The organism is Collinsella aerofaciens, assembly GCF_964283865.1.
In the GTDB taxonomy this organism is placed as follows: Bacteria; Actinomycetota; Coriobacteriia; order Coriobacteriales; family Coriobacteriaceae; genus Collinsella.
The window spans coordinates 57,672-114,268 of the sequence record NZ_CAXYLS010000001.1 but is presented as its reverse complement, the minus strand read 5'-3'; the positions used below and the strand labels follow the sequence as shown (position 1 = coordinate 114,268).

The 56,597-nt window shown below is 60.0% G+C and carries 57 protein-coding genes and 1 riboswitch (2 of these 58 cut by a window edge); of the genes, 46 read left to right on the top strand and 11 right to left on the bottom strand.

Features of this window, described 5'->3' with window-relative positions:
- The 3 genes from ACRX4W_RS00510 to ACRX4W_RS00500 all read left to right on the top strand — a co-directional run.
- Positions 1-22: the end of an ISL3 family transposase gene (locus tag ACRX4W_RS00510; protein ID WP_432298883.1), read on the top strand. It extends 1,358 nt beyond the left edge of the window; only the last 22 of its 1,380 coding nucleotides appear in the window; its start codon lies off the left edge, out of view; it ends in the stop codon at positions 20-22.
- Positions 19-723: a hypothetical protein gene (locus ACRX4W_RS00505; protein ID WP_117655011.1), complete on the top strand. Its 705-nt coding sequence runs from the start codon at positions 19-21 to the stop codon at positions 721-723. Before ACRX4W_RS00510 ends, ACRX4W_RS00505 begins: the two co-directional genes overlap by 4 nt.
- Before the next feature lie 547 nt (positions 724-1,270).
- Positions 1,271-3,394: a DUF262 domain-containing protein gene (locus tag ACRX4W_RS00500; protein WP_432298882.1), complete on the top strand. Its 2,124-nt coding sequence runs from the start codon at positions 1,271-1,273 to the stop codon at positions 3,392-3,394.
- A 66-nt stretch (positions 3,395-3,460) separates the two neighbouring features.
- Here the strand turns inward: ACRX4W_RS00500 and ACRX4W_RS00495 are convergent, their stop codons facing one another.
- The gene (locus ACRX4W_RS00495; RefSeq protein WP_117655009.1) at positions 3,461-3,883 is read right to left on the bottom strand and encodes a hypothetical protein; all 423 of its coding nucleotides are present in this window, start codon (positions 3,881-3,883) and stop codon (positions 3,461-3,463) included.
- Between the two features lie 8 nt (positions 3,884-3,891).
- A riboswitch (SAM riboswitch) is annotated at positions 3,892-3,982 on the bottom strand.
- A gap of 269 nt (positions 3,983-4,251) precedes the next feature.
- Here ACRX4W_RS00495 and ACRX4W_RS00490 point away from each other — a divergent pair.
- Positions 4,252-5,574 (top strand): ATP-binding protein, encoded by a 1,323-nt coding sequence (locus ACRX4W_RS00490; protein WP_432298881.1) that lies wholly within the window; start codon positions 4,252-4,254, stop codon positions 5,572-5,574.
- 37 nt (positions 5,575-5,611) lie between these two features.
- Here the strand turns inward: ACRX4W_RS00490 and ACRX4W_RS00485 are convergent, their stop codons facing one another.
- On the bottom strand, positions 5,612-6,580 hold the full coding sequence (locus tag ACRX4W_RS00485; RefSeq protein ID WP_432298880.1) for a hypothetical protein: 969 nt from the start codon (positions 6,578-6,580) through the stop codon (positions 5,612-5,614).
- A 123-nt stretch (positions 6,581-6,703) separates the two neighbouring features.
- The gene (locus tag ACRX4W_RS00480; RefSeq protein WP_432298879.1) at positions 6,704-7,357 is read right to left on the bottom strand and encodes a helix-turn-helix transcriptional regulator; all 654 of its coding nucleotides are present in this window, start codon (positions 7,355-7,357) and stop codon (positions 6,704-6,706) included.
- A 277-nt stretch (positions 7,358-7,634) separates the two neighbouring features.
- On the opposite strand from ACRX4W_RS00480, the gene dpaL reads away from it, so the two are divergent.
- From dpaL to hydA, 5 genes are all read left to right on the top strand, one after another.
- On the top strand, positions 7,635-8,849 hold the full coding sequence (gene dpaL, locus ACRX4W_RS00475; protein WP_055252227.1) for a diaminopropionate ammonia-lyase: 1,215 nt from the start codon (positions 7,635-7,637) through the stop codon (positions 8,847-8,849).
- A 72-nt stretch (positions 8,850-8,921) separates the two neighbouring features.
- Positions 8,922-10,307 (top strand): YgeY family selenium metabolism-linked hydrolase, encoded by a 1,386-nt coding sequence (locus tag ACRX4W_RS00470; RefSeq protein ID WP_099432046.1) that lies wholly within the window; start codon positions 8,922-8,924, stop codon positions 10,305-10,307.
- A gap of 201 nt (positions 10,308-10,508) precedes the next feature.
- Positions 10,509-11,711, top strand: a complete 1,203-nt coding sequence (gene ygeW, locus ACRX4W_RS00465; RefSeq protein ID WP_432298878.1) for a knotted carbamoyltransferase YgeW — start codon at positions 10,509-10,511, stop codon at positions 11,709-11,711.
- 150 nt (positions 11,712-11,861) lie between these two features.
- Entirely contained in the window at positions 11,862-12,476 is a 615-nt protein-coding gene (locus ACRX4W_RS00460) for a nucleotidyltransferase family protein (RefSeq protein ID WP_432298877.1), read from the top strand.
- A 9-nt stretch (positions 12,477-12,485) separates the two neighbouring features.
- Positions 12,486-13,853, top strand: a complete 1,368-nt coding sequence (gene hydA, locus ACRX4W_RS00455; RefSeq protein ID WP_432298876.1) for a dihydropyrimidinase — start codon at positions 12,486-12,488, stop codon at positions 13,851-13,853.
- Positions 13,854-13,932: 79 nt separating this feature from the next.
- On the opposite strand, the gene yqeC is transcribed toward hydA, so the two are convergent.
- Positions 13,933-14,670, bottom strand: a complete 738-nt coding sequence (yqeC, locus tag ACRX4W_RS00450) for a selenium cofactor biosynthesis protein YqeC (protein WP_432298875.1) — start codon at positions 14,668-14,670, stop codon at positions 13,933-13,935.
- A 102-nt stretch (positions 14,671-14,772) separates the two neighbouring features.
- Here yqeC and yqeB point away from each other — a divergent pair, with 102 nt between their 5' ends.
- The 24 genes from yqeB to ACRX4W_RS00330 all read left to right on the top strand — a co-directional run bounded on the left by yqeB (position 14,773) and on the right by ACRX4W_RS00330 (position 30,826).
- Positions 14,773-15,567 carry a selenium-dependent molybdenum cofactor biosynthesis protein YqeB gene (yqeB, locus tag ACRX4W_RS00445; protein ID WP_117802980.1) on the top strand — a complete coding sequence of 265 codons (795 nt, stop codon included), beginning with the start codon at positions 14,773-14,775 and terminating at the stop codon, positions 15,565-15,567.
- Positions 15,568-15,576: 9 nt separating this feature from the next.
- Positions 15,577-16,620: an XdhC family protein gene (locus ACRX4W_RS00440; protein WP_432298874.1), complete on the top strand. Its 1,044-nt coding sequence runs from the start codon at positions 15,577-15,579 to the stop codon at positions 16,618-16,620.
- A 127-nt stretch (positions 16,621-16,747) separates the two neighbouring features.
- A complete protein-coding gene (locus ACRX4W_RS00435; protein WP_158568646.1) occupies positions 16,748-18,061 on the top strand; it encodes a uracil-xanthine permease family protein in 1,314 nt (437 codons plus the stop codon).
- A 307-nt stretch (positions 18,062-18,368) separates the two neighbouring features.
- Positions 18,369-18,926, top strand: a complete 558-nt coding sequence (gene rplE, locus ACRX4W_RS00430; protein WP_006235260.1) for a 50S ribosomal protein L5 — start codon at positions 18,369-18,371, stop codon at positions 18,924-18,926.
- 79 nt (positions 18,927-19,005) lie between these two features.
- On the top strand, positions 19,006-19,191 hold the full coding sequence (locus ACRX4W_RS00425; RefSeq protein ID WP_022094280.1) for a type Z 30S ribosomal protein S14: 186 nt from the start codon (positions 19,006-19,008) through the stop codon (positions 19,189-19,191).
- A gap of 119 nt (positions 19,192-19,310) precedes the next feature.
- Positions 19,311-19,709: a 30S ribosomal protein S8 gene (gene rpsH / locus ACRX4W_RS00420; protein ID WP_006235262.1), complete on the top strand. Its 399-nt coding sequence runs from the start codon at positions 19,311-19,313 to the stop codon at positions 19,707-19,709.
- Between the two features lie 33 nt (positions 19,710-19,742).
- Positions 19,743-20,279: a 50S ribosomal protein L6 gene (gene rplF, locus ACRX4W_RS00415; protein ID WP_006235263.1), complete on the top strand. Its 537-nt coding sequence runs from the start codon at positions 19,743-19,745 to the stop codon at positions 20,277-20,279.
- Between the two features lie 75 nt (positions 20,280-20,354).
- Positions 20,355-20,723 (top strand): 50S ribosomal protein L18, encoded by a 369-nt coding sequence (gene rplR, locus ACRX4W_RS00410; RefSeq protein ID WP_006235264.1) that lies wholly within the window; start codon positions 20,355-20,357, stop codon positions 20,721-20,723.
- A 14-nt stretch (positions 20,724-20,737) separates the two neighbouring features.
- Positions 20,738-21,262 carry a 30S ribosomal protein S5 gene (rpsE, locus tag ACRX4W_RS00405; protein ID WP_055252236.1) on the top strand — a complete coding sequence of 175 codons (525 nt, stop codon included), beginning with the start codon at positions 20,738-20,740 and terminating at the stop codon, positions 21,260-21,262.
- Positions 21,263-21,264: 2 nt separating this feature from the next.
- The gene (rpmD, locus tag ACRX4W_RS00400; RefSeq protein WP_006235266.1) at positions 21,265-21,447 is read left to right on the top strand and encodes a 50S ribosomal protein L30; all 183 of its coding nucleotides are present in this window, start codon (positions 21,265-21,267) and stop codon (positions 21,445-21,447) included.
- Positions 21,448-21,450: 3 nt separating this feature from the next.
- Positions 21,451-21,900, top strand: coding sequence for a 50S ribosomal protein L15 (gene rplO, locus ACRX4W_RS00395; protein WP_006235267.1), 450 nt, complete (start codon positions 21,451-21,453; stop codon positions 21,898-21,900).
- Positions 21,894-23,180: a preprotein translocase subunit SecY gene (gene secY / locus ACRX4W_RS00390; RefSeq protein WP_035137447.1), complete on the top strand. Its 1,287-nt coding sequence runs from the start codon at positions 21,894-21,896 to the stop codon at positions 23,178-23,180. The genes rplO and secY overlap by 7 nt, the downstream gene beginning before the upstream one ends.
- An 18-nt stretch (positions 23,181-23,198) precedes the next feature.
- Complete coding sequence (locus ACRX4W_RS00385; RefSeq protein WP_055252238.1) at positions 23,199-23,825, top strand: adenylate kinase; 627 nt, start codon at positions 23,199-23,201, stop codon at positions 23,823-23,825.
- Entirely contained in the window at positions 23,822-24,610 is a 789-nt protein-coding gene (map, locus tag ACRX4W_RS00380) for a type I methionyl aminopeptidase (RefSeq protein ID WP_006235270.1), read from the top strand. Before ACRX4W_RS00385 ends, map begins: the two co-directional genes overlap by 4 nt.
- Before the next feature lie 148 nt (positions 24,611-24,758).
- Positions 24,759-24,977: a translation initiation factor IF-1 gene (infA, locus tag ACRX4W_RS00375; protein WP_035137443.1), complete on the top strand. Its 219-nt coding sequence runs from the start codon at positions 24,759-24,761 to the stop codon at positions 24,975-24,977.
- A gap of 150 nt (positions 24,978-25,127) precedes the next feature.
- Positions 25,128-25,241 carry a 50S ribosomal protein L36 gene (gene rpmJ, locus ACRX4W_RS00370; RefSeq protein ID WP_006363204.1) on the top strand — a complete coding sequence of 38 codons (114 nt, stop codon included), beginning with the start codon at positions 25,128-25,130 and terminating at the stop codon, positions 25,239-25,241.
- Positions 25,242-25,255: 14 nt separating this feature from the next.
- The gene (gene rpsM, locus ACRX4W_RS00365) at positions 25,256-25,630 is read left to right on the top strand and encodes a 30S ribosomal protein S13 (RefSeq protein ID WP_022094275.1); all 375 of its coding nucleotides are present in this window, start codon (positions 25,256-25,258) and stop codon (positions 25,628-25,630) included.
- A gap of 14 nt (positions 25,631-25,644) precedes the next feature.
- Positions 25,645-26,049, top strand: coding sequence for a 30S ribosomal protein S11 (gene rpsK, locus ACRX4W_RS00360; RefSeq protein WP_006235274.1), 405 nt, complete (start codon positions 25,645-25,647; stop codon positions 26,047-26,049).
- 19 nt (positions 26,050-26,068) lie between these two features.
- Positions 26,069-26,665 carry a 30S ribosomal protein S4 gene (gene rpsD / locus ACRX4W_RS00355; protein WP_006235275.1) on the top strand — a complete coding sequence of 199 codons (597 nt, stop codon included), beginning with the start codon at positions 26,069-26,071 and terminating at the stop codon, positions 26,663-26,665.
- 32 nt (positions 26,666-26,697) lie between these two features.
- A complete protein-coding gene (locus tag ACRX4W_RS00350; RefSeq protein ID WP_006235276.1) occupies positions 26,698-27,639 on the top strand; it encodes a DNA-directed RNA polymerase subunit alpha in 942 nt (313 codons plus the stop codon).
- Between the two features lie 30 nt (positions 27,640-27,669).
- Positions 27,670-28,137: a 50S ribosomal protein L17 gene (gene rplQ / locus ACRX4W_RS00345; RefSeq protein ID WP_006235277.1), complete on the top strand. Its 468-nt coding sequence runs from the start codon at positions 27,670-27,672 to the stop codon at positions 28,135-28,137.
- A 92-nt stretch (positions 28,138-28,229) separates the two neighbouring features.
- Positions 28,230-29,054 carry a tRNA pseudouridine(38-40) synthase TruA gene (gene truA, locus ACRX4W_RS00340; protein ID WP_432298873.1) on the top strand — a complete coding sequence of 275 codons (825 nt, stop codon included), beginning with the start codon at positions 28,230-28,232 and terminating at the stop codon, positions 29,052-29,054.
- A gap of 203 nt (positions 29,055-29,257) precedes the next feature.
- Positions 29,258-30,256 (top strand): glycosyltransferase family 2 protein, encoded by a 999-nt coding sequence (locus ACRX4W_RS00335; RefSeq protein ID WP_158549267.1) that lies wholly within the window; start codon positions 29,258-29,260, stop codon positions 30,254-30,256.
- 132 nt (positions 30,257-30,388) lie between these two features.
- Complete coding sequence (locus ACRX4W_RS00330) at positions 30,389-30,826, top strand: arginine repressor (RefSeq protein ID WP_006235280.1); 438 nt, start codon at positions 30,389-30,391, stop codon at positions 30,824-30,826.
- Positions 30,827-31,010: 184 nt separating this feature from the next.
- Here ACRX4W_RS00330 and ACRX4W_RS00325 read toward each other — a convergent pair whose 3' ends face one another.
- Positions 31,011-33,251, bottom strand: coding sequence for a transglycosylase domain-containing protein (locus ACRX4W_RS00325; protein ID WP_432298872.1), 2,241 nt, complete (start codon positions 33,249-33,251; stop codon positions 31,011-31,013).
- A 162-nt stretch (positions 33,252-33,413) separates the two neighbouring features.
- On the opposite strand from ACRX4W_RS00325, the gene ACRX4W_RS00320 reads away from it, so the two are divergent.
- From ACRX4W_RS00320 to ACRX4W_RS00305, 4 genes are all read left to right on the top strand, one after another.
- Positions 33,414-35,390, top strand: a complete 1,977-nt coding sequence (locus ACRX4W_RS00320; RefSeq protein WP_432298871.1) for a U32 family peptidase — start codon at positions 33,414-33,416, stop codon at positions 35,388-35,390.
- A gap of 97 nt (positions 35,391-35,487) precedes the next feature.
- Positions 35,488-36,699 (top strand): tyrosine--tRNA ligase, encoded by a 1,212-nt coding sequence (gene tyrS / locus ACRX4W_RS00315; RefSeq protein WP_035137437.1) that lies wholly within the window; start codon positions 35,488-35,490, stop codon positions 36,697-36,699.
- 222 nt (positions 36,700-36,921) lie between these two features.
- On the top strand, positions 36,922-38,742 hold the full coding sequence (locus tag ACRX4W_RS00310; RefSeq protein WP_117773365.1) for an adenine deaminase: 1,821 nt from the start codon (positions 36,922-36,924) through the stop codon (positions 38,740-38,742).
- A 209-nt stretch (positions 38,743-38,951) separates the two neighbouring features.
- Positions 38,952-39,746, top strand: a complete 795-nt coding sequence (locus ACRX4W_RS00305; protein ID WP_117773363.1) for a Cof-type HAD-IIB family hydrolase — start codon at positions 38,952-38,954, stop codon at positions 39,744-39,746.
- 192 nt (positions 39,747-39,938) lie between these two features.
- Here ACRX4W_RS00305 and ACRX4W_RS00300 read toward each other — a convergent pair whose 3' ends face one another.
- The 6 genes from ACRX4W_RS00300 to ACRX4W_RS00275 form a co-directional block, all read right to left on the bottom strand.
- Positions 39,939-40,781, bottom strand: a complete 843-nt coding sequence (locus ACRX4W_RS00300; protein WP_117773361.1) for a Cof-type HAD-IIB family hydrolase — start codon at positions 40,779-40,781, stop codon at positions 39,939-39,941.
- An 87-nt stretch (positions 40,782-40,868) separates the two neighbouring features.
- Entirely contained in the window at positions 40,869-42,287 is a 1,419-nt protein-coding gene (locus ACRX4W_RS00295) for a citrate synthase (protein ID WP_432298870.1), read from the bottom strand.
- A gap of 78 nt (positions 42,288-42,365) precedes the next feature.
- Positions 42,366-42,653 (bottom strand): ACT domain-containing protein, encoded by a 288-nt coding sequence (locus ACRX4W_RS00290; protein ID WP_117839678.1) that lies wholly within the window; start codon positions 42,651-42,653, stop codon positions 42,366-42,368.
- 396 nt (positions 42,654-43,049) lie between these two features.
- A complete protein-coding gene (locus tag ACRX4W_RS00285; protein WP_255360342.1) occupies positions 43,050-43,757 on the bottom strand; it encodes a site-specific integrase in 708 nt (235 codons plus the stop codon).
- Between the two features lie 18 nt (positions 43,758-43,775).
- On the bottom strand, positions 43,776-44,027 hold the full coding sequence (locus ACRX4W_RS00280; protein ID WP_006235292.1) for a helix-turn-helix domain-containing protein: 252 nt from the start codon (positions 44,025-44,027) through the stop codon (positions 43,776-43,778).
- Positions 44,028-44,036: 9 nt separating this feature from the next.
- Positions 44,037-44,549, bottom strand: a complete 513-nt coding sequence (locus ACRX4W_RS00275; protein ID WP_006235293.1) for a DUF2975 domain-containing protein — start codon at positions 44,547-44,549, stop codon at positions 44,037-44,039.
- A gap of 135 nt (positions 44,550-44,684) precedes the next feature.
- Here ACRX4W_RS00275 and ACRX4W_RS00270 point away from each other — a divergent pair, with 135 nt between their 5' ends.
- The 9 genes from ACRX4W_RS00270 to ACRX4W_RS00230 form a co-directional block, all read left to right on the top strand.
- Positions 44,685-46,907, top strand: a complete 2,223-nt coding sequence (locus tag ACRX4W_RS00270; RefSeq protein ID WP_117773355.1) for a hypothetical protein — start codon at positions 44,685-44,687, stop codon at positions 46,905-46,907.
- Positions 46,908-46,912: 5 nt separating this feature from the next.
- Complete coding sequence (locus ACRX4W_RS00265) at positions 46,913-47,653, top strand: ABC transporter ATP-binding protein (RefSeq protein ID WP_117769450.1); 741 nt, start codon at positions 46,913-46,915, stop codon at positions 47,651-47,653.
- Between the two features lie 153 nt (positions 47,654-47,806).
- Complete coding sequence (locus ACRX4W_RS00260; protein ID WP_432298869.1) at positions 47,807-49,615, top strand: ABC transporter ATP-binding protein; 1,809 nt, start codon at positions 47,807-47,809, stop codon at positions 49,613-49,615.
- Between the two features lie 187 nt (positions 49,616-49,802).
- The gene (rpmE, locus tag ACRX4W_RS00255; RefSeq protein ID WP_006235303.1) at positions 49,803-50,228 is read left to right on the top strand and encodes a 50S ribosomal protein L31; all 426 of its coding nucleotides are present in this window, start codon (positions 49,803-49,805) and stop codon (positions 50,226-50,228) included.
- A 307-nt stretch (positions 50,229-50,535) separates the two neighbouring features.
- Positions 50,536-53,343, top strand: a complete 2,808-nt coding sequence (gene secA, locus ACRX4W_RS00250; protein WP_117773349.1) for a preprotein translocase subunit SecA — start codon at positions 50,536-50,538, stop codon at positions 53,341-53,343.
- Positions 53,343-54,491, top strand: coding sequence for a peptide chain release factor 2 (gene prfB / locus ACRX4W_RS00245; RefSeq protein ID WP_117773347.1), 1,149 nt, complete (start codon positions 53,343-53,345; stop codon positions 54,489-54,491). The genes secA and prfB overlap by 1 nt, the downstream gene beginning before the upstream one ends.
- Before the next feature lie 166 nt (positions 54,492-54,657).
- Positions 54,658-55,548, top strand: coding sequence for a YitT family protein (locus ACRX4W_RS00240; RefSeq protein ID WP_117746564.1), 891 nt, complete (start codon positions 54,658-54,660; stop codon positions 55,546-55,548).
- A 209-nt stretch (positions 55,549-55,757) separates the two neighbouring features.
- A complete protein-coding gene (locus ACRX4W_RS00235) occupies positions 55,758-56,588 on the top strand; it encodes a transketolase (RefSeq protein ID WP_117634793.1) in 831 nt (276 codons plus the stop codon).
- A 1-nt stretch (position 56,589) separates the two neighbouring features.
- Positions 56,590-56,597, top strand: the 5' portion of a protein-coding gene (locus ACRX4W_RS00230; protein ID WP_006235309.1) for a transketolase family protein. It continues 934 nt past the right edge of the window; only the first 8 of its 942 coding nucleotides appear in the window; it begins with the start codon at positions 56,590-56,592; its stop codon lies beyond the right edge, outside the window.

Below are 56,597 nucleotides of genomic sequence, written 5' to 3'. Positions count from 1 at the left end.
AACGACGGGAGAGATGCTGTGAATTCGAGGCTCGACGAAATTGCAGCCTGGGAGCCAAGGCCTTCAGGCGGCCTGAAATGCGATGCCAACGAATACGGCTTTCCGACCGTAATCCATCGCACACCAAGCAGGCTCGTGGAGGAATGCGAGAAGGCCTTCGATGCGGGGCTTCTCCTCGCGGCACTGAACCTCGTCGTGACCATACCGGACGTCTGCGCAAAAGCCGTCGGCATGCGATACATCGACTGGTGCGTTAAATACCTGGAGCTTCCCAATACCGGCGAAAAGATGGCGGCAGAGCGAAAAGACGAGAAGAGTCAAAGTGAGATAAGCGAGGAGTTCGACGTTATAGAGGCGCGAGGTATATTCACAGCTTCAGACCTCTATCAACTGCGTTGCGCCGTTATCCATGCGGGATCATCAGTCATCGAAGGCAGAGGGGAGGATTATAGTCCTTATAAGGTTATCGGGGTATGCGTTCACGGCGACGCTCATGGGATCGTCGCGAGCTATGGCCATACCGGGGCGGGTACGGAGAACCTGAAGGGGTGCGCATACGATTGCGTCATCAAGCTCGAAGGCCTCGTCTCCCTCATGGCCAAGGGCGTTGTGTCTTTCCTCGAAGAAGATCCCGAGCGGGATTGCGAAAGGACCATCAAGTCGGGGATAGACCGCAGAGGCGTGACGGATTTTAGATCGCTAATCCAACGGCCCGTTCGTTAAATATGTGGTTGGAGTTGTGCTAATACCATTTGTAAAATAAATGGTTGGAACTTGATAGCCCGGTTCTTACTTTGCCAACCGGTAATTTACTAACTTCCAACCATTTATTTTACATGCCCTTTTGTTTTTAACGCAAGCTTTATGCCGGTGAGCTTGTGTTCGATGCCACTTGTCGAGGCTGAGTGCAGGTCGGCGACTTGCTCGATGTCTGATTTGCCCTTCGATCAGTTCTTGTCGAGCTCCTTTGGACGGGAGAGGCAGCGATCTAGATATCCGCTCTTGGCATATGAGACAAGAAGTCCGTAAGACTGTGGCAATGTCAAAAGGCATACACAAGTGTCAGTCTTTTGACATCGTATGATTTTGGGGAGTGGCGTGCAGCGATCGCGCGCCACCATGACAGCGTAAGTGTTTGCTTTCGTTGTAGAATCTAACGATATGAGCATCCCGGTTGCTTCAGTGCTTCGATGCTCTCGTCTTTAGCGCCCTCCGCTCAGTGGAGGACTGACTGCAAACGGCGTAAACAAGAAAAGGGGAGCAAGCGCAAATGAAAGCAACCGAGGCAAATCTGCTCGACCTTATGGGCGTGGCGAAGATGCAGTTCGTCATTCCCGTGTACCAGCGAGTTTACTCGTGGAGTGTAAAAGAGTGCGAGGTGCTTTGGGATGACGTCATGCGAGCGGGTCGTGATGGCGTATCGCACTTCGTGGGGTCGATGCTCTATATCCCCGAGTCCGAGAGCTCTGCCACGAGCATTTCGCGCGTGCTTCTGATTGACGGACAGCAGCGCATGACGACGTTTTCGTTGATGATCTCTGCCTTGGCTGACTATTTGGAGAGCAACCCCGACAAGGCCGGTTTCCTTGGCGATCTCAAGATCTCAGCGCTGCGGAAGAACTACCTCTTTAACGATGATGACTACAACGGTCTGGCGCGCTACAAGCTGGTGCTCTCGCAGGACGATAAAGAGACGCTGTTCTCCATTGTGTCTGGGTCTCCTGTGCCAGATGAGAAATCGGATCGCATTGTCGAGAACCATGCGTTCTTCCGTGAAAAGATGCACGGGAAATCATTCGACCCAGCAAGGCTTTGGGCGGGGCTAAACCGCGTGCAGGTCATCGACACTAAGCTCACCGCTGGCGTTGATAATGCCCAGCTCATATTTGAGTCCATGAACTCCAAGGGCAAGCCGCTCACGCCTATTGACCTCATTCGTAACTACGTTCTTATGTCGCTTCCCAACGACGAGCAGACCAAGCTTTACGAGGGTTACTGGCATCCGCTCGAGCGTTTGTTCGGTAAAGGCGGCGAAGAAGAGTTCAATGCATTTATCTGGTACTGGCTGTGGCTCAAGGTTCCCAATAGGATGCCGAAGGAAAACGAGGCCTACCACGAGTTCAAACGCTATTTCGCTGATGACTACGATGGAGATACCGAGGGTCTGCTGAAGGAACTCCGCGAATATGCGCAAAGATATGCCAGGTTATTCCTTGGCAAGGAGAAAGACGGGGGTCTGCGCCGAGTGTTCGGTAGAATTGCCTGTCTTTATGTGAAGCCGGTTAGACCTTTGCTGATGCTGCTTTACTCGGTTTATGAAGGAGGCAGGATTGACCGCAATACGTTTTTACGTATCTGCGAGACTATCGAGTCGTTTCTGTTCAGACGGGCGGTTTGCGGCAGGCTTACCACGGGTCTAAATAATTTCTTTGCCGGCATGTATCGCAACCTTGAGCAACAGGACGATATAGAGGAGTACGTTACGGCGATGCTCCTTATCCACAGCAGCGGTATGACCGCGTACTTCCCAACAGACGAGCATTTTGTCGAGGAGTTTAAGACGCGTGACTGCTACAACCGCTTCTCCAAAAAGCGCTATTACCTGGAGCGCATTGAGAACTGGCACCACCCGAAGGAGCCCATCTCGGCTGACGATTACCAGATTGAGCACGTCATGCCCCAGACGATCGATGATGAACACGACTGGAAGGAATCGCTTGGTGAGAACTGGGAAGACATCCACGACAGGTTGTGCAACAACTTGGGAAATCTAACGCTGACGGGCTACAACCAGGAGTACTCAAACCGGTCGTTCTCGGACAAGCTCAATCTTCCGAACGTGGGACTTATGTGCAGCCCACTCTACCTAAACAAGTCGATTGCCTCGCATGAAAAATGGGGCGAGGAAGAGATTAGACGGCGCGCTAACGAGTTGGCGAAAGAGGCGTGTGAGATATGGAAATATCCCGACCTTCCGGCAGATGTCGTCGACAAGTATCGCCCCTCTCGTGGGGAGTCTGACGAGGCGCCTATCTGGACTCTGCAGGAGAATCACCCAACTTTTGCCGAAGGCGGACTCAACCAGAGGCTTTTCGATGAGGTGTGCGAGTCCGTTCTGAGTGGTAACCCTTCGTGGGAGTCCTATATAGCCAAGTACTATGTGGGCTTCAGGTCGGGCAAGCGAAAATTGCACGCCGTGCTAGAAGGCAGGACCAGCAATGGTGGCTGGATTGCCGTTGGCCTGGCAAAGAGCGTTGACGATCTGACGGATCCAGAGGGCCTGTGTCAGGACAAGCGCTCACAGGGCGGATTTGGCCCGGGTCTACCGACCTATGTCGCACTTCGGAATGCCGATGACATTCCCGCGGTGCTCGATCTTATAAAGCAGTGCTAGGCAAGGGCCGGGAATCTAATTCTCGGCCCTTGCTATCTCGGAATTGCCGATGGCTTATCTGCCCACCTAAACTCCCGCAATCCCACGCGCCGCACTCAACAGCTCGTACTCCCTCTGGCTCCACTGGCGCAGTTCAGCGGCGTCGACGGCGTCGCGGCACAGGTCCAGGAACACCTCGGCGCCCTCGCAGAAGCACTCGCGGGCAAAGGCGCCCGATCCGTCTGCAACGCACGCGCCGTCGGCGAAGAGCTTCCAGCTGGACGGCTCACGCGAGTCATTTCCGAGCAACTTGATCTGCAGTACGTGAGGGTCTCCGGCAACGCAGAGCTCTTCCTCGAGCGCCTGCACCGTAAAGCGCATCTGATGGGAGAGACTGCTCTTGACCATGGCCGAGGCATAGCCGCTCGGCTCGTCCAGAAGATGCATTCGTTTTGGCTTGGCTACCAGGTTGTGGAAGTTGCGCTCACTGCGCACGGAGAAATTGTCCATACGGACTCCTTTCATCGATGTTGGCAGGGCCACCGTGCCTCTTGGCCGGTTGGCGTCGGGATCGTGGAGCCAACTCTCTACCCCGACTCTGGATAAAACGCGCCCGCTCCTTGCTGGCACGATGGAGTCTATCAGCGCGCGCGGACACAAATCAAGCGCCGCCTGCGAAATGATGTGCAGACGGCGCTTGATTTCGCCGGCTGCTGTTAGGCTTAAATCCGAAAAAGTGTCGAAATATCCCGTGTAAAAGTACGGAAAAGTGTCGTAATACACACTTCAAAATCTCGAAAAAGTGTCGAAATGAGCATCTAGCAACCACGGAAAAGTGTATCCTAGTGCTAAAACAGCACGTAATAAGGGGTACGCTTATGCTACAGAGAAAAGCGAAAGCACAGTTTGAATCTTGGCTTGCCTCGTCGCCTAACAAGGCTCTTTTGGTCAAGGGCGCCCGACAGGTAGGAAAGTCATATTTGGTCAACGTCTTTGCAAGCGAATCGTTCGAAAATGTCGTGACGTTCGACCTTATCGCCGACGCGTCCGTGCGCGATTCGTTTTTGGCGGCAAAAAGCGCGGATGACCTGCTTATGCGCATGTCTATTGCTGCAACGCAGCCGATGGTTGCGAACAAGACCGTTGTGGTTATCGACGAGGTGCAGCGATGCCCCAACGTAGTGACGTTTATCAAATACCTGGTCCAGCGCGGCGACTTTCGATACATCCTTACCGGATCGCTCCTTGGCGTTGAGCTCGAGGGCATCGATTCCCTGCCGGTGGGGTATGTCGAGCAGGTCCAGATGTACCCGCTCGACTTTGAGGAGTTCTGCTGGGCAAGCGGCGTTGCTGCCGGAGCGTTTGACATGCTCAGGGGTTGTCTAAAGGACGAAAAGGAGCTCCCCGGCTATCTGTATGACCGCTTGCTCAATCTGTTCCATCAGTATGTGGTGGTGGGGGGCATGCCCGACGCGGTCAATTCCTTCTTGGCGACGCGCAATGTCGACGAGGTTCGAAACATCCATCGCGATCTTCACGCCCTGTATCGCGATGACATCGCAAAGTACGCTCCGCCTGAGCTACGCTTGGTTATTCGCGATATCTATGATCTGATTCCCAGCGAGGCCGGCTCCAAAAACAAGCGATTCAAACTGTCATCGATTAACGGTGTCAAACGTTTTTCGCAGGTGACAGATCATTTTCTCTGGTTGTCGGAGGCGGGTGTCGCGCTTCCCGTGTATAACGTAACGGCGCCCGTGGCACCCCTTTTATTGGGGGAGCAACGAAATCTGTTCAAGCTGTTTTACTTGGACACCGGAATGCTCATGTCGTCGTATTCCAAAAGGGTCGCCCAAGGCGTTTTTGGTGGGGAGGCGGAAGACGCCTTTGGCATGAACATGGGGGCGGCGTTTGAGGGCTTCGTTGCCCAAGAGCTCAAAGCCCATGGATTCAGATTGCGCTACTTTACGTCTAAAAAAGTCGGCGAGCTCGATTTTGTGGAGGAGACGCTCGATGGGGAGGTCCTTGCCATCGAGGTCAAGTCGGGCAAGAGCTTTAAGTCCCATGCGGCGCTCGACAACGCGCTCGCGACGAAGGGCTACGGAATCGATCGCGCCCTGGTACTTGCGGAATGTAATCTTCACCGCAATGGTGACGTGCTGTATCTGCCCATCTTTATGGCAGGGCTTTTGGAGCCGTAACATGCCGCCGGCTCTTCCGGCCCTCCCTTAACCCTCGCTACTCGTCGTCTCCGTCGTTGGGGTCGCCCTTGAGGGTGTTGATGTCCAGATACTCGTCATCGTCCTCTTTTTGCTGGGTCTCCGACTCCGCTTGGGTGGGGCCGGAGAACAGCCGGAATCCCTCAAACGCAATGACGCCGAGCAGGGCAATGACAATGGCGATAAAGGCAACCTTGACTGCCTGCGGAAATTCCGAAAAACGCAGCGCCTTTTCCTCGGCGTAATAATCGGCGAAGCGCTCTTCGCCCGTGCTTTTGGTATACGCCGGTGCGGACGCGGCCTCCGGGTCATATTCCGGTGCAGGCGTGGCAGCGTACGGATCGTTGAGATAATCGCTCGATGTGGTGCCATAATCCTCGGTCTCGATGCGACCGGCGTCAGCATGGCCATCGGAATAATCGGAATATGCCGCACCGCCCTCATAGCCCGCGGCGCTCGTGTTGGCGGCAAAAAGCGGGTTAACTGGAACGTCGAGCGCCGGCATGCCGGTAGAGGTCTCATCCAGATCGGCTGCAGCCCAGGAATCGTAGGCAACCTGATGGGCAACGGGCTCATCGAGCCTTGTGACCGGAGGCTTGCGTGCCGCAGGAACAGGCAACTGCTGGGCGCTGTACATAACGGTGCTGTCGGCCGATTTGCCCTGCGTCGCTGCAGCGAGAAATGCCGCCGTCTCGGACGGGTCGCTTGCGGGGCGGGGAGTGGGTGTGGGCGCAGACGCGGGCGTCGAAACAGGCGACTGCGCAGGAGCCGGCGCAGATGCGGGCTTAGGCGCAAGTGCGGGATTGGGGCTTGACGGGCGAGCCCCACCGCCCATGAGTTCGTCGGCGGTCCACGGGCGATCATCCATCACGTCGTCAAGGCTCAGCGAAAACAGGTCGTCTTCACCCTCATCGAACATGCGGTGCACATGTCCACCAATTGCCGGAATCAATCCGCGACCGGTGCATGATGCCTTGCTCAACGCCATTCTGTTCCACCCTTTCGAAATACTAATGACATCGATTATATGGAACTTTCCAAGCGGCTCGGTCTTGGATTCATGCTTTCCAGAACTCGCGCCCAAAAGGGGAGGGGCAATCCAGGCGAGTGCCTACTTGTCGTCTGTTGCCGCCTTGGCCTCATTGAGGTAGCTATAGAAGCTGTACTTGGAGATGCCAAAGAACTCGCAGGCGCGCTCGCTCGACTTGGAAATGAGGAAGGCGCCGCGACGGTCGAGGTAGCCAATGGCACGAATGCGCTCGTCTTTGGTCATGAGTGCCGCGGGCTTGCCCACAAACTGTTCGCACTCGTGCAGCAGGTCCTCGAGCAGGTCGCCGATGTTCTTGGTAATGGGCTCGGGCTCGGTGTAGCCCGTGCCGCCGGTGCCGGTAAAGGCGTCGAGCGAACGCTCAAAAGCCTTCATAAGCGTAATGTCAAAGTTGATGCCCAAAATGCCGACGGGCTTGCCCTCATCGTTGCGGATAAAGATGGTCGAGGACTTGAGCAGCTTGCCATCGGCGGTTTTGGTGAGGTACGGCTCGCGGTCGTGCACGTTGGCGGTGCCCTCGTGCATGGATTCAAGCACAATATGGCTGGGGCCGTCACCCAGTTTGCGCCCGCTGACGTGGCCGTTTTCGATCACTACGATGGAGCGGTCCACGTCCTCGGTCTCCAGGTCGTGGACGACGACTTCGCAGTTGGGACCAAATTGGAGCGCCAGACCGTGTGCGAGGCGCTTGTAAAACTCAATCTGTGCGGGGGTCATGGGTGCCTTCCTAAAAATTAGTTTGGGCATACTTTGCCATAAACCACACCTGTTCGCAAATAACGAAAGCGTCGCTGCGTTATGTAACCGTTCGGCGGCGAAAAGGTACCGATTACGGCAACAAACAATTTGTTAGGTTTTCCAATCAAAAAGTGTGATAGAACAGTGCTAACAAACTTTTTGTTTGGCATCCACATAAAAGTTCAGCCGTGTGAATGGGATCGGGCTGAAACGCGTATGCGGGGGCCGGCAAGAGAGAACTTAAGGAGTTCACCGTATGGCCGATAAGATCCAGTGGGCGGGCAACACGATGCCCAAGAGCGATGACAAGCACTTGGGAATCATGAGCCTCGACCACGTGAAGAAGGCCCGCGCCTTCCACCAGTCGTTCCCCCAGTACACCGTCACTCCGCTTGCCCGCCTGGATGGCCAGGCCGCGCGCCTGGGCCTGTCCAACCTGTGCGTTAAGGACGAGAGCTATCGCTTTGGCCTCAACGCCTTTAAGGTCTTGGGCGGTTCGTTTGCCATGGCCAACTACATTGCCGACGAGACCGGCAAGGACGTTGCCGAGTGCACCTTCGATTACCTGACCTCCGATCAGCTTGCCAAGGACTTTGGCCAGGCCACCTTCTTTACCGCCACCGACGGCAACCATGGCCGCGGCGTGGCATGGGCTGCCAACAAGCTGGGCCAGAAGGCCGTCGTGCACATGCCCAAGGGTTCCACCAAGCCCCGCTTCGATAACATCGCCGCCGAGGGCGCCACGGTGACCATCGAAGAGGTCAACTACGACGAGTGCGTGCGCATGGCCGCCGCCGAGGCCGATGCCTGCGAGCGCGGCGTCATCGTTCAGGACACCGCCTGGGAGGGCTACGAGAAGATCCCGTCCTGGATCATGGAGGGCTACGGCACCATGGCTTCCGAGGCTGCCGAGCAGCTGCGCGAGATGGCCATCAACCGCCCGACGCACGTCTTTGTCCAGGCTGGCGTGGGCTCGCTCGCCGGCGCCGTGGTGGGCTACTTCACCAACCTGTATCCCGATAACCCGCCCACCTTCGTCGTGGTCGAGTGCGCGCCTGCCGCCTGCCTGTACAAGGGCGCTGCCGCCGGCGACGGCGATCCGCGCATCGTGGACGGCGACATGCCCTCCATCATGGCCGGCCTGTGCTGCGGCGAGCCCAACATCCTGGGTTGGGATATCCTGCGCAACCACACCACCGCCTTCGTGTCCTGCCCCGACTGGGTCACCGCTCGCGGCATGCGCACCCTGGGCGCTCCCGAGAAGGGCGACCCGCGCGTTATCTCCGGCGAGTCCGGCGCCGTGACCACCGGTCTGGTCGAGACCCTTATGCTCGATCCCGAGTACGCCGAGCTCAAGGAGCTCATCGGCCTGGACAAGACGAGCTCCGTGCTCTGCTTCTCCACGGAAGGTGACACGGACCCCGACCAGTATCGCCGCATTGTTTGGGAAGGCGAATATCCGACTTGCTAATACTGGGCGGAGCAAATAGGTATCGCTCTGCCACCTCACAGGTAGATTCCTTCGTTTGAAAGGTTATGAACAATGACTAAAGAACTCGATTTTGATGCCATTAAGGCTGCGGCTGAGTCCCATCGTGCTGATATGACGCGTTTTCTTCGCGCAATGATTAGCCACCCCTCTGAGTCTTGCGAGGAGGGCGAGGTTGTCGCTTGCATCAAGGCCGAGATGGAGAGCCTTGGCTATGACGAGGTCAAGGTCGACGGCCTGGGCAACGTTATGGGCTTTATGGGCGAGGGCGACAAGATCATTGCCATCGACTCTCACATCGACACCGTCGGCATCGGCAACATCGAGAACTGGGATGCCGATCCCTATGAGGGCTACGAGACCGACGAGATCATTTACGGCCGCGGCGGCTCCGACCAGGAGGGTGGCATGGCTTCTGCTACCTACGCAGCCAAGATGATGAAGGACATGGGCCTCATCCCCGAGGGCTACAAGATCATGGTCGTCGGCACCGTCCAGGAAGAGGACTGCGACGGCATGTGCTGGCAGTACATCTACAACAAGGACGGCATTAAGCCCGAGTTCGTCATTTCCACCGAGCCCACCGACGGCGGCATCTATCGCGGTCACCGCGGCCGCATGGAGATCCGCGTCGACGTTCACGGCACCTCCTGCCACGGCTCCGCTCCCGACCGCGGCGACAACGCCATCTACAAGATGGCCGACATCATCGCCGACGTCCGCGCCCTCAACAACAACGGCTGCGACGAGTCGACCGACATCAAGGGCCTCGTCAAGATGCTCGACCCCAAGTACAACCCCGAGCACTTCGAGGACGCCCGCTTCCTGGGCCGCGGCACCTGCACCGTCAGCCAGATCTTCTACACCAGCCCCAGCCGCTGCGCTGTCGCTGACTCCTGCGCCATCTCCATCGACCGTCGCATGACCGCCGGCGAGACCTGGGAGTCCTGCCTGGACGAGATTCGCAACCTGCCGGCCGCCAAGAAGTACGGCGACGACGTGAAGGTCTCCATGTACATGTACGACCGTCCGTCCTGGACCGGCGAGGTCTACGAGACCGAGGCTTACTTCCCCACGTGGATCAACAAGGAGACCGCTCCGCACGTCAAGGCCCTCGTCGACGCCCACAAGGCCATGTTCGGTGACGAGCGCATCGGCTGCGAGCCCAGCATGGACAAGCGCACCGGTCGTCCGCTGTGCGACAAGTGGACCTTCTCCACGAACTGCGTTTCCATCCAGGGCCGCTATGGCATCCCCTGCGTCGGCTTCGGCCCGGGTGCCGAGTCTCAGGCTCACGCTCCCAACGAGGTCACCTACAAGGACGACCTGGTCACCGCTGCCGCCATGTATGTGGCTGCCCTGAACCTCTACGATCCGAGCCAGGCCGATGGCGACGCCACCGTGTTCCGCGCCGGTCTGACCAACAACAAGATCGATTAGTCCCATTCCTCGATCTTGTTGAGCCGGGGACAGCTCGTGTCCCCGGCACCCCCTGTTGACTTGGGGCCCGCGGTCGTTATCTCCCATGCTTCCTCAACGGTAGCGGGTCCTCGTCATAGTGCTCTGCATGTTCTAGCCACACGCGCATGCCGGAGCACATCTACTCATTGCGATCGTTTCATCTTTGGAAAGGACATTTACATGGACGCCAAGTTTACCGAGCTCGTCGAGCAGCTGAACGGCCTCGATTTTAAGGGCATGTACGGCAGCGACTTCCTGCACACCTGGGATAAGACCACCGATGAGCTCAAGGCGCTCTACATCGTCGCCGACGCCCTGCGCGAGCTGCGCGAGAACAACGTTTCGTCCAAGATCTTCGATTCGGGTCTGGCCGTCTCCCTGTTCCGCGACAACTCCACCCGTACGCGCTTCTCCTTCTCTAAGGCAGCCAACCTGCTCGGCCTTGAGCTGCAGGACCTGGACGAGAAGAAGTCCCAGATCGCTCACGGCGAGACCGTCCGCGAGACCGCTACCATGATCTCCTTCATGGCCGACGTCATCGGCATCCGCGACGACATGTACATCGGCAAGGGCGACGCCTACATGGCCGAGGTCTCCGAGTCTGTCCAGCAGGCCTACGAGGACGGCGTTCTGGATCACCGTCCCACGCTCATCTCCCTGCAGTCCGACTCCGATCACCCCACGCAGTCCTCTGCCGACATGCTCTACCTCATCAACGAGTTTGGCGGTCTTGAGAACCTCAAGGGCAAGAAGGTTGCCGTCACCTGGGCCTACTCGCCCTCTTACGGCAAGCCGCTGTCCTGCCCGCAGTCGCTGATCAGCCTGCTGCCCCGTTTTGGCATGGACGTCACCTTGGCCCACCCCGAGGGCTACGACCTCATGCCCGAGGTCGTCGAGCGCGCCAAGGGTTATGCCGCCGAGTCCGGCACCACCTTTAAGCAGGTCAACACCATGGACGAGGCCTTCGAGGGCGCCGACATCGTGATCCCCAAGAGCTGGGCTCCGTTTGCCGCCATGGAGAAGCGCACCAACCTGTACGCCGAGGGCGACGACGCCGGCATCGCTGCGCTCGAGAAGGAGCTGCTCGCCCAGAACGCCACCCATCAGGACTGGTGCTCCACGACCGAGCTCATGGAGAAGACCGCCAACGGCCAGGACACCATCTTTATGCATCCGCTGCCCGCCGACATCTCCGGTGTCTCCTGCGAGCACGGCGAGGTCAACGCCGACGTCTTCGACATGCACCGCGTGGGCATGTACAAGGAGGCCAGCTACAAGCCGTACGCCATCGCTGCCATGATGTTCCTGCAGAAGGTTGCCGATCCCGCCGCTACCCTCAAGGCCCTCGACGAGCGCAACACCGCCCGTTGGTTCCAGGCCTAAAGCTGGGCTGAGGTAAGCCATGTAAAGGGGGCGCTCTGCCAACCGGCGGGGTGCCCCTTTTTGCATCGTGGGCGTGCGGGATAAGCGCTTTCGATGTAGATGCCCCGCGACGCGAGTTATGGGTACGATGGTTTCAGGGGAGGTATCGCCATGAAACTTGGTTGCGTCATTATGGCTTCGGGCGAGGGCAAGCGATTTGGCTCTAACAAGATGCTCGCCGATATCTATGGCGAGCCGCTGATTGCCCGGACCATTGATTCGGTTCCCCGGGGCTTTGACGTCGTGGTTTCGACGCGTTGGCCCGAGGCCGCTCAGATTTGTGATGACAAGCATTGCCCGTGCGTGCTGCACGATGGCGAGCTGCGCAGCGAAAGCGTCCGTGCGGGCCTTTCGTGGGGAGTCGAACGCAACTGGAAAGGTTGCCTCTTTTTGCCGGGTGACCAGCCGCTCGTGAGTTCGGATTCTTTTGAGGCTATGGTTCGTGCATTTGACGAGCATGGCCGCAGGCATCCGGTGCGTCTTGCGTGCAACGGTGAGCCTTCGAGCCCGGTGCTCTTTCCGGCGGAACTGTTCGATGCACTTATGTGTCTTGAGGGTAAGGACGGCGGCGGTTCGATTCTCAAGGACCGTACCGACGTGGTGCTGGTCGAGGCGCGTGCCTACGAGCTGTGGGACGTCGATACCGTCAAGGGACAGCGACGCATAACGGAGCATATCGCCGCCTGCTCGTATTTTGATCGCGTGGCCAACTGCATCAATCAATAAGGAGCAATTATGATCATCATCAAAAACGGCGCGCTCGTGACGCCCCAGGGGCTTCGCCGCGCCGATCTTGCCATGGAGGGCGACAAGATTGTGCGGATTGCCGCGGCAATCGAGCCGGCCGAGGGCGATACCGTCGAGGATGCCGCGGGCTGCTGGGTGTTTCCCGGCTTTATCGACGGCCACACGCACATGCAGTGCTGGACTGGCATGGATTGGACGGCCGATAGCTTTGAGACCGGTACGCGTGCGGCTGCCTGCGGCGGCACGACGACCATCGTGGACTACGCGACAGCCGATCGCGGCGTGACCATGCCCGATGCCTTGGCCGAGTGGCATCGCCGCGCCGACGGAACCTGCACGGCCAACTACGCCTTCCATATGGCGCTTGCCGAGTGGAATGAGCGCAATCGCGCCGATCTTTCGGCCATGCGCGAGGCGGGCGTATCGTCGTTCAAGACCTACTTTGCCTATGACCACCTGCGCTTGGACGATGCCGAGACGCTCGAGGTGCTGGAGGAGCTCAAGCGCGTAGGCGGTATCCTGTGCGTGCATTGCGAGAACGGCACGCTCGTGAACGAGCTGCAGAAGCGCGTGTTTGAGCAGGGTATCCACGGGCCCGAGGGCCATGCGCTCAGCCGTCCGGATGTGTGCGAGGCCGAGGCAGTGAGCCGTCTGCTATATCTGGCGCACTTGGCCGGGGATGCTCCGGTCAACGTGGTGCACCTTTCGACCAAGCTGGGGCTCGAGGCCATTCGCGCTGCCAAGGCGCGCGGGCAGAAGAGCATCTATGTCGAGACCTGCCCTCAGTATCTGATGCTCGACGATACCTGCTATCTGGAGCAGGGCGAGGACGGCTTTGCGGGCGCCAAGTATGTGATGAGCCCGCCGCTGCGCCATGCGGGTGACCGTGCGGCACTGCGCGAGGCGCTTGTGGCCGGCGAGATCGATACGATTGCGACCGACCACTGCAGCTTTAACCTGCACGGGCAAAAGGACCGCGGGCGTGACGACTTCCGCGCGATTCCCAACGGCGGACCCGGCGTGGAGCATCGCCCCGTCGCGATCGCTACGAGCTTTGAGGGACAGCTGGGTCCCGAGGATCTGTGCCGCCTGATGAGCGAGAACCCGGCGCGCGTCTTTGGCATGTATCCGCACAAGGGCTGTCTTGCCGAGGGCGCCGATGCCGACGTGTGCGTGTGGGATCCCAAGGCGCGCTGGACGATTAGCGCCGCGACGCAGCATCAGGCCGTGGACTACACGCCGCTCGAGGGCTTTGAGGCACATGGCCGCGCCAAGGCCGTGTTTGTGAACGGCGTGCTGGCGGCACGCGACGGCGAGCCCACCGGAGCCCAACCCGGCCGCTACGTGCCCCGCTAACGGGAAGACCGCCGGGGTAGCTAATTTGGGAGATGATTTTTTGGGACGGGGTAGCAAAAAGAGCCCCGTCCCAAATTTGCTACCCCTGGAGGCTGGTGGCGATGAGGGGGCGGTTGAGGGCTGCCTCGAAGCGATCTGCCATTGTTGGGTCGGCAAGCGTGTCGGCTTGGTTGAGCATGATACGGGCATTGCTGAGGTTCAGCATCTGCAGCTCGGCATTGAGCACCTGGGCGACGCGCTCTGGGGCGGCAGCGTCGGTGGGCTCGCAGCCGCAGCGCTCGCAGAAGAGCTCGGGGCGGTGGACAACCTCGGCGACGGGCTTGCCCAGCCCCGAGGCGCCGACGACCCAGACAACGTTTGCCGTGCCGGCGGGAACGACCGGCTCCCAGGCGGCATGTGCCTTGAGCGGGAGTCGCTTGCTGCCATCTGCCTCGGCCAACACATAGTCAAAGCGTTGCGCCAGCTCGTTGAGCGGCTCGGCGGGGGCGGAGAGCTTGCCTGTCTCCGGGTTCAAAACACCCGCCTGGCAGATGCTTCCGCGCACAAGGCCCGCGCAGGCCTCGCAGGTGCAGCCGGGGGCATGCGCGGCACCCGGCTTCCAAGGCGCGGCATCCAGGCGACGGTTTGACCCGTCCCACGGCACGCCGGCGACGGGAAACATGTGCGTGGTGGTGCAGAGGAGCACGCGGCCGCCAGCGCGCATGAGCTCGAGACCCAGCGTCTTTAGCAAGGTCGACTTACCGCCACTGCCGATAATCGCGGTAATGCCCGACTCGATCCTGAGCGCGGAGGCAAGATTGCCGCTAACCGTTTCCATCTGTTCACCGCCGTATAATACTGTGATAATAAATAATCATCAGAGTAGCGGCCGAACCGCTTTTGCTCTGCTCAAACCGTAGCACAGGGAGGTGCCCCGGGAATGCTCGTTTATGTTCGCGGCGCCGGCGATATCGCCACGGGTGTCGCTGCCCGTTTGGTGCGCGCCGGCGTGTCGGTTGTCATGGCCGATATCGCGGTTCCCACGTGCATCCGCCGCACAATCAGTTTTTGCGAGGCCATTCGCCTGGGCGAGGTCCAGGTCGAGGGCATTCGCGCTCGCTTGGCACAGACGCCGGCTGAGGCGCTTGCGATTGCCGAGGCTGGAGACGTCGCCGTTGTGGTAGACCCCCAGGCCAAGATGATCGGCGAGCTGAAACCCGCGGCTGTGGTCGACGCGATTTTGGCTAAGCGCAACTTGGGCACCACGCGCGACATGGCGCCCGCCGTCATCGCCGTGGGGCCGGGCTTTACCGCGCCGGTTGACTGCGACGCCGTGGTCGAGACCATGCGCGGGCATTTTCTCGGCCGTGTCATTACCCAAGGTTCGCCCCAGCCTAACACGGGCGTGCCGGGCATTATCGCCGGCTATGGCAAGGAACGTGTTATCCACAGCCCCGCCGCCGGCGTGTTTCGGTCCGACCGCGCAATCGGCGACATCGTGAGCGCCGGAGACGTGATTGGCTACGCGGGCGATACGCCCATGTGCACGCAGATCGATGGCTGTCTGCGCGGGCTTTTGGCGAACGGCGTGCAGGTGACTGAGGGCTTTAAATGCGCCGATGTCGATCCGCGCGGCGACGCCAGCTACATCAACTATATTTCGGACAAGGCGACATCGGTCGGCGGCGGCGTGCTCGAGGCACTCGCTATGCTCACCGATGTCTTTAGAGGATAGAAGGCGGCAATGGAAAAGCTCGATGTTGTGAATGCGGCGCTTGCCGCCCTGCGTGCTGGCGAGACGTGCGAGCTCGTGGTCGTGGCCGGTACGGCGGGGTCATCACCACGCGGCGTGGGCGCCTGGATGGCCGTCTTTGCCGATGGCAGCCAAGCGGGCACCATCGGCGGCGGCAAGATTGAGCTTTTTGCGCTGGACGAGGCGCGCGAGCTGCTGGCCGCAGGGCAATCGCGTCTGGTCCGCTACACCATGGGCGGCGAGAACTCCGATACCGGCATGATCTGCGGCGGGGCCATCTGCCTGTGCTACCTGCATCTGGACTCGACCCAGGCACCGTTGTTCCAGTCGGTTGCCGACGTCTTGGCCTATCGGCGCATCGGCGACTTCGTCATCGACTTTGAGCCGTTTATCGCGAGCGCGCTCGAGGGCGATGTGGTTGAGTACCATGGCGAGACATCGCGCCATACCATTGCCGGCTGCCCCGAGCTTTCGCTGGTGGAGGAGGGGAGTAAGGTCACCTACACCAACGCCGCCTCCGAGATTCCCCCGGCGCACATCGAGACGCTCTGCCCCGAGGGCCTGACCTATATCTTTGGCTGCGGCCACGTGGGCGCTGCGACGGCGCGGGTGCTCACGGCGGCGGGCTTTGCCGTCGTGGCCTGCGACGACCGCCCCGGCACGCTGACCCCCGAATGGGTGCCCGGTGTCTACGACCGTCGTCTGGTCGACTACAAGAACCTGAGCGAGCAGTGCCCAATCGGCCCGCGCGACCTGGTGGTCGTTGCCACAGCAGGCCACAAGTCCGATATCGACGTGGTGATTCAGGCCATGCGCGCCAAACCCGCCTATCTGGGCTGTCTGGGTTCGCGCCGCAAGACGGCCTTTGTGCGCGCCCGCCTGGAGCAGGAGGGCTTTACGCAGGACCAGATCGACGAGCTGCACCTGCCGATCGGCGTTGCCATCGAGGCCGAGGACCCCGAGGAGATCGCCATCTCCATAGCCGCCGAGATGATCCACCTGCGCCGCACCAAGCTCGTCCCCCGCAAGCGCTAATCGCATCCCACATGAGCTGCCCCAGCCCTCTGCCGCATGCGGGTCAAAATGCTACCTGTGTCATATGCCCTATAATGTCCGACCGTTGAGCGGCATGGGGCCGCTGCTTAAGGTATGGGAGGCGCAAATGGCAGAGTCGGCAGCAGGGGATGCCCTGTTCGAGCGTACGGGAAAAGTTTCGTTTGTGCAGGTATTACCCCATGCGCTGCAGCATGTGCTGGCGGCATTCGCTGGTATCGTCACGCCCGCCATCATTATCGCGTCGGTCTGTGGCTTTACCCCTCAAGAGGAAGCCGCTGTCATCCAGGCGTCGCTCGTCCTCTCGGCGCTCGACATTTTCCTTCAACAGTTCCCCATAAAAGGTGTCGTCGGTTCGGGCCTGCCCATCGTGATGGGCGCGAGCTTCACCTTCGTGCCGGCGCTCAAGGCGGTCGGTCTTGAGCTCGGCTTTGAGGCCGTGCTGGGCGCCCAGGTAATCGGCGGCGCGCTCGTCGTGCTCTTCGGCCTGCTGTTTAGGCGTGTGAGCTTTCTGTTCCCGGCCCCGGTGCTTGGCACCGTCATCTTTGTCATTGGCCTGTCGTTATGCCCAGTGGCAGTTGCCTCCATGGCGGGCGGGGAGGGCGCTGCCGATTTTGGCAGTGTCACCAACTGGGCCGTCGCGCTCGTGACGTTTGTCGTCACCTTTATGGCCGGTAACTACGGCAAGGGCGCGCTTAGGCTGGGCAGCATCCTGGCCGGTATCTGCGCGGGCTTTGTTTTGGCTGCAGCGTTGGGCATGGTCGATTTCTCGGCTATCGCGACCGCCAGCTGGTTTGCTCCGCCTGCCCTGGGCGCCCATCGCCTGGTGTTCGACCCGGCCGCGTGCGCCGTCGTGGGCGTTGTCGCCATTGTCAACGCCGTGCAGGTCATGGGCGAGTTTGCCGCTGTCTCGTCCGCTGCGCTCGATACCCCTGCGACCGATAGCCAGATTTCGGGCGGTTTGATCGCCAACGGCCTGGTCGGTATGCTGTCGGGCTTTTTGGGCGGCGTCCCCACGGCAACCTTTGGCCAGAATGTGGGCATTATCGCCGAGAACAAGATCGTCAACCGTGTGGTCTTTACGCTTGCCGCCGCCATCTTGCTCATCGCGGGCCTGCTGCCCAAGTGCGCGGCAGTGCTCACGTCCATTCCGCAGCCGGTAATCGGCGGCGCCACGATCGGCGTGTTCGCGACCATCGGCATGAACGGCGTGGTCATGTTTTCCCGCCACGGCCTGTCTCAGCGCGATACCACGCTCATGGGCCTCTCCATCGCCTTCGGCACGGGCATCGAGCACACGGCCGGCGCGCTTGCTGGCGCTGGATTCCCCGCATGGGTTGGCACCGTCTTTGGCGGATCCTCCATTGCCGTCGCCGCGCTTGTCGCCGTCGTCCTCAACCTGGTCCTGCCCCACCAAAAATAACGCCCCATATATGAGTTGCGGTGAAATACGGACTGTTTAAGCCTGTTAGGCCGCCAAACAGTCCGTATTTCACCGCAACTGCTTTTTGGGATCCATTTGTGCGGGGGAGTTGTGGAGTTGTGCAGGCAGACGAGGTTTTTCTGGAAATACGCTCCCGATGCGCGTATAGTACCGATTGTTTTGTCGGCTCCTGCTGCGTCGAGTCCAAACCGCAAAATGCCATGAGCGGCGCGGATGCAGCCAGGAGGCACGAGGACAACCCATCGTGGCCACGCCCCGTGCTTAAAACCCCAAGAAGGAGTGAACAATGGCAGAAGAGAAGTATGTGCCGCGTCTGAAGACCAAGTACAACAACGAGGTCAAGCAGCAGCTTCAGGACAAGTTCCAGTACGAGAACGTCATGATGATCCCCAAGTTTGAGAAGATCGTCGTGAACATGGGTGTCGGCGAGGCCGCTACCGATTCCAAGGCCATCGACGGTGCCGTGCGCGACCTGCGCGCCATCACCGGCCAGCAGCCGATGATCACCCGTGCCCGCAAGTCCATCGCTACCTTCCGCCTGCGCGCTGGTATGCCGATCGGCTGCAAGGTTACCCTGCGTGGCGACCGTATGTGGGAGTTCTTCGATCGTCTGACCTCCGTCGCGATCCCCCGTATCCGCGACTTCCGCGGCATCTCGGCCAAGAGCTTCGACGGCCGTGGTAACTTCTCCATGGGCGTCACCGAGCAGCTCATCTTCCCCGAGATCGACTTCGACTCCGTCGATCACCAGCGTGGTATGGACATCACTTTCGTGACCACCGCCAACACCGATGAGGAGGCCAAGGCCCTTCTGGACGCCTTCGGTTTCCCGTTCAAGAAATAGGTTCACCTGCCCTATGAGCGCCGTTCCCACAAGGGGGCGGCGCTTGGGGCGAACAATACTCTATGTGAGGAGGATATAAGTGGCTAAGACATCGATGATCGTCAAGTGCAATCGCAAGCAGAAATTCTCTACTCGTGAGTACACGCGCTGCCAGCGCTGCGGCCGTCCGCACTCTGTGTACCGCAAGTTCGGCCTGTGCCGTGTCTGCTTCCGCGAGCTTGCACTCAAGGGCGAGCTTCCCGGCGTTAAGAAGGCCAGCTGGTAAGTCACTACCAGCGTTTCAAGCATCAGTTTGGAACAGGGAAAACGCGCTAGTTAGGCTTTGCCGTTAAGGGCGGCGAAGAACCAAGAGCACGTGTTCATCAAGAACGAAGGAGAATCTGTATGAACCTTACAGACCCGATCGCAGATATGCTTACGCGCATCCGTAACGCTAACTCTGTGAACAAGGCCACGGTCTCCATGCCGAGCAGCAAGAAGCTCGTCGAGATCGCTCGTGTTCTGCACGAGGAGGGCTACATCGAGGGCTACGATGTCGAGGACACCGTTCCCCAGAAGACTCTGCACATCACGCTTAAGTATGGTCCCAAGAAGGCTAAGGTCATCAACGGCATCCGCCGCATTTCCAAGCCGGGCCTGCGTAAGTACACCGGCGTTGCCGACATGCCCCGCGTCCGCGGTGGCCTTGGTACCGCCATTATTTCCACCAGCCATGGCGTCATGACCGACCGCGATGCTCGCAAGCACAACGTCGGCGGCGAGATCATCGCTTACGTCTGGTAATTCGCTCGGTAGGTAGAAGGAAAGGAGATCACCGTGTCTCGTATCGGTAATAAGCCTGTCCAGATTCCCGCCGGAGTCGAAGTGGCAGTCAACGGCAACAACGTTGTCGTCAAGGGCCCCAAGGGCCAGCTCGAGCTCGATGTCTTTGAGAAGCTCGCTATCAACGTCGAGGACAACGTCCTCACCGTTTCCCGTCCCGACGACGAGCGTGAGACCCGTGCCCGTCACGGCCTCACCCGCGCCCTCATCCACAACATGGTTGTTGGCGTTTCCGAGGGCTTCGAGAAGAAGCTCGAGCTCGCCGGCGTCGGTTACCGCGTGCAGCAGAAGGGCAAGAACCTCGAGTTCTCCCTGGGCTTCTCGCACCCCGTGATCGTCGAGGCTCCCGAGGGCATCACCTTCGAGGTTCCCGACAACACCCACGTGAACGTCAAGGGTATCAACAAGCAGCAGGTCGGTCAGATCGCCGCTGAGATCCGCGGCCATCGTCCTCCCGAGCCTTACAAGGGCAAGGGTATCCACTACGTTGGCGAGCACATCCGCCGCAAGCTGGGTAAGGCCGCCAAGTAGTCGTAACCGACTCACTCGCATAAGACCAGCACCCCGTCAGGTGCTGGCAAGATCAACCTTTTTAGGAGTTTACGTATGAACAAGCATAAGGCGAAGCTGGAAGGCCTCAAGCGTCGTCAGCGTCGTGTTCGCGGCAAGGTCTCGGGTACCTCCGAGCGTCCGCGTCTTCGCGTGACCCGTACTAACGCCAACATCTATGCCCAGATCATCGACGACAGCAAGGGCTCCAGCCTGACGCTTGTCTCTGCCTCGACCCTCGAGGCCGAGTTCAAGGGCACCCACACCTCGAACAAGGAGGCTGCGGAGAAGGTCGGTCAGCTCGTTGGCAAGCGTGCCATCGAGGCCGGCATCACCAAGGTCGCCTTCGATCGCGGTGGCCGTATCTACCATGGCCGCGTCAAGGCCCTCGCCGACGGTGCTCGTGCCGCCGGTCTCGAGTTCTAGGAGGTATGTAGCACATGGCTCGTAATCAGAAGCAGCAGCGCGAGGCCTCCGAGTTCGAGGAGCGCGTCGTTTACATCAACCGCGTGTCGAAGACCGTCAAGGGTGGTCGTCGCATGAGCCTCGTCGCTCTCGTCGTCGTTGGCGACGGCAAGGGCAACGTCGGCGTTGGCATGGGCAAGTCCGCTGAGGTGCCCTTGGCCATCTCCAAGGCGTCTCTCGATGCCAAGAAGAACATGTTCCACGTGCCGGTGACCGAGCAGGGCACCATCCCGCACGAGGTTCTCGGCCACTTTGGTGCCGGCCGCATCATCATCAAGCCCGCTGTCGAGGGTACCGGCGTTATCGCCGGCGGCGCTGTGCGTCCCCTCTTCGAGCTTGCTGGCATCAAGAACGTCCTGTCCAAGTCCCTCGGTACCGACAACGGCCTCAACATCATCAAGGCTGCCGTCGAGGGCCTCAAGGAGCTCTCCAGCCCTGAGGACGTCGCGGCTCGCCGTGGCCTGACGGTCTCCGAGATGTTCGTCGGTAAGGAGAACTAAGCATGGCTGACACCATCAAGATCAAGCAGGTCCGCAGCACCAACGGTTGCAAGCAGGATCAGGTCCGTACTGTCCGTGCCCTCGGTCTCCACAGGATCCGCGAGGTTCGCGAGATTGCTGACAACGAGTCCGTCCGCGGCATGATCTTCAAGGTCAAGCACCTTGTCGAGATTGTAGAGGAGTAGCAAATGCAGCTTCACGATCTTACTCCCGCGCCCGGTTCCACCAAGAACCGCAAGCGCGTCGGCCGTGGCAATTCTTCGGGTCACGGCACCACTTCTGGCCGCGGCCAGAAGGGCCAGGGTTCCCGCTCTGGTGGCACCAAGGGTGCCGGCTTCGAGGGTGGCCAGACTCCGCTGGCTATGCGCCTGCCCAAGCTTCCGGGCTTCCGCAACCCCCGTCGTATCGAGTACACCGCTGTTAACGTTGAGCGTCTCGAGCGTAAGTTCGAGGACGGCGCTGTGATCGACGGTGCCGCTCTTAAGGCCGCTCGCATCACCAAGAGCGAGTTCGAGCCCGTCAAGGTGCTCGGCAATGGTGAGCTCACCAAGAAGTTCACGGTCAAGGTCGACAAGGTCAGCGCTTCTGCGCAGGCCAAGATCGAGGCCGCCGGCGGAAAGGTCGAGCTGCCGTGCTAAATGGTCTTAAGAATGCTTTCCGCATCAAAGAATTGCGCGAAAAGATTCTTTTTACCATAGCTATGCTCGTCGTGTACCGCATTGGTGCGCACGTTCCTGTGCCCGGCATTCCCTTCCAGGGGATGCTGGGCCTTTTCTCGACCGATAACAATTCGGTCGCCGCAGGTGCTATGGCCCTCCTGAATCTTTTCTCTGGCGGCGCGTTGAGCTATGTGTCGGTGTTTTCGCTGGGCATCATGCCTTACATCACCAGCTCGATCATCCTCCAGATGCTCCAGGCCGTTGTGCCTTCCCTGCATGAGCTTGCCCGCGAGGGCGAGGTCGGTCAGACCAAGATTACGCAGTATTCGCGTTACCTCACCTTGGCTCTGGCAATCCTCAACTCCGTGGGTTACCTCTTCCTCTTTAAGAGCTTCGGCATTAGCTTCAACGGTGCCGGTGCCCCCGAGATCATCTTTGACCTCATGATCGTCGGTACGCTCACCGCGGGCGCCATGCTGATCATGTGGATTGGTGAGCTCATCACCCAGCGCGGTATCGGCAATGGCATGTCCCTGATCATCTTTGCGAACATCATGGCCGGCCTGCCGCAGGCTATCTTCTCCAGCACCGAGGGTAATGCCGGTGGCATCATCACCATGGTGATCATCTGCGCCATCATCCTGCTGGTTATCCCGCTGATTGTTTTTCTTGAGCGCGGCCAGCGCCGCATTCCGGTCTCCTACGCTAAGCGCGTCGTGGGCCGTCGCATGATGGGTGGCCAGACCACCTACCTGCCCATCAAGGTCAACACCGCGGGTGTCGTGCCGATCATCTTCGCTTCGGCGCTGCTGTACTTCCCGGCTCAGATTGCCGTGTTCTTCCCCGGCATCGGCTGGATTCAGGCAGTTGCCTCTGCGCTTTCGACCGGTTGGCTCAACTGGGTGCTTAATGTTGTCCTCATCGTGTTCTTCGCGTACTTCTACACCTCCATGGTGTTCAACCCCGATGACACGGCCGACAACCTTAAGAAGCAGGGCGGCTTTATTCCGGGCGTCCGTCCGGGTAGGGCTACCGCGGCCTACATCAAGAACGCGCTCAACAAGATCACGCTTCCCAGCGCTGTCTTTTTGGCGCTCATCGCCATCGTGCCTTCGATCATCTTCTCCTTCACGGGTAACCATCTGATCCAGGCATTTGGCGGCACGTCCATCCTCATCATGGTCGGCGTCGTACTCGACACGGTCGATAAGCTCGAAGGCCAGATCAAGATGTATGATTACGATGGATTCTTTAAATAGGCTAGAGGAGGATTGCTCATGAACCTCGTATTGCTCGGAGCTCCGGGTGCCGGTAAGGGCACCGTCGCACAGGAGCTCGTCGCCGAGTTTGGCGTCGCTCACATTTCCACGGGCGACCTGCTGCGTGCTGCCGTCAAGGGTGGCACCGAGCTTGGTATTCAGGCTAAGAAGTACATGGACGCTGGCGAGCTCGTTCCCGACCAGCTCGTGATCGACCTTGTCAAGGAGCGCCTTGCTGCCGATGACGCCCAGCAGGGCTTCATCCTCGACGGTTTCCCGCGCAACACCGCCCAGGCTGTGACGCTCGATTCCGAGCTCTCCGCCATGGGTCGCGAGATCGACTGCGCCCTTCTGGTCGACGTGGCCCCCGAGGTCATCATCGATCGTCTGTCTTCGCGTCGCACCTGCCGCGCCTGCGGTTACACCGGCACCGCTGCCGATGCTACCTGCCCAAAGTGCGCCGGCGAGATGTATCAGCGCGACGACGACAAGCCCGAGACCATCAAGAACCGTCTCGACGTCTACGAGAAGTCCACGAGCCCGCTCGTCGACTACTATCGTGGCCAGGGTCTGCTCAAGTCGGTCAACGGTGACCAGGCTCGCGAGACCGTGTACGGGGATGTCAAAGAGGCTCTCGGTCTATGATCAAGATTAAGTCTGCAACGCAAATCGAGCAGATGAAGAAGGCAGGAGCGCTATCTAAGATGGCGCTCCGCCACGTTGGAGCCATGGTGCGCCCTGGTGTTTCGACCTTTGAGCTCGATCAGCTCGCGGAGCAGATTATCCGTATGCATGGCGGCACCCCGGCCTTTAAGGGTTACGGCGGGTTCCCCGGTACCATTTGCGCATCGATTAACGATGCCGTGGTCCACGGTATTCCCAACCCCGACATGATCCTGCGCGATGGCGATATCATCTCCATCGATACGGGAGCCGTTGTCGACGGTTGGGTTGGCGATAACGCTTGGACGTTTTTCGTCGGCACCCCTACGCCCGAGGCCAAGGCCCTGTGCGAGGTCACGCGCGATTGCCTTAAGGCTGCCATCGAGCAGGCTGTTCCCGGTAACCATATCGGGGACGTCGGTTATGCCGTTCAGTCCCTTGCCGAGTCTCACGGTTACGGCGTGCTTCGTGACTATGTGGGTCATGGCATTGGCCGCGTGATGCACGAGGACCCCAACGTTCCTAACTATGGAAAGAAGGGGAGGGGCGTTCGCCTCCAGGCCGGCATGGTCATTGCCATCGAGCCGATGGTTACGATGGGTTCCAACCATGTGAGCACGGGCTCCGACGGTTGGATTGTTACGACCAACGACCACCTGCCCGCCGCGCACTACGAGAACACCGTCGCCATTACCAATGACGGTCCGGTGATTCTCACCACGGATGCCCAAGGTGCTTGGTGTTCCTTGCAGGGCGGTGAAATGTAGGGGCCGCGTTCAAACACGTCGGCATCTACATTTCTGAAAAGTAACAAGTTCCGCTTAGTTGTGGAGCCATTACGAAGATATTACGATACGTGCATGCGTATTGTATAATACTCAATCGCTGTCGTTTTCTAGAGAAAGATGATTGCTTGTGAAGAAGGAAGACGCAATTGAGCTCGAGGGTACGGTAAAGGAGCCGCTGCCCAACGCCATGTTTAAGGTCGAGCTCGAGAACGGTCATTCGGTTCTGTGCAACATTTCTGGCAAGATTCGAATGAATTACATCCGTATTCTCCCCGGTGACAGGGTTGTCGTGGAGCTTTCCCCGTACGACCTGACCCGTGGCCGCATCACCTATCGCTACAAATAGCGGCACGCATACACGCACTCCATTTCCGGCTGCAGGCTTAGCTCAACCTACGGTCGGATTGTGTGTGAAGACCAGCCATAGTTTTAAACGCCTGCGGCTGGGCGAGTAGATAGTAGGGAAGTAGTTTGAGCGCTACCGAAAGGAAGAACGATGAAGGTACGTCCTTCGGTCAAGAAGATGTGCGATAAGTGCAAAATCATTAGGCGCCATGGCAAGGTCCTCGTCATTTGCGAGAACCCCCGTCATAAGCAGCGTCAGGGTTAAGAGAGGAGACTACGTTGGCCCGTATTAATGGTGTCGACCTCCCGCGTGAGAAGCGCGTTGAGATCGGTCTGACCTACATTTACGGCATCGGCCGCACCACTGCGACGAAGATCTGCGTCGAGTGCAACGTTAACGTGGATACGCGCGTTAAGGACCTCACCGAGGATGAGGTTAACGCCATCCGCGATTATATCGATAAGAACCAGATCATGGTTGAGGGCGACCTCCGCCGTGAGCGCAACCAGAACGTCAAGCGCCTTATGGACATCGGCTGCAACCGCGGCCTTCGTCACCGCAAGGGCCTCCCGGTCCGCGGCCAGCGCACCCACACTAACGCTCGTACCCGCAAGGGCCCGAAGCGTCAGATCGGTGCTAAGAAGAAGAAATAAGGAGCGCTAGATAGATGGCTACTGCTAAGAAGAACGTTCGCGCTGCCCGTCTGAAGCGCGCGGACCGTAAGAACATTTCCGTGGGCCAGGCTCACATTCGTTCTACGTTCAACAACACGATCGTTTCGATCACCGATCCCCAGGGCAACGTCATTTCCTGGAAGTCGGCTGGCCAGGTGGGCTTCAAGGGCTCCCGTAAGTCCACGCCGTTCGCTGCCCAGATGGCTGCCGAGGCTGCTGCCAAGCAGGCCATGGAGCACGGTATGAAGAAGGTTTCCGTCTTCGTCAAGGGCCCCGGCTCCGGTCGTGAGACCGCCATCCGCTCCCTCCAGGCTGCTGGCCTCGAGGTCTCGAGCATCCAGGACAAGACCCCCATTCCGCACAACGGCTGCCGCCCCAAGAAGCGTCGCCGCGTGTAACTGAAAGGATCGTATCAATATGGCAATCGACAGGACTCCTGTTCTTAAGCGCTGCCGTCAGCTCGGGATCGATCCCGCTGAGCTCGGTTACAGCAGCAAGAAGGAATCTATCCGTCAGCCCAAGCGCCGTCGCAAGGAATCTGAGTACGGCATGCAGCTGCGCGAGAAGCAGAAGGTCAAGTTCATCTATGGCGTTCTGGAGAAGCAGTTCCACGGCTACTTCAACAAGGCCCGCAAGATGAACGGCGTCACCGGTGAGAACCTCATGATCATCCTTGAGTCTCGCCTCGACAACGTCGTCTTCCGTCTTGGCTTCGCCCGCACCCGCAAAGAGGCTCGTCAGTCCGTCCGTCACGGTCACTTCACCGTGAACGGCAAGCGTGTGGACATCCCGTCCTACCGCGTCAAGGCCGGCGACGTCGTCGCTGTCGGCGAGAAGTTCCGTGACCTCCTCCCCATCAAGGAGGCCCTGATTTCCTCCGAGCGCTTTGAGGTCCCTGGCTGGCTCGAGGTCGATATCGAGAAGCTGTCTGGTAACGTGCTCGCTCTGCCGACGCGTGAGCAGATCAGCGGTGATATCAACGAGCAGCTCATCGTCGAGCTCTACTCTAAGTAGTCCATCCGGGCTGCTGAGGCTGGAGGTAATACATGTCAGAATTCATTAGGCCTCAGGTTCAGGTCGAAGAGATCAACGAGACGTCTGCTCGTGTCTCCGTCGAGCCGCTCGAGCGTGGTTACGGCGATACGCTGGGTAACTCCCTTCGTCGCGTTCTTCTGTCCTCGCTCGAGGGTGCCGCCGTCGAGGCTATTCAGATCGATGGTGCGCAGCACGAGTTCATGACCATCCCTAACATGGTCGAGGATGTCACCGACATCGTCCTGAATGTCAAGGGTCTTGTCTTCAGGGCTCTCGGCACGACCGACGAGGCGACCGCCACCATCTCGGTTGACGGCCCCTGCGAGGTCACCGGTGCGGACTTCTTTATTCCGTCCGAGTTTGAGCTGGTCAACCCCGAGCAGCACATCGCTACGCTCACCGAGGGTGGCCATCTCACCATGAGCATGCGCATCGGCTATGGCCGCGGCTATGTCTCTGGCGAGGCCAACAAGCGCGACAACGATCCCATCGGTGTGATCCACGTCGACTCGCTGTACTCGCCGGTTTCCCGTTGCGCCAAGCTCGTTGAGGCTTGCCGTGTCGGTCAGCACACCGACTACGACCGCCTTGTCCTCGAGATCGAGACCAACGGCTCCATCGCCCCGCGCGACGCCGTGGTCCAGGCTGCCAATATCATCAATCAGCATATGGCCGCCTTTATGAACCTTGCCGAGACCCCCGAGGTTGAGGAGGAGGCTTCGATCTTCGCTCCCGAGGTCACCAACGACAACGCCGAGCTGGACAAGCAGATCGAGGATCTGGACCTTTCCGTCCGTTCTTACAACTGCCTTAAGCGCGCCAGCATTCACTCGGTCCGTCAACTCGTTGAGTTCTCGGAGAACGATCTGCTCAACATCCGTAACTTCGGTGTTAAGTCGATCGAGGAAGTGAAGGACAAGCTTGAGTCCATGGGCCTGAGCCTGAAGGCTTAATGCTTCGCATATTTGAGGAGAAACTAGACCATGCGTCACAACGTTAAGAAGGGCCTGAAGCTCGGCACCGATGCGAGCCACACCAAGGCCATGAAGAAGAGCCTTGCTAAGGCCCTCTTCGAGAACGACCGCATCAAGACCACCGAGACCCGCGCTAAGGCGCTGCGTTCGGTCGTCGATCCGATCATCACTTGGGCCAAGAAGGGCGACCTGCACTCTCGTCGTCTGGCTATCGCCAAGCTCGGCGATAAGCAGCTCGTTGCCGAGATCTTCGACAAGGCTGCCCAGGGCATGTGGCAGGACCGCAACGGCGGTTACACCCGCATCATGAAGCTCGGCAACCGTAAGGGCGACAACGCTCCTATCGTTATCATGGAGCTCGTCACCGAGCCTTGCACGCCTAAGGCCAAGAAGGCTGCTCCGGCCCCCAAGAAGGCCGCTGCTCCCAAGAAGGTCGAGGCCGTCGAGGAGGCTCCTGCTGAGGAGACCGCTGAGTAGACAATCCGTCTGCATAGGCTATATTCGAGGGGTACGTTCGCGTACCCCTCTTTTTTTGTCGCGATACCGTTGATTGTTTGTTGGGAGCGCCCATGACCGCGCCGTCTGATTTCAATTCGATTCCTGAGCTCGATGCCACGCTTGTATTCTGTGTTGCCTATGATGGCTCGTCCTATAGCGGATTTGCCGAGCAGCCGGGCCAGACGACCGTTGCGGGCGAGTTGCGCCGCGCTATCGAGACGCTGCTGCGCCGCCCGATCGATCTGACGTGTGCGGGTCGTACCGATGCCGGCGTGCATGCGGTGGCCCAGTACATTAGCGTGCCCGTAACGGACGCTGAGCTTGCTCTGACGCGCCGTAGGTGGCTGAGGGCTATGGATGCCCTCCTGCCCAAAGATATCGCCATAAACGAGGTCTACAAGGCCCGTAGGGGCTTTTCTGCCCGCTTTGACGCGCGGTCCCGTACGTATACGTACCGTATTGCCGATCGCGATGCGCGCCCCGTGCTCTCGCGCGGTGCGGTGTGGTGGCATCGCTATCCCCTCGACGTCGATGCGATGGCGGCCGCCTGCCCTGCGCTTTTGGGCGAGCAGGACTTTAAGAGCTTTTGCAAGGTTGCCTCTGCTGTGGGCAAGCCCACGCACCGCTGCGTGATGCGTGCGGAGTTTGGCCACGAGGTCGCTTTTGGCGAGGATATCCTGACCTTCACTATCGAGGGCAATGCGTTTTTGCACTCGATGGTGCGTACCATTGTAGGAACGCTCGTGGAGATTGGCATGCATCGTTGCGATCCCCAGTGGATGCGCGAGGTTATTGACGCCCGTGACCGAACCGCTGCGGGTCCCACGGCGCCTGCCTGCGGCCTTACGTTTATGGGTGTGGATTACGGCCCCGACGAGCTTGTCGTTCTCGACTAGGGGAGTGCTCGGCGCGTCTGTGCCTTGCACATACTATGTGTGAGCTGCGCGTGTGCAACATCTGTTCTTGGCGTGCAACATGTTAGGCGGCTCGTTGCTTTTATAGCTCGGGTGTACCATGAACGACAGTTTGATTTGGTGCTATCGAGAGGATGGAAAACTTGGTTCGACGTTGTTCGCATCCGCGACTTTCGGTGATCCTTGTGGTAGAAGGTTCGCCCAGCTATGCGATGCGTGCGCTCGAGAGTATCCAGAACCAAGACCTCTATGATTTGCAGATTGTCGTTGTCTGCCGCGATGCTGTGCCCGGTGTGCGCCATTCGCTTCAAGTTGCTGCCGACAGGGACATCCATATTGATTTGATTGACGTCGAGGACGCGAAGCGCGGCGCTTGTCTTCGTGCCGGTTTTGATGCCTCGCGCGGCTCTCAAATCATCGCCATGAACGCCGATGAGTGGTTTGCTCCGCAGGCCCTTTCCAAGATGGTCGATATCGCGTGCGATACTGCGGCAGACATTGTGCTCCCCTCGGTGTCGCTCGATCGATACGATGCGCATCGCGAGCGTCATTCGCGCGTCTTGGATGCTGCCTCTATTGCCATAGAAGACGAGTCTTCTATGGTGACTGGGCTGCCCCAGTTGATTTTAGGCGGCTTGGTTGCTCAAGTCTCTGGCGTGATGTACAGCCGTCCACTGTTTGAGGCATGTCTTTTGTGCGATAAGACGTTTCGCACGGTTGGGTTTATGGCGTGCGCGCTCTCGCAGGCACAGCGCGTCTCCGGATGCGGCGACGCTTGTTTCCACGCGGCGGCGCCTAAGCTTACAGATGCCTTTGATCCCACCATGTATGCCAAGGTATCCGATGACGCCCGGGCGCTCGACGAGCTTGCGGACTCACTCTCGGAAGCAGATAGCGGTGGTCGGCTCAAGCTGGCAAGCCAAAAGTTCTACTTTGCCGGACTGGTCGCCTGCATCGAGAATTTGTGTCTGAGCCCGCATGGAGTGTCGTCAATCGAGCGTTCCGCCCGCATGCGTGATATGCTCGAGGCGCCTCGAACCCGTCAGATGGTCGCCGCGCTCAAGGATAACCATCGGGGACTCGGTCTGTTGTTTGGGCCGATCGCCAGCGCCAAGCCCGCGCGCTGCGTGATGTGTACGCATCTGGCAGCTTTTCTTAACCGGACGGGCGCAAAAACCGCCTAAACGGCTCATTACGAAACAAACTTGCATAGAATTGTTTCGAAATGCGTTCTTATACACAAAAGCCTTCAAATAGCGTTAAACTATTCAATCACTGATTGATTGTCTCCGCCATCTTTTGGAGAGAGGGTTTGTATGGCTAAAAAACGCAATGGGCGCCAGGATGCCATTAGAGATATTGTGCGCAATAAGGATGTCCGCACGCAGCGCGTGCTGGTCGATGAGCTCCGTGCTATGGGCTTTGATTGCACGCAGGCGACTGTCTCTCGCGATATTGCCGATATGGGGCTGCGTAAGCTCCCTGAGGGCATCTATGTTCTGGCAGAGGACCTGCACCTGCAGCGTATGGTTTCCGAGCTCGTAACGGGCGTTCTGCGTACCGATAATCTGGTTATGATCAAGGCTCAGCCTGGCACGGCTTCCGGCATCGCCGCCGCCGTTGATGCGGCAGAGTTGCCCGATGTGCTTGGCTCGCTTGCCGGCAACGATACGATTTTGGTTATTGCCCAGACGGCCGAGGACGGCGAGCGCCTCGAGGCGCTGATCAATAAGCTGAGCAATTCTCGCAAGTAGGTGTGCGGGCCGTGCGCTCGGCATTGCGTGCGCTGACATAGTGGCTTGTAAGGGGCATCGACGTTGGTCGGTACCCCTTTTTGTTTGCCGGTATAAAGACCGCCCACCAGGTCGCTTCAAACTAAAAGGCCCCGAGCAGTTCAATAAGCTGCTCGGGGCCTTGTTGGCTTTAGTCGCGTACTTCTTAGCCGACCGTATCGTCAGGCGTGGGCGAGGGGTCGGGAGTGGGCGTAGGCGTAGGCGTGCCGCCATCGCCGCCGGTCGAGCCACCAGTGGAGCCGCCCGTCGAGCCACCAGTGGAGCCGCCCGTCGAGCCACCAGTGGAGCCGCCCGTCGAGCCACCGGTCGTACCGGTGCCGCCGGTGGTGTCGCCGCCCGTGGTCTCGGTGGTCGTGGTCGTCGTGGTAGTTGTTGTGGTGGTTTCCTCTTCCTCTTCGTCCTCGTCCTTGTCGTCGTTCTCCGACTTCTTGGTGTTGTTGGTGCCGTAGAACTTCCAGACGCTGTTGTTCTTGTAGGTGGGCGCCGTTCCGGTCGCAAACTCCTCGCGCTCGGTACCGGTCAGAACGGTGTTCATAAACCGCTTAAAGACAGGTAGGTTGGTGCTGTCGCCCAGCAGGTCCGTGCCGTATTTTTGGATGGGAATCTCACCCGCGGAATAGCCGGTCCACAGGGCGCACGCCAGCTGCGGGGTATAGCCGCAGAACCAAAGGTTGGTGGTGTTGTCGGTGGTGCCCGTCTTGCCGGCATAGGGCTGGTTGACACTCAGGGCGCCGGCAGCACCCGTACCGCTGCCCTTCATGACGCCGGACAGAACATCGGTGACCGCGGCGGCCTCGCCCTCGGTAAGCACCTGTGAGGGATTGTCGGTGTGCTGGTACAGCACCGAACCGGTACGAGAATCAATCTCGGTGATGGCGATCGGCTGGCGATAGTAGCCGCCGTTGGCAAACGTCGCGTAGGCGGCGGCCATCTCGAGTGGCGAGATCGAGCCGGTGCCGAGCGTCATGACGGGAACGTCCTCGATGTTGTCCTTGGCGGGGTCGATGCCGAGCTTTTTGACGAGCGAGATGATCTTGCTGTTGCCGACGGCTTCCGCCACCTGGATGTAGCCGGTGTTGGAGGAGTATGCCGTCGCCTGCTTAAGCGTGATGTTGCCGTAGCTCTGGTTGGCGTAATTTTGGACCTCGGTCGTGGTGCCCTTGGCCTTGAGCGGCGAGTTGCAGTTGAGGGTGACGTTGGGGTTCATGCCGTTTTGGATGGCAGTTGCCAGCGTAAAGGCCTTAAAGGTGGAGCCGACGGGACGCTTGGCCGTGGCATGGTTTACGTGGTTCTCGTCGGCGTTGTAGTCGTAGCCGCCCACCATGCACTTGATGTAGCCGGTCTTGGGGTCGACGACGACCATGCCCATGTCCAGGCCGTCAAGCGAGAGCGTGTCGAGCTGCTCGCGGACGGCATTCTCTGCCACCTGCTGCATCGTGGGGTCGATGGTGGTCTTGACGGTCAGGCCGCCCTTAAAGAGCACGTCGGTCGAGAACTCCTGCTCCAGCAGCCGCTTGACGTAGGAGACAAAGTAGGGCTGCGAGTATACGTCGACGCCGCTGCCCGAGATTTCGGTCACATTGAGGGTGATGGGCTCGGCCTGTGCGGCATCGTGCTCCTCCTGGGTGATGTGGCCCAGGCGCAGCATGTTGTCGAGAACCTTGTTGCGGCGAGACAGTGCCAGATCGGGATTGACCGTGGGGTCGTACTGCGAAGGCGAGTTGGGAAGGCCGATGAGTAGCGCGGCCTCGCTCAGGGTGAGGTCGGCGGCGCTCTTGGACAGATAGGTCTCGGCTGCGGCCTCGATGCCGTAGGCGCCGTGGCCGTAATAGATGGTGTTGAGGTACATCATGAGGATCTCGTCTTTGGAGTACATGTCCTCCATCTTGATGGCGATGTAGGCCTCGCGCACCTTACGCTCAATGGTCGAGTCGAATTGCTCCTCCTGCAGGATGGTGTTGCGCACAAGCTGCTGGGTGATCGTCGAGGCGCCTTCGTGCCCGCCGCCGAGGGTTGCCACCGCAGCACGCGCGATACCCCACAGGTCGATACCGCCGTGCTCGTAGAAGCGCTCGTCCTCGACGTCAACGGTGCCCTGCAGCACGTAGGGGGAGACCTCGTCCTTGGTGATGGACTTGCGGTTTTGCGTGTAGAAGCTCGCGATCTTGTTGCCGTTACAGTCGACGATCTCGGTGGGCTCGCTCACCAGATACGCGTTGGCGTCGGTGTAGTCGGGCAGATCGGACAGCCAGCGGTTGACGTTACCGACCATGCCGATGCCAAACGCCACGCCCGCAATCAGCAGAAAGCCCAAAAACGAGAGCAGGATTATGGGCAGGGCGTGCGTCTTTGAACGGCTGTGTCCCTGTCGTTGGCGAGGACCCATATATTGACCTCCAGGTATGTCGTGCCAGACGGTGGATGTGCCGTCGGGGCAGGATGGACATAAGTTATTACACGATAAACCAAACGGGGCGCGCGAGGCCTCGTGTATGCTGGAAGACGGCATTTTTCAGAGTGAATGCATACCTTGGTAAGGAGTTTGTCGATGGCGATTCGGACGATGGGGCCGAGCGGACAATACGAGACTGGATTGGATGCTGCCGGTGCGGCGCTGCCCGAGCTGCTGGCGCCGGCGGGCGGACTCGACCAGATGCTTGCGGCCATCGCCGCGGGTGCCGATGCCATCTATGCGGGGTTGGGCGGCTTTAACGCCCGTGTGAGCGCCCATGGCTTTACGGATAACGAGTTTGCGCGCGGCTGCGCCGTGGCGCATGCCCATGGCGTGCGTGTGTACGTAACGCTCAACGTGTTCGTGTTTGACGATGAGTTGTCCGACGTGGTGGCGTTGGGAGCTCATGCACTGGAGCTGGGCGCCGATGCTCTGATTGTCGCCGATGTCGGGTTGGCCTGCGCGCTGCGCGCGGCGATTCCCGGGGTCGAGATTCACCTGTCCACGCAGGCGGGCGCTCATAGCGAGGGTGCCGTGCGGCTTGCCGCCGATGAGCTGGGGGTCGAGCGCGTGACGACGGCACGCGAGCTGACGGTCGACGAGATTGCGGCGCTATGTGCCACGGGCGTGCCCATCGAGGTATTCTGCCACGGTGCGATTTGCATCGGCTATTCGGGGGCGTGCGAGTTCTCGGCCCTGCGGCGTGGGCGCTCGGCGATGCGCGGCGACTGCACGCAGCCGTGCCGTCTGGCGTACGACCTAGTGGACGAGGCGGGGCAGAGTGTTGTTGCCGTCGAGGGAGACCGCCTGCTTTGTCCGCGTGACTATCTGGGTATCGCGCACCTGCCCGAGCTTGTTGCCGCCGGCGTGGCATCGCTCAAGATCGAGGGACGCATGAAGAATCCCGATTACGTATTCAACGTGGTGAGGGTGTGGCGTCGGGCACTCGATATGCTGTGCGACGGCACATGGGACTCCGGTGCCGTGGAAGAGCTTGAACGCGAGCTGGGAAGGTCGTTTAACCGTGGGTTTACCGATGCTTACCTGCGGGGTCGTTCGGGTGCCGAGCTCATGAGCTTTGAGCGCGCGATCAACCAGGGCGTGCGCGTGGGGCGCTTGGTCGCTGTGGGCCACGAAGAGGTGACCGTTGAGCTCGATGCCGCCGTGGCGGCGGGTGACACGCTCGAGATTCGGTTCTATCCGGGTGTCGACGCGCGTCCCGATGTGCCCAAGCGCTGGCCGCAGGTGCCCTGCCCGGTGGATGCCGCAGCGGGGAAGCGCGTCGTCGTGCATTGCAAGCGTAAGGTGGACGCGGGCTGCGAGGTCTATCTGATTCGCAGCGCCGGCGTGTTGGATCAGACGACGGCGGTGTTGGAGCGCATGCGGGCCGAGGCGGATGCGATTGCGCCCGTTGCGCGTGCCGTTGAGGTGCTGCCCTTTGAGGACGCTGCGGTGGATGGCGGCGCGTCGACGGAGTTGGCGGGGTCGGCGGGGCCGGTAAAGCGCGAGGATTTTGCTCGTATGGTCTTTGCCTGGGAGCTGATGGATGTGGGTCCGCGCGATGAGCGAGATCTGTCCGATACAACGGTGGTGCTCGACGAAGTGTGCCGCGCGGGCGACGCCGAGCGGACTCGGGCGCTTATGCAGCGTGCCGGGCGCGTCGTCTGCCGCAATCTGGGACAAGTGGCGATGGCCCGCGAGCTGGGCACAACGTTTGACGTGGCGGCGCCGGTGTTCTGTGCCAATCGGGCCACGCTTACCTGGCTGCGCGGACTCGGTGCGGGGCGGGTGTGCTTGTCGGCCGAGTTGCTCGGCAATGATGCGGAGCGTGTTGCCGAACTTGCCGCTTGCCCCGGTGTCTTGGGGCCTGTCGATGCCGACCGTCCCGAGCTCATGGTGTGCGAGCACTGCTTGCTGACTGCCGAGGGCGCCTGCGCCACGGATGCAACGGGGCAGGTCCGTTGCCGTGACTGCTCGCGCCGTCAGCAGGCGCGCTTTTTGGTCGAACGTGACGGCACGCGTTTGCCGGTCGTTATCGACGCGTGCGGCAGGACGAGGATTTTCCTGTCGTAGGTGCCGCGTCGCGCTGTTTTGGTTATTATTAGTGGGTTTATGAACTTCCAGCACCGCCGTATCCGGTGAGGGTGCTATAGCAAAAGGAGGATACCCAATGCTGTCTGTTGACGAGCAAATGCGTATCATCACCTCGGGTGCAGCGCAGATCGTCCCCGAGGCCGACCTTCGCAAGAAGCTTGAGAAGGGCGAGCCCCTCAACATCAAGCTCGGCGTCGATCCCACCAGCCCCGACCTGCACCTGGGCCATGCCGTGCCCCTGCGCAAGATGCGTCAGTTCCAGGACCTGGGCCACAACGTCACCCTTATCATCGGCAACGGCACTGCGCTGATCGGCGACCCCTCGGGCAAGAACTCCACCCGCCCGCAGCTTTCGCAGGAGCAGATCGAGGCCAACGCCGAGACCTACGTGAGCCAGGCCATGAAGATCCTGGACCCCGAGAAGACCACCATCGTGCACAACGGCGACTGGATCCTTTCGATGGACCTGGCCGGCCTGCTGCAGGTGTGCTCCAAGTTCACCGTCGCCCGCATCCTCGAGCGCGACGACTTTACCAAGCGCTACCAGTCCCAGACGCCGATTGCCCTGCACGAGTTCCTGTACCCTGTGATGCAGGCCTTCGACTCCGTGCAGATCAAGGCCGACGTCGAGATGGGCGGCACCGACCAGCTCTTTAACCTGCTCGCCGGCCGCGAGCTCATGGAGAAGATGGGCATGGAACCGCAGATCGCGCTCACCATGCCGCTGCTCGAGGGCACCGACGGCGTCCGTAAGATGTCCAAGTCCTACGGTAACTACATCGGCCTGACCGATGCTCCCAAGGATATGTTCGGCAAGACCATGTCCATCCCCGACGAGATGATTGGCAAGTACTATCGTCTGGCCAGTTCGCTCACCCCGGCCGAGGTCGACAAGATCGATGCCGCCCTGGCCGATGGCTCCGCCGACCCCTACGAGCTCAAGCGCGCTCTAGGCCGCGACCTGTGCGACACCTACCACGGTGCTGGCGCCGGCGACGAGGCTCAGGCCGAGTTCGACCGTGTGTTCAAGGAGGGCCAGCTTGCCGACTTCCCCGAGAAGCACGTTGAGCTGACCGTCAACGACGAGGGCCAGATTTACCTCGCTGGCCTGCTCAAGGACCTGGGCCTTTCGGCCAGCGCCGGTCAGGCCCGCCGCGACATCGACGGCGGCGGCGTCAAGATCAACGGCAAGGCTGTGGCTCCCAAGAGCTACAACATCGATCCGAGCGCCCTCAAGCTGGGCGACACCCTCTCCGTGGGCAAGCGCAAGGGCTTTAAGTTGGTCTAACGAGCGAGTTGACCTCACAAGTGCAATAAGGCCGCAGCCGGGAATCCCGACTGCGGCCTTTTTGGTTGCGACGATCCCTTGGGGACGGAGGGATCATTTGGCGGTGCCGTTAAGCGGAAGGGGTGTTAGCGGGACTTTCTTTTTGGCATACAATGGCTATTGGCTTGCTGCGGTGAAGGTCTGTCCGCTCCGCAGCTTTTTTCTACGGTTAAAGGAGTATGTATGTCCGTTGAGGTCATGAGGTCTGTGATCGATGCTGCCGAGGGGCGCGTGCCCGTCGACACGCTGTTTACCAATGCGCAGATCGTCGACGTGTATGGCCAGCGTGTGGCGCCCGGTAGCGTTGCCGTCAAGGACGGTGTGATCGTCGGCGTGCTCTACGATGGTCGCGACGATGCTGCTGGCACCTACGAGGCAACTGAGGTCATCGACTGCCAGGGTCGCTATCTCGCTCCCGGTTTTATTGACGGGCATTTGCATATCGAGTCCTCGAACATCCGTCCCGCCGAGTATGCTCGCATGGCCGCGACGCGCGGTACTACCACCGCCATTGCCGACAGCCACGAGATTGCCAATGTTGCCGGTCTCGACGGCTTGCGCTTTATGATCGAGGACGGCCGCCGCGCACCCATCTCCATCAAGTACATGATGCCTTCGTGCGTGCCCGCGCTGCCCGACGAGCAGGCCGGTGCCGTTATTTCGGCTGCCGATATGCAGGCGTTTTTTGCCGAGCATCCGGGCGATGTCTTTGGCCTGGGCGAAATGATGAACCTTCCGGGCGTTTTTATGGCCGATCCCGAGACCTGTGCTCGCATCGATGCCGCTAACCAGACGCCGTCCAAGCAAGTCGACGGTCATGCGCCGCTCGTTGCCGGCAAGGACCTCAATGCCTATGCCGCGGCGGGTATTATCGCCGACCACGAGTCGACGATTCCCGAGGAGGCGCTCGATAAACTGTCCCGCGGCATGTATGTGATGCTGCGCGAAGGTACGTGTAGCCACGACTTGGCCAACCTGTCGCCGATGCTGCTAGAGAATCCCGCGCGCGCCCGCCGCTGCTGCTTCGCGACCGACGACCGCGCCCCTTCCGATGCGCTTGCGACCGGCATGATCGACAATGCCTGCCGCGCGGCTATCGAGGCCGGCATCGACCCCGTGGTCGCTATCTCTATGGCGTCCCTCTCCACGGCCGAGGCGTTTGGCCTGGACCACGGTTGCCGCGACCCACACGAGCTGCGTGGTGCGATTGCCCCGGGCAAGCGTGCCGACCTGCTGGTGCTCAACGACCTGACGTTTGCCACGGCTCCGCATCGCGTGTATGCCGCCGGCGCGCTCGTGGCACAGGACGGCACTTTTGTGGGCGAGATTGCACCCGAGATGGCCGAGGTCGCGGCCCTTGCCGATGAGCTACGCGCCTCCGTTAAGCTGCCGAAGCTTTCGCTCGACGTATTCGACTATGCCTTTAAGCCGGGCGAGGCCGTGATTGACGTGGTGCCGGGCAAGGCCATCACGGGCATGGTTCGCCCCAAGAACACCGAGGGCCTGCGCCGCATTATGCTGATTGAGCGCCATGGCCGCGGCGTGTCGCTGCAGGCCGAGGGCGCCGACGGCGACGGCCCCGCTGGCCTGGGCCTGGTCGGCAAGCATATCGGTCGCGGCTGGGTGCGCGGCTTTACCATCACCGGTGGCGCCATTGCCTCCACGATCGGCCACGACTCGCACAACGTGTGCGTGGTGGGCGACAATGCGGCGGATATGATGGCTGCCGTTGAGGCCGTGGGCCAGGGCGGCCACGTGCTGGTGCGCAACGGCGAGGTCGTGGCGCGCATTCCGCTGGCGCTCGGCGGCCTGATGAGCGAGGGCGCTGCCGAAGACGTTGCGGCGCAGCACGACGACTTTATGGTCAAGGCGCGCGCCATGGGCATCGAGCCGCCGCTCGACCCCATCATGGGCATCATCTTCCTGCCCCTGCCGGTGATCCCGACGCTCCGCATCCGTCCCGAGGGCATGTTCGACGTCACAACCTTCACCTACGCCGACTAGTCATCAGGGACGTTCTTAAACGACTAGCCGTTGGGGACACTCTTTGGCGGGCTGCCTGACGTCGCGACCGTGGGGCCTCTGGCGCGCGTGAGCTATTTGCTAGGTCCATGTAACGTTTATAACTACGGGGTCTTATTCGAGCTCCCTTTGGGTACGGTGTTTTCAGATATACATCTGTTTTCACTACTAAGCCCGAAGGGAGCTTTTCTATGTTTAAACTGATTGCATCCGATATGGACGGCACACTGCTTGACGAAAACGGCCAGGTGCCTCCCGAGACCTACGAACTGATTCTGGCGCTACACGAGCATGGCGTGCATTTCGCCGCATCGTCAGGTCGTCGCTACGATCGCCTGTGCGAGTTCTTTGCGCCCGTTCGCGACAAGATGGACTTTGTCGCCGCTAACGGCGCCCAAGTCTACGCCGACGGTAAGATGGTAGACCGTGAGGTGTATTCCCACCTGGCGATTCGAAGGCTCGCCCAAGCCGTCAGGACGTTTCCCAATCTGCATCTTGCGCTCTTTGACCGAACCAAGTCCTTCCTGCTCGATGACGAGTGCAAGTTCGTGCGTGAGGTCGATAAGGACCTTCCCAATGCCGAGCGTATTTGGGAGCTGCCCGATCCCAGCGTAAATATCATCAAAGCGAGTATCTTTTGCGACGACAGTGCGGTTATGGACAGTGCGTACGTGCTACAGCGCGAACTTGGTCAGCTCTTTACTTTTGCGCCTTCGGGCAACGCGTGGATCGATGCCATGCAGCCTGGTGTATCGAAGGCCTCGGGTATCGCGCAGCTCGCGGAGCATTACGGCATTGATCGCGACGAGGTCATAGCGTTTGGCGACTCGATGAACGACTACGAGATCATTCGCTTTGTCGGCACGGGCTGCGCGATGGAAAACGCGCGCCCCGCGCTTAAGGCGGTGGCCGATCGCGTGGTGGGTTGTAACCGCGACCACGCCGTCCAGCAGGAGCTCCGCCACGTTCTGGAGAGCCTCGCCTAATCCGGCAGTTGGGGACGTTCCTTTTCTGCCGGCAGCTGGGGACAGTCCTTGCAGCTTTTTCGCGAAGAGTGTCCCCAACGACTACTGTGACTGGGGCAGCTAATTTGGGACGGGGCTATTTTAGCTACCCCACACAAGCGGGCAGCTAAAATAGCCCCGTCCCAAATTAGCTGCCCTGCCGGGTTGCTGCTGCTAGGCGAGGGCAGCCATGATGGTGCGGGCGACGCCGTCGTGGTCGTTGTCGAACTCGGTGATGGCGTCGGCGGCGTCGCGGTCCTCGGGCTCGGCGTTGATCATGGCCATGCCGTGGCCCGCTGCCTGCAGCATGGGGATGTCGTTGATGTTGTCGCCGAACGCCCAGGCGTCGACGAGACGCTCGCCCAGGTGCTCGCATAGCCACGTGAGGGCCGTTCCCTTGGTGGCGCCCTCACCCATGACCTCGATATTCATGGCGTAAGAACGCGTGACCTCAATGCCTCCGAGCGTGTCGAGCTCAGCCGCGATGGCGTCGCGATCGGCCGGGTCGTGCCAGTACATGGCGATGCGTTCGAGCGTCTCGACCCCGTCGATCTTACTGTCGATATCCATGTCGATCGGTGTTCGTGTGCGCTTGAGCGAAGCCGCGATGTGGGGGTCACCGCCGCAGAACTCATCCAGGCGCCCGTAAAGCGAGCGGGGGAGGAAGCACTGCCCATCCGCGAAGATATCGAAGGTCACATCGTGGCCGGCGGCGATGCGATGGACGCGATGGGCAATGCCGCGATCGAGCGGACGGCTCAAAATGCGCGTGGCGCGCGAGGCATCGTTGGGCACATCGTCGTCGAGCTGCCAGACGCTGGCGCCATTGGCGCAGACCGCGTAGTGCACGGCAGGATGGGCGAGGATGGGCTCAAAGACGCCCGACAGCGGACGCCCCGTGCACGGTACAAACTCAATGCTGCGACGTGCGAGCTCGTCGAGCATCGCCCAGGTGGCGTCGCCCATCTGCTTGTCGCTCGTCAACAGTGTTCCATCCATATCGGAAAAAACAATCATTCGATGCAGCCCTTTCTACTGGCATAAAAAGCGTGGCCGAGGGCGGTGATGCCCTGGCCACGCTCGAGTTCTATAACGGTCCGCGTCCTAGCGGTCGGCGATCGGCTTGTACTCCAGCGGCTCGATCACCGGACGATAGGCCGGGCGAATAATACGGTGCGCGCAGAAGAGCTCTTCCATGCGGTGTGCCGACCAGCCGGCCATGCGGGCGACGGCGAATAACGGCGTAAAAAGCGTCTCGGGCACGCCGAGCATCTTGTAGATAAAGCCCGTGTACAGGTCGATGTTGGCGCAGATGGGCTTGGTCATGCCGTGGTCGCGCATGACCTGGGGTGCCAGGCGCTCGATGCGCTCGATGAGCGCGAACTCATCGCCCAGGTCCTTCTTGGCGGCAAGCGTGCGCGCGTAACGGCGGCAGACCTCGGCGCGCGGGTCGCTGAGCGTATAGACGGCGTGGCCCATACCGTAGATGAGGCCCGTGCCGTCGAAGGCCTGCTTGTCGAGGATCTTGCCCAGGTAGGCTGCGACCTCGTCCTCGTCCTCCCAGTTGGAGACATGCGCGCGGATGTCCTCGTGCATGGACACGACCTTGGCGTTGGCACCGCCGTGGCGCGGGCCCTTGAGCGAGCCGATAGCCGCGGCGTAGGCGGAATACGGGTCGGTGGCCGAAGACGACAGCACGCGGCAAGCGAAGGTGGAGTTGTTGCCGCCGCCGTGCTCGGCATGCAGCATGAGCATCACGTCGAGCAGCATGGCTTCGTCGCGGGTGAACGCCATGCCACCGCGCAAGACCTGTAGGATGGTCTCGGCGGTGGAGAGACCGGGCGTGGGGTGCGGCACGTGAACCTCGGAGCCGCGAAGCTTGGCGACCGAGGCCATGTGTGCGAAGGCGGCGATGCGCGGGAGACGTGCGAGCATGGAAATGGCGACGTCGATTTCGTGCTCGGGCGTGATCACGTCTGGTTCGGCATCGAAGGCGTAGAGCAACAGTACGGCGCGCTGGAGCACGTTCATGATGCTCGACGACACCGTGGTCATAGGGAACTCTTTAACGTACTCGTCACTCAGGTGTCTAAAGGCGCCCAGGCGCTCGCAAAAGCCGTCGAGCTCTTCCTTGTTGGGCAGCGAACCCGTGATAAGCAGATAGGCGACTTCCTCGTAGCCGTAGCGATTCTCGGCCTGGGCATTGTTGACCAGATCCTCGATGCTGTAGCCGCGAATCGTGAGCTTGCCCTGATCGGGCACGACCTTTCCGTCGACCTTGTTGTAGCCGTGCACATCCGAGATACGAGTGAGGCCCGCGACCACGCCCGAGCCGTCGGCATTGCGCAGGCCGCGCTTGACATTGTGCTCTTCGAACAAGCCCTCGTCATAAGGGTCGGTCGGCAGGCCGTGGTAGAGGCTTTCGCTCTCAGACGAAATCTGGCGGCTTGCTTCGTAATCCAGAACCAGTCGGCTCAAGTGGTCATCGAAGCGGTAATAGATTTTCTTGGCGTCGTAGGCCATGTGCGCTCCTCTCCGGGCCGTGTGGGGGCGGCGTGCTTGAGTGCAGATGCGCCGGCCTGTTCCTGCACGGCCTGTTCGCTACAGGCGGTACATAAAGTTAAAGACGTCCTCGCGCTGGATGGACACGTTGACGCCCGAAAGCTCGCCGGCCTCGGCCAGGGCCTCCTGCAGCTCAGCGAAGTCGAGCTTGGACTCGGCGGTATCGGCCAGCATGGTCATGGTGAAGATGTCCTCGATAATGGACTGCGTGATGTCGCGGATGTCGACGTTGGCCTCGCCCAGGACACGGGTGACGCCGGCGACGATGCCGGGGCGGTTCTTGCCAAGGACGGTGATGACGATACGGGAGGACGAGATCTCGGCCATGGGAAACCCTTTCGCGTGATTGCGGCGCGCGCGGGGCGCTCCGCTACGGTACAGTGTTCATCATTGTACCTGTCTGGCGCAAAAAAGGCGCGCTCGCTGCGGCGTTACATGCCTGCAACATGAGCGTAAGGGGGAAGGCCGTACGGGGAAGAGCCGTCTGGCGCGTGTCCGGCTCGTGTTGGGTTGATTTCCGATCTCAGCCGAACACATTGAGCGGACAGGCCGTTCCCGCAGTCAGCCGAACGCCTCCGACGGCTGATTCCGAACTGGAAGCGGAGGGCATCCCCGCCCTTCGGTAGGGGATACCGCTCCGCGGCGCATGCCGCGGGCGGCGCCCCTATCGGACCACCGTGACCTCAGTTGGGATGGGCCCAGCACTGCCGCGTACTCGGTGAGCTAGAGCCAACTGTTCGTCTTCACGTCGCGTATGGCGATATTTCGGTCGTCCGGCTCGGTGATGCCGTAGCCGAACGCCTGGAGCGTCTCGATGGACTCCTGGATCCTCTGTTGGAACATGGGACCCGGATCGACCCTCGGCCCGAGGTGCCCGCGCCAAAGGCACGGCGTGGCGCGCAGCATGTTATGGATTTTGGAGATGGGCTCGATGTCGGCGTAGACGTTGAGCGTCGCCATGGCGTCCTTGTGGCCGAGGATCGATTGGAGCGCCTTGATATCGCCGCCTTGGCGGATCCACTGCGTTGCGAACGTGTGGCGAAGGCCGTGGAACGTGATCAGCTCGTCGTTGGTGCCCATGAGGCCGTTGGTCTCCGAGAACGTCTTGAACGCCCTGCGGATATAGCTTGTCGTCGCGAAGGTCGCGCCCGGCTCCGACAGGATGTAGCAGTCCCCGATCTCGACCGCCCCGGTAAGGCCGCGCAAGCGCAGCTTTCCGCAGTCGATCTCGTGGGTCTCCTTCAGGAAGGGGAGTAGGCCGACCGGGTCGATGGGGATACCCCTGGCGTCATGGGTCTTGGTGTCCTTGATGAACGAACCCATTCCCTTCGCGTACGCCACCGAGTGTCTGATCGAGATCAGGCCCGTCTCGAAATCCACATCGCACCACCGAAGGCCGCAGACCTCGCCGATTCGCATCCCCGTGTGCAGGGCGAGTACGACCGCCCTCTAATCCTCGGCGGACCAATCGAGTCCGAACTCCTTTCGGGCATCCTCTTCGCTCATGACTTCGAGAAGGTCTCCGGGTTGGCAACGAAGGGCGAGGCATAGCTGCTCGAGTGTGTTGAAGCGAATGCCGCGAATATGCCCTTTTTTAATACGGGACAGGTTCACGGGCGTGGTTCCAATCCTTTCGGCAAGTTCGTTCGAGGAAATCTTTCGCTCGGCCATGATCTTGTCGAGGCGAACAATTACGGGCATGGCGTTTCCTTACGCAATCTCGTCGGAGTCGAGGTACAGCTCTCGGGCGTACAAGAAGAGCTGGGAAAGCATGAACAGGACGATGCCGAGAACCAGAGAGGTCCAATCGAATGATGAAGCAATCTCTTGGGCGCCGACGGCCCCCTCGCCGCCAAACATCGAAACGGAGGTTTTGAGTGAGCCGGCGTAGAGGCTGGTGGCAGCTTGAACAACGAAGAGAATGCCGAGCACCTTCAAGCATGTCGCAGACCCTTTCTTGAAGGGGTCTCCGCTCTTGATCGTCCACACGAGAACGGCGCTGAGGATGGTCGTAGCGATACCGATGACGGCAGGGACCAATGTCGAGATCGCAAGGGCTGGATACGCGGGGGAGTCTGCAATTACAGGGTTGTCGAGCACTTCGATTGCTGGCTTTAAGGAGAACGCCACTTGTGCGATGGCGGTGGCGCAAAGGGTCGCAGAGGCTATCGCACATGCGATGCGGAAGGAATGAAGCCGGGGAGTGCGATTGTCGGAACTCATAATAACCTCCGAAGGATTTAAAAAACTCAGGTTACTTTTTAACAGTTTATGTTAAATTGACTTTGCCGGCAAGTAATAAGGGCCGAGCATTTTGTTCGGCCCCTCTGTTCCGACTGGATGAGGTTAAGGTTGGCGATGAACATGCTCAAAATCTCGAAGGCGATCTTTAGGTCGCTTCTCTCCTCCAGGTCGCTCTGTGTTGTCGTTGTTGCGTTGATGGTTCTTTGTGCTCTGCCCGTCTTCAGGAGCGCGGCTGGCATCGACGGACGGGTCGAATACCTCGAGTCGGGAATAACCCGTGTTGAGCAGGAATTGTCAGCATCCTATGCGGATGCGCTTGTGAATGCGGGGGAGGACGGTGTCTATACCTCTTCATCAAGCATGCCCGCGCTTCTGTACCCTCTTGCCGCGGGACGTCTTATCTTGGCACCGCTCTCTCCCCTACTTCCGTTTCTGCAGATATCGGATGGAGAGTACACCTATTATGACGGATCGAAGGAGTACTTGCTATGGGTCGCAACGGCCGTTGCCGTCTCGTTCCTTGCCGCGCGTCTTAACAAACGTGAAAAGCTCATCATCCAGGCACCGATGGGCGAGCTGGGTAGACTTGTTGCATCGAGCGTATGGGCGAGTGTTTTTGCAATGCTTGCCGTCCTCGCCATCAATCTTCCAGGGATAATCGCCGCGCTTGTGAAGAATGGCCCGGGCTCGCCGTTCTATCCGATAGGCTACATTCAATATGCGACTCCGGTTATCAAACCGGCTTGGCTGGTGTTCGCGCAGACGGCCATCTTGCAATTCTTGGTGGCAGCGTTCATCTCGCTTGTCGTTCACCTTGCCGTGAAGATTGCCAATAACCCTACGCTTGGAATCGTGTTCGTATGTGCCCTGATGGGGGTGACGATGGTTCCCGGGTATTACGGAAGATCCATCGCTTTACGTGAGTTCGCCCTGTTGAATCCCCTTACGTATGCGAACACTGAGTTGACCGTCGGCGCCTATAGCCCGTACCCGACAACGCAGATAGTGAATCTGCCTGGACTTTGCTTCGAGCGTGGCGCGATTGCCCTCGTATGCGCAATCGGGATCGAGGTGCTGGCAATTAGCCTGCTTTGCGTTGCTGGAAAGAGCGGCTGCGCGTGCCCGATATCCCCGATTTGTCTTGAGAGAGGTTCCTTCACTGCATCGAGAACGGCAACTCGTTCGAGCGCTTGTGCCTCCGCCGTTGCATACGTAAGAACGATGGGGAAACTGCTCCTGCGTTCTCCTACCCTCGCCGTATGCGCGATTGCAATGTCGACGACGATGCTGGCCCCGGCTCTGGTCGAGATGTTTCCTGACGCTGATAACGTTTCCGCTGTTCGGTATAGGGATGGGGAGCTCCGTTCAATAGATCGGTATCTAGAGCAGAACGCTGCGAATATGGACGTCGAGGGCAAAGCGGCCCTGGAAGACATGCGGGATGCTCTTTCGGGTTTCGTGTACGCGCCTATGCCTGCGGAGGGGTTTCGAAGCCTTGCGACGTACGAGCGCGCTCGAGGTGAGCTGGGCGCGGCAGATGCGACTCTCCTGCAATCGATCGGAATCGAGCCGGAGACTCCTTCTCGTGCGGAGGCGCGCGCCCTTCTGCTTGAGTCGATCGCGAGCTTGCCGGAACCCAAGGTTTACGAGTTAAGTACGAAGATGCCCCCATTAATCCTCCTTTCGTATCTCCAGGCAGCGCTTCCCTCCTTATTTTTGCTGTTGCCCGTGGTTGTCACATCGCTCGCGTGCACCCACCTGCAGTGTCGTTCCCTTCTGGTTCTCCAGATCCCCGCAACAGCGCATGTGCGTTTTCTGACGGCTGTTGCGCTGGCTCTCCTGCTTGGCTTGGTGCTGCTTTTGGTGTCGATGGTTCCCGCTGTCGTTGTGTCCGTGATTAAGAACGGTGCGGGTGGATCGGAGTATCCCGTCGCTCTCATTCGGGCGGGAGCTTCGACAACGTCCATGGTGGGGGAGGCGGTGTTGTGCAGTATTCCGTTGCTGGTCATGGCATACGGCGTGATTTCCGTCGTCGCTGCGTTGACAGCAGCGATTAGCCGCAACCCCGTTGTCACCGGAATGGTTTGCGCGGTTCTCTTGGTGTTGGGTTCGTTGAGCGCTCATGTTGAAAGCGTGGGCATGGGCGTCGCGCTGCTGGCTCCATTCGCCTCGTTTGATCCCGCTTCCCAGGTGGGGACGATTGGGTTCCTTGGGCGAGGGACGAACGCGATGCCTTTTGGAGAGGTCGTCGGCGCATCGGGCGCTCTGCTGGTGGTCTTGGGCGCCGTATCTCCGTTGATGGTGCGCCTGAGTGTTCCAAAGATCGAAAGGGGATGATCTCGATGATTGACCTTCAAACGCTGACGATCTCTTATGGAAAGAAGGTGCTCGTAGATTCGGTGAACGCTGAGTTTGCCCCGGGTACGGTCTACGGTCTCGTCGCTCCGAACGGGCATGGAAAGACGACGTTGCTGCGTGCGATGGCAGGTTTGCCGGGTCCTCGCGTGGACGGGAGCATCGTTCTGGATGAGGTGCAGGGTACGGGTGCGAGAGAGGTCCGTTCTATGATCTTCTATGCACCTGGTGAGGGGACGCTGCTGTATCCCGGATTGCGTGCGGAAGATCACCTCAAGATGGTTTGCGATATGTGGCCGCACGCTCGCGATATCGAAGAGATAGTGGAACAAACGCAGATAGGCGAGTTCGCGAAGATGAGGATCCGCACTCTGAGCCAGGGCATGAAGCAGCAGCTTACCCTGGCGATTGCGTATGCGACGGGCGCGCGGTACCTTCTATTAGATGAGCCCATGAACGCGCTCGACCCCAGCAGGGTGGACTTGCATTCCGAGATTCTCAGGAAGCTGGCCGATTCTGGTACGTGCATCATCATGTCATCCCACATCTTGGATTCGGTCGATAGGCTGTGCGATGAGATTCTGTTTTTGAAGGATGGGAGGCTCATTAGAAGCATTCCGCAAGATGATGCTGCGCCGAAGTCTCCTGGATCCCATTTCGCAAAGCCTGCCGGACGCGCCGAGGGTGCGCTAAGCACGTATCGGCGACTCTACGAAAAGGGCGGGTAGAAATGCAAGTTAAAAATCTATGTGGTCAATATGATGCCGTTGAACCCGCGTATCGATACCGCTCAGCCATTCGCCTCGCCCCCATCGCACGCATCTTCATTCGGTCTGTTACTTTTAATCTAACGATTCTTTGAGGAATGCAGGTGCTTCTGAATGTACTGTCGACTTCTTCTCAAACTAATCCTAAGAGACAAGGCCGTATGGATTTCCACGCTCGTTCTTGCTGCAGCCTTTTCCGTCCCCATTGCGTTCAATTCACCCATCTACGGCCCCTTCTTTATGAAGCAGGGCATGCAGGGCTTTGTCGACGCATTCAATACGCGCGCGCCCCAGGCCAGCGGCACAGACCTATCGCCAGAGCAGCAAGATGACGCTGAGCTTGCAAGATACGCGAACGCCGCCCTCGCCGCTCAAACCGACGCCGCCTTTCTCGACTCTGCCGAGAGCTACTACGCGCTCATGGACGAGGGCTTCCAATCCGGGTCCATCGTGGGGGACCAGGAGACCAATGACGCAGAGCTCGCATATTGCCGCGCTCTGAGCAGCTCCGGCATCGCGGATATCCCGGCCTCCGCAAACGACCTGCCGTTCCTCTCCTTCCTGCCCTACGCCATTGCCCAGGCGCCGTCCTTCCTTCCCTTCATCCCCTTCCTTCTCTCGTCGATACTCGTGCTCGGCGCCACAAGGCCCGGGACCCTGGCGGCAAAGGCGCCCGTGCCCAAATTCCGGCGCCTTATCCAAACCGTGTTTTCGATAATTGGCGCGGGGACCGCGATGCTCCTCGCCGGCCTTGCGCCCGGGAGTATTTACGCCTTGGCCCTAAACGGCTTCGGGCAGATCGGGTACCCGATCGCCTTCTTCCATAACGGCGCGCTCACTACCACGACCGCGGGAGACGTCTTCACGACCATACTTCTCGCGCTGCTCGCGGGTGGAACCTTGATATCCGTTTGTTCCGTCGTCCTATCGACCGCAACGAGGCGCGTCTTCGCGGGCCCCCTTACCTCCGCGTTGCTTGTCGCGGCCCCGGCATTCCCGTTATTGTCCGATTCGGCACTGGGGCATAATGCCGCGCTCGAGCTCCTGCCGCTGGCCGTGTTCTCGCCTATCGAGGCAACGGGTTACGTAGGATGCTTCCCAACAGAATTCATTGACTCCGGTTCAAGCGGTGCATCGATGCTTGCCGTGGCCCTGATATACGTCGCGGTCTTTTTTGCGGTCGGCGCCGTTGCGACACGTTCGCCCAAACAGTCTGAACCCGCGAAAAAGCGCCATGGGCTCGAGCTTCTGGACGTGAGCGTGGGATACGGAAGCACGACGATACTTTCAATCGGATCGCTTTTCTTGAGCCCGGGAACGGCGGCGGGCCTCATTGCTCCCAACGGCTCGGGGAAAACCACCTTTCTTGAAGCGCTGTCGGGCCAATTTCCCACCCGTATCCACTCGGGAAGCCTGGTGGCAGACGGAATCAGCCAACGTCAATCAGCCGAATTTGCAGAACTCGTCTACCTGAGCTCTTCAGGCGGCACGGATCTTTACCCCACGCTATCAGCCCTCGAGCACCTTGCTTTCGTTAGGGATGCGTGGAAATCGGCCGCCGACATCGACTCGCTCTGCAGCTCCCTCGGAATCTCCCCATATCTCGACAAGCCGGCCCGTAAACTCTCGACGGGAATGAAGCAGCAGGTAAAGCTTGCCATGGCGATAGCGACCGATTGCCCGTACCTCATCCTCGATGAACCGCTGAACGGCCTCGATCCGGGAAAGCGGAAAACCTCCTGCGACGCGATGCGCAGCGAGGTGGCGCGGGGACGCAGCGTGCTCATTTCAAGCCATCTGCTCGACGACCTGGCAGACCTCACCGACTCGTTCTACTTCATCGAGGCCGGCACGCTCGTGGAAAAGATCAAGTCGTCCTCGCAGACGCTCAAGCAGGAATACCTCGATACATACGAGAGATGAATGTGGGGGAGTGTTCGGATGATAGTTGATATTCAAGGGCCAGCTCGTGTCGTGCCGAAAAGACCGTGAACCTTTTGTGGGACATGCGGCGCCGTGGTACCATAGCCGAGTTTGTTGTCTTGGTCGGAAACCAAGACGCCTTATGCGCTGATCGGTAACCAGCGCCTGACCAATAAGGAGTCCTACCATGAAGCAGGGTATCCATCCCCAGTATGTCGAGTGCACGGTGACGTGCTCCTGCGGCAACACCTTCAAGACGCACGCTACCGTGTCCGAGATGAAGGTCGAGCTTTGCAACGAGTGCCACCCGTTCTACACCGGCCAGCAGAAGTTCGTCGACACCGGTGGACGCGTCCAGCGCTTCGCCGACAAGTTCGGTGGCGCCGCTGCCGCCCAGCTCAAGAAGGCTGAGGAGGCCAAGGCTGCCAAGGCCGCCAAGGCTGCTGAGGCCGAGGCCGCTCGCAAGGCCGCCGCTGAGGCTAAGGCTGCCGAGAAGGCCAAGCGTGCTGCTAAGTTTGCCGAGGAGGCTGCCAAGCAGGCCGCCGAGGCTCCCGCAGAGGCTCCCGTCGAGGAGGCCGCTGCCGAGGCCGAGACCACCGAGGCTGCTGAGTAAATAGCTCGCCGCGGAATCACTCGCATTCATGGCATGAGGGCCGTGCATCCATTTGGGTGCGCGGCCCTTTTCTTTTTATTGGTGCAAGCTAACCTGTCCCCGTGGCACCAAATGGCAGAGAGACGGCGTTTGCTCAGATAAAACCTGCCAAAATAAACCCGTTCCATTGCGGCAGGTTGGTCATAGTTATTACGTGGCGGTCGAGCTCGACCGTATAGGCCGCGCCTTGTTTGGCTAAAGTACAATCATCTGTGTTTAACTCGCCCGCAGCTGCACGGCGTGGGCGATGGCCAAAAAGGAAAACCACATGGGATTCATGTCAAAGCTGCTGTCCTTTGGATCCGATAAGGACCTTAAGCGCTACTACAAGATCGTCGACCAGATCAACGGTCTTGAGCCCCAGTTTGAGAAGATGACCGAGGAGGAACTCCGCGGCCAGACCGATAAGTTCCGCGAGCGTTACGCCAACGGCGAGTCGCTCGACGACATGCTCCCCGAGGCCTTTGCCACCGTGCGCGAGGCTTCCAAGCGCACCATGGGTATGCGCCACTTTGACGTGCAGCTCATTGGCGCCATGGCGCTGCACGAGGGCCACATCGCCGAGATGAAGACCGGCGAAGGTAAGACCCTCGTCTCCACGTTGGCCGGCTATCTCAACGCTATTGCCGGCAAGGGCGTGCACGTCGTCACTGTCAATGATTACCTTGCCAAGCGCGACTCCGAGTGGATGGGCCGCATCTATAAGTACCTGGGCATGACCGTCGGTCTGCTCCAGAACAACATGCCGCTCGAGCTCAAGCGCCCGGCCTACCAGGCCGACGTCACCTACGGCACCAACTCCGAGTTCGGTTTTGATTACCTGCGCGACAACATGGTCACTCGTCCCGAGCAGCGCGTGCAGCGCGGCCACAACTACGCCATCGTCGACGAGGTTGACTCCATCCTGATCGATGAGGCTCGCACCCCGCTGATCATCTCGGGCGCTGGCACCAAGTCCGCCAGTACCTACAAGGACTTCGCGCGTGCCGTGCGTGGCCTTGAGCGCGGCGAGGACGTGTCGCACGACATGCTTACCGCCACCGAGGACGTTGAACCCACGGGCGACTACGTCATGGACGAGGCCAAGCACACCATCGCCGCCACCGAGCGCGGTCTTAAGAAGATCGAGCGCCGCCTGGGTATCGATGACATCTATGCCGATCTCTCCGGCCAGCTGGTCAACCACCTGCAGCAGGCGCTGAAGGCCCAGTACATGTTCCACCGCGACAAGCAGTACGTGGTCACCAACGGCGAGGTCAAGATCGTCGACGAGTTCACCGGCCGCATTATGGAAGGCCGCCGTTACTCCGAGGGCCTGCACCAGGCCATCGAGGCCAAAGAGGGCGTGCTCGTACGCGAGGAGAACCAGACGCTGGCCACCATCACCTTGCAGAACTACTTCCGTCTGTATGACAAGCTCTCCGGCATGACCGGCACGGCACTCACCGAGGATGCCGAGTTCCGCGAGATCTACAAGCTGCCCGTCGAGGTCATCCCCTCCAACAAACCCGTTCAGCGTGTTGATCACGAGGACCTGGTGTACCGTACCATTCAGGCCAAGTACAACGCCGTCGCCGACGATGTCGAGCAGCGTCACGCCAAGGGCCAGCCGGTCCTGGTGGGCACCGTCTCCATCGAGAGCTCCGAGAAGCTGTCGGCCGCCCTTACCAAGCGCGGCATCGCGCACGAGGTCCTCAACGCCAAGCACCATGAGCGCGAGGCTCATATCGTTGCCCAGGCCGGACGCTACGGCGCCGTGACCATCGCTACCAACATGGCCGGTCGTGGTACCGACATCCTGTTGGGCGGCAACCCCGACGAGCTGGTGCGCGAGCGCCTTGAGTACGAGGGCCTGACCATGGAGGACGTGACGCCCGAGCAGCTTGAGCAGTTTAACGCCGAGGCCAAGGAGACCTGCAAGGCCGAGCGCGAGCGCGTGCTTGCCGCCGGCGGCCTGACCGTTATCGGCACCGAGCGCCACGAGTCCCGTCGTATCGACAACCAGCTGCGCGGCCGCTCCGGCCGTCAGGGCGATCCGGGCGAGACCCAGTTCTACCTGTCGCTCGAGGACGACCTCATGCGCCTGTTCGGCGGCGACAAGATGGACCGCGTCTCCAAGATGATGGTCACGGCCGACATGGGCGACGACATGCCCATCCAGCACAAGATCATCTCCAAGGCCGTCGAGAGCGCCCAGCACAAGGTCGAGAGCATCAACTTCTCCATGCGCAAGAGCGTCCTTGAGTACGACGACGTCATGAACAAGCAGCGCCAGGTCATTTACGCTGAGCGCAATAAGATTCTGGACGGCAAGGACCTGACCGACCACATCACCGAGGTCATGCACGACACCGTGTACCGCTGCGTTCAGGAGTTCTGCACCAAGGACAGTCACGATGGCGAGCGCGACCTGGAGGGCCTGCGCAAGTGGGTTGTGGAGCTCACCGGCCACATCGATACGCCGAAGTTCCCCGACGAGGATTATGAGGCTCTGGCTGCCGATGTCCTGGCTTACGTAGAGAAGTGCTACAACATGAAGGCCGAGCGCTTGGGCGAGGACCTGATGCGCGAGCTCAACACCCAGGTCATGCTGCGCGTCATCGATACCCGCTGGATGAACTACCTGCAGGAGATGGACTATCTCAAGACCGGCATCGGCCTGCGCGGCTTTGGCCAGCGCGACCCGCTGGTCGAGTACAAGACCGAGGCCTACGGCGCGTTCCAGATCCTCGTCGACACCATGTACGAGGATTACCTGCGCACGGTTCTGCGCATCGAGATCAAGGCTGCCCCGCGTGCCGTGGAGCACAAGGAGGAGCCCGCGCTCGAGCGTGCGCACTTCTCCGGTCCTGCCGAGGTCGATGGTGACAACGGCGACTCGGTGCTGCGCAAGCAGGCGCAGGTGCAGGCCCGCACGGCTGTCCAGGGTGGTCCGGCTGCCGTCAACAACGGTGGCAAGGTGACCACCTATCGCAAGTCCGAGAGCGACGATCCGTACGTCAACGTGGGCCGCAACGACCCGTGCCCCTGCGGTAGCGGCAAGAAGTTTAAGTACTGCCACGGCAGGAATCGTTAATGGCTGAGGCTTTAGAGGTAACGCCCGCCGAGCTGGACGCGTTTGCGGACCGGCTCGGCGAGGTCGAGTCGTATCTCCACTTGGACGAAAAGCGCACGCGCGTGACCGAGCTCGAGGCCAAAAGCGTGGCCCTCGGCTTTTGGGATGACGCCGACGCCGCCCGTGCCACCATGGAGGAAATCGCGCGCACCAAGGAAGATATCGCTGCCGTGGACAACGCGCGCGGCGAGCTTTCCGATGCCCGCGCCGCGCTGGAGCTTGCCGAGGAGATGGGGGATGACCCCGATGCCGCCGCCCTTCGCGAGGAGGCTACAGCCACGGCTGAGCGCCTGGCCCGTGCCATCGATGAGTTTGAGCTTTCGAGCTGGTTTACCGGTGAGTTCGATCACGGCGATGCCATTGTGACCATCAAGCCCGGACAGGGTGGTCTGGAGGCCCAGGACTGGACCTTCATGCTCTTTAAGATGTACATGAAGTACTGCCAGCGTCGCGGCTGGAAGGTCACGATTAACGACTGCCCCGCTGCTGAGGTCATCGGCATCGACCGCGCGACCTTTACCGTCGAGGGCAAGGACGCATTTGGCATGCTGCGCGCCGAGGCCGGCGTCCACCGCTTGGTTCGCATTAGCCCCACCGACGACAAGAAGCGCCGCCAGACCACGTTTGCCGGCGTCGAGGTCATCCCCGTGCTACCCGATGATATCGACATCGAGATCAGTCCCGATGACATCCGCGTGGACGTGTACCACGCGAGCGGCCCGGGCGGTCAGGGCGTTAACACCACCGACTCCGCCGTGCGCGTGACGCATTTCCCCAGCGGCATTGTGGTCACCTGCCAAAACGAGCGCAGCCAGATCCAGAACAAGGCCGCGTGCATGCAGATCCTCAAGGCTCGCCTGTACGAGATTGAGCTCGAGAAGCGCGCCGAGGCCCTGGATGAGATTCGCGGACCCAAAACCACGATTGGTTTTGGCAACCAGATCCGCAGCTACGTGCTCTACCCGTATCAGATGGTTAAGGACCTACGCACGGGCGTTGAGACCAGCAATGTCGAGGCCGTTCTTGACGATGGCGACCTGGACCCGTTTGTTATTGGCTACCATCGCTGGGCCACTGGCAACGCTGACGCGGAGATCCCATCTGCATAAACCGCCCGGTTTATGTGGAAATGGATAAAACCCTCCGAGCAGGGTGGTTTTGTATCCAAAGCAAACCCTGCGCAGGGGTGGTTTTTGTTCGGCGAATCGGTAGAATCGAATACAGCAAGAAGTTCGAAGCGCATCCGTTTGGGTGCGCTTTTTTGAGGGAGGTAGCATGGCATATCGTCTGGACATCAAGCGCATTCTATCGATGAACTTCTTTCACGACCTGCCCCAGATTATGTTGGGGTGCGCTCTGGCCGCTATTGCGACCGACCTGTTTTTGATTCCCAACGGCCTTGCTGCCGGTGGTGTTACGGGCCTTGCCACCATTATCCAGGCGGTCGGCGCATCGCGCGGCATATCGCTTCCCGTTGGTATTCAGACGATCGTGATGAACGCCTTGCTGTTGCTGGTCGTTATGCGCGAGGGCGGCATGTTCTACGTGGTGCAGACCGCGACAGGCTTTGTGCTGCTGGGCTTCTTTACCGATCTGTTCGCCCCGTTTGTAGCACCTCTGGCGGATGCGGACCTGATGCTCCCTGCCATGTGGGGCGGCATTATTACAGGCATCGGTTACGGCATGGTGCTGCGCGCCGGCGCCAACACCGGCGGCTCGGACACGATTGGCCAAATCATCTCGCGTAATACCTCGCTGCCCGTGGGCTCGACCGTCATGGCGATCGATGTTGCCGTATGCGCGCTGTCGGCTCCGGTCTTTTCAATCGAAAATGCACTATATGCAGGCCTTTCGATGGTCATTAGCGGCTACGTGATCGATGCCGTGGTCGATGGTGGCAACAAACGCCGTATGGTACTCATCATCTCGGACAAGTTCCCTGATATCGCTGCCGATATCATGTATGGCCTGGGTCGTGGTTGTACCAAGTTTAAGGCGACTGGCATGTATTCGGGTGCCGAGAAGCCGGTGATCATGGTCATCGTGAACCGTCGAGAGCTCAATACCCTCAAGACGATCGTGCGCGAGCGCGATCCTCACGCCATTGTGACGGTCGCCGACGTTACGGAAGCTTTCGGCGAGGGATTCAAGGACATTAGCGCGTAGGGCCGACCGCGTCCCATCCAAAAGACGTTCACATTGATAAACCGTTTCATCAGCGGTTCTGCCTGCTAAATTGTTATAAGATAATGATAAAAACTCTGGTAAAGCCATCAGTTTCCAGCATAATGAATGACGTACGTGCATTGCGGCTGTGTTGGGATTACCTTCGGTGCCGTGCGCATTTTGTCTAATGAGGATGAAAGGAAGGCACAATGAGCGACGAAGAGCTCAAAAAGGTTGCCAACGAGGTAAGGAAGGGCATCGTCACCGGCGTGCACGCTGCCAAGTCCGGCCATCCGGGCGGTTCGCTCGGCGCTGCCGACATCATGACCTATCTGTACTTTGAGGAAATGAACGTCGACCCGGCCCATCCCCGCAAGGCCGACCGCGATCGCTTTGTGCTTTCCAAGGGCCACTGTGCACCTGGTCTGTACGCTGTGCTCGCCGAGCGTGGGTTCTTCCCCAAGGAGGATCTTGAGACGCTGCGCCACATCGGCAGCCACCTGCAGGGTCATCCCAACATGAACGACACTCCGGGCGTTGACATGTCCACCGGTTCGCTCGGCCAGGGCATCTCCGCCGCCGTGGGCATGGCCGTTGCCGCCAAGCACTGGGGCGATACTTATCGCACGTACGCCCTGCTGGGCGATGGCGAGAGCGAGGAGGGCCAGGTCTGGGAGGCCGCCATGTTTGCCGGCAACCAGCAGCTCGATAACCTCTGTGTGATCGTCGACCACAACGGCCTGCAGATCGACGGTCCCGTCGAGGAGGTCAACGACCCCATGCCGCTCGCCGACAAGTTCCGCGCCTTTAAGTTCCACGTGGTGGAGCTTGCCGACGGCAACGATTTCGATCAGATCCGCGCCGCCTTTGCCGAGGCTCGCGCCACCAAGGGCCAGCCGACCGCCATTATCGCCGAGACCCTGAAGGGCAAGGGCGTGTCCTTTATGGAGAACCAGGTTGGTTGGCACGGCAAGGCCCCCAATGATGAACAGTTTGAGCAGGCCATGGCAGAGCTCACGGCCGCCGGAGAGGAGCTCTAGGATGGCAGA

Excerpts from the sequence above, each read along its gene's own strand:
- ACRX4W_RS00440 (WP_432298874.1), top strand. The coding sequence starts at position 15,577 with ATGGAAAAGCTCGATGTTGTGAATGCGGCGCTTGCCGCCCTGCGTGCT.
- ACRX4W_RS00490 (WP_432298881.1), top strand. The coding sequence starts at position 4,252 with ATGCTACAGAGAAAAGCGAAAGCACAGTTTGAATCTTGGCTTGCCTCG.
- rpsH (WP_006235262.1), top strand. The coding sequence starts at position 19,311 with ATGAACCTTACAGACCCGATCGCAGATATGCTTACGCGCATCCGTAAC.
- ACRX4W_RS00280 (WP_006235292.1), bottom strand. The coding sequence starts at position 44,027 with ATGCCCGTAATTGTTCGCCTCGACAAGATCATGGCCGAGCGAAAGATT.
- ACRX4W_RS00235 (WP_117634793.1), top strand. The coding sequence starts at position 55,758 with ATGAGCGACGAAGAGCTCAAAAAGGTTGCCAACGAGGTAAGGAAGGGC.
- rpmD (WP_006235266.1), top strand. The coding sequence starts at position 21,265 with ATGGCTGACACCATCAAGATCAAGCAGGTCCGCAGCACCAACGGTTGC.
- truA (WP_432298873.1), top strand. The coding sequence starts at position 28,230 with ATGACCGCGCCGTCTGATTTCAATTCGATTCCTGAGCTCGATGCCACG.
- ACRX4W_RS00480 (WP_432298879.1), bottom strand. The coding sequence starts at position 7,357 with ATGACCCCCGCACAGATTGAGTTTTACAAGCGCCTCGCACACGGTCTG.
- ACRX4W_RS00300 (WP_117773361.1), bottom strand. The coding sequence starts at position 40,781 with ATGATTGTTTTTTCCGATATGGATGGAACACTGTTGACGAGCGACAAG.
- ACRX4W_RS00310 (WP_117773365.1), top strand. The coding sequence starts at position 36,922 with ATGTCCGTTGAGGTCATGAGGTCTGTGATCGATGCTGCCGAGGGGCGC.
- rpsD (WP_006235275.1), top strand. The coding sequence starts at position 26,069 with ATGGCAATCGACAGGACTCCTGTTCTTAAGCGCTGCCGTCAGCTCGGG.
- ACRX4W_RS00240 (WP_117746564.1), top strand. The coding sequence starts at position 54,658 with ATGGCATATCGTCTGGACATCAAGCGCATTCTATCGATGAACTTCTTT.
- rpmE (WP_006235303.1), top strand. The coding sequence starts at position 49,803 with ATGAAGCAGGGTATCCATCCCCAGTATGTCGAGTGCACGGTGACGTGC.
- ACRX4W_RS00470 (WP_099432046.1), top strand. The coding sequence starts at position 8,922 with ATGACTAAAGAACTCGATTTTGATGCCATTAAGGCTGCGGCTGAGTCC.
- rplQ (WP_006235277.1), top strand. The coding sequence starts at position 27,670 with ATGCGTCACAACGTTAAGAAGGGCCTGAAGCTCGGCACCGATGCGAGC.
- ACRX4W_RS00495 (WP_117655009.1), bottom strand. The coding sequence starts at position 3,883 with ATGGACAATTTCTCCGTGCGCAGTGAGCGCAACTTCCACAACCTGGTA.
- rplE (WP_006235260.1), top strand. The coding sequence starts at position 18,369 with ATGGCAGAAGAGAAGTATGTGCCGCGTCTGAAGACCAAGTACAACAAC.
- rpmJ (WP_006363204.1), top strand. The coding sequence starts at position 25,128 with ATGAAGGTACGTCCTTCGGTCAAGAAGATGTGCGATAAGTGCAAAATC.
- ACRX4W_RS00460 (WP_432298877.1), top strand. The coding sequence starts at position 11,862 with ATGAAACTTGGTTGCGTCATTATGGCTTCGGGCGAGGGCAAGCGATTT.
- rplO (WP_006235267.1), top strand. The coding sequence starts at position 21,451 with ATGCAGCTTCACGATCTTACTCCCGCGCCCGGTTCCACCAAGAACCGC.
- ACRX4W_RS00485 (WP_432298880.1), bottom strand. The coding sequence starts at position 6,580 with ATGGCGTTGAGCAAGGCATCATGCACCGGTCGCGGATTGATTCCGGCA.
- ACRX4W_RS00270 (WP_117773355.1), top strand. The coding sequence starts at position 44,685 with ATGAACATGCTCAAAATCTCGAAGGCGATCTTTAGGTCGCTTCTCTCC.
- rpsE (WP_055252236.1), top strand. The coding sequence starts at position 20,738 with ATGGCTCGTAATCAGAAGCAGCAGCGCGAGGCCTCCGAGTTCGAGGAG.
- ACRX4W_RS00305 (WP_117773363.1), top strand. The coding sequence starts at position 38,952 with ATGTTTAAACTGATTGCATCCGATATGGACGGCACACTGCTTGACGAA.
- ACRX4W_RS00325 (WP_432298872.1), bottom strand. The coding sequence starts at position 33,251 with ATGGGTCCTCGCCAACGACAGGGACACAGCCGTTCAAAGACGCACGCC.
- dpaL (WP_055252227.1), top strand. The coding sequence starts at position 7,635 with ATGGCCGATAAGATCCAGTGGGCGGGCAACACGATGCCCAAGAGCGAT.
- tyrS (WP_035137437.1), top strand. The coding sequence starts at position 35,488 with ATGCTGTCTGTTGACGAGCAAATGCGTATCATCACCTCGGGTGCAGCG.
- rplR (WP_006235264.1), top strand. The coding sequence starts at position 20,355 with ATGAACAAGCATAAGGCGAAGCTGGAAGGCCTCAAGCGTCGTCAGCGT.
- ACRX4W_RS00265 (WP_117769450.1), top strand. The coding sequence starts at position 46,913 with ATGATTGACCTTCAAACGCTGACGATCTCTTATGGAAAGAAGGTGCTC.
- secA (WP_117773349.1), top strand. The coding sequence starts at position 50,536 with ATGGGATTCATGTCAAAGCTGCTGTCCTTTGGATCCGATAAGGACCTT.
- ACRX4W_RS00320 (WP_432298871.1), top strand. The coding sequence starts at position 33,414 with ATGGCGATTCGGACGATGGGGCCGAGCGGACAATACGAGACTGGATTG.
- yqeC (WP_432298875.1), bottom strand. The coding sequence starts at position 14,670 with ATGGAAACGGTTAGCGGCAATCTTGCCTCCGCGCTCAGGATCGAGTCG.
- ACRX4W_RS00435 (WP_158568646.1), top strand. The coding sequence starts at position 16,748 with ATGGCAGAGTCGGCAGCAGGGGATGCCCTGTTCGAGCGTACGGGAAAA.
- ACRX4W_RS00350 (WP_006235276.1), top strand. The coding sequence starts at position 26,698 with ATGTCAGAATTCATTAGGCCTCAGGTTCAGGTCGAAGAGATCAACGAG.
- ACRX4W_RS00500 (WP_432298882.1), top strand. The coding sequence starts at position 1,271 with ATGAAAGCAACCGAGGCAAATCTGCTCGACCTTATGGGCGTGGCGAAG.
- ACRX4W_RS00275 (WP_006235293.1), bottom strand. The coding sequence starts at position 44,549 with ATGAGTTCCGACAATCGCACTCCCCGGCTTCATTCCTTCCGCATCGCA.
- ACRX4W_RS00295 (WP_432298870.1), bottom strand. The coding sequence starts at position 42,287 with ATGGCCTACGACGCCAAGAAAATCTATTACCGCTTCGATGACCACTTG.
- ACRX4W_RS00385 (WP_055252238.1), top strand. The coding sequence starts at position 23,199 with ATGAACCTCGTATTGCTCGGAGCTCCGGGTGCCGGTAAGGGCACCGTC.
- ACRX4W_RS00290 (WP_117839678.1), bottom strand. The coding sequence starts at position 42,653 with ATGGCCGAGATCTCGTCCTCCCGTATCGTCATCACCGTCCTTGGCAAG.
- ACRX4W_RS00260 (WP_432298869.1), top strand. The coding sequence starts at position 47,807 with ATGTACTGTCGACTTCTTCTCAAACTAATCCTAAGAGACAAGGCCGTA.
- yqeB (WP_117802980.1), top strand. The coding sequence starts at position 14,773 with ATGCTCGTTTATGTTCGCGGCGCCGGCGATATCGCCACGGGTGTCGCT.
- rpsK (WP_006235274.1), top strand. The coding sequence starts at position 25,645 with ATGGCTACTGCTAAGAAGAACGTTCGCGCTGCCCGTCTGAAGCGCGCG.
- ACRX4W_RS00330 (WP_006235280.1), top strand. The coding sequence starts at position 30,389 with ATGGCTAAAAAACGCAATGGGCGCCAGGATGCCATTAGAGATATTGTG.
- map (WP_006235270.1), top strand. The coding sequence starts at position 23,822 with ATGATCAAGATTAAGTCTGCAACGCAAATCGAGCAGATGAAGAAGGCA.
- prfB (WP_117773347.1), top strand. The coding sequence starts at position 53,343 with ATGGCTGAGGCTTTAGAGGTAACGCCCGCCGAGCTGGACGCGTTTGCG.
- ygeW (WP_432298878.1), top strand. The coding sequence starts at position 10,509 with ATGGACGCCAAGTTTACCGAGCTCGTCGAGCAGCTGAACGGCCTCGAT.
- hydA (WP_432298876.1), top strand. The coding sequence starts at position 12,486 with ATGATCATCATCAAAAACGGCGCGCTCGTGACGCCCCAGGGGCTTCGC.